The sequence below is a fragment of the Duganella sp. GW821-FHT07G03 genome (assembly GCF_059418605.1).
Window position 1 is genome coordinate 1 of sequence record NZ_JBWKQE010000027.1, and the last position, 57671, is coordinate 57671.

Annotated in this window: 46 protein-coding genes and 3 pseudogenes (1 of these 49 running past the window's edge); 37 read left to right on the forward strand and 12 right to left on the reverse strand. The window is 64.5% G+C overall.

Going from position 1 to position 57671, the window contains the following annotated elements:
* Window positions 1-352: 352 nt before the first annotated feature.
* The 3 genes and pseudogenes from AC07OK_RS26180 to AC07OK_RS26190 form a co-directional block, all read left to right on the forward strand.
* Window positions 353-1040: pseudogene (locus AC07OK_RS26180) on the forward strand (IS3 family transposase); the annotation flags it as partial.
* Window positions 1041-1256: 216 nt separating this feature from the next.
* Window positions 1257-3020 (forward strand): RICIN domain-containing protein, encoded by a 1764-nt coding sequence (locus AC07OK_RS26185; RefSeq protein WP_494693004.1) that lies wholly within the window; start codon window positions 1257-1259, stop codon window positions 3018-3020.
* 164 nt (window positions 3021-3184) lie between these two features.
* Window positions 3185-3682: pseudogene (locus AC07OK_RS26190) on the forward strand (IS66 family transposase); the annotation flags it as partial.
* 175 nt (window positions 3683-3857) lie between these two features.
* Here AC07OK_RS26190 and AC07OK_RS26195 read toward each other — a convergent pair.
* Entirely contained in the window at window positions 3858-4055 is a 198-nt protein-coding gene (locus AC07OK_RS26195; protein WP_494693005.1) for a hypothetical protein, read from the reverse strand.
* Window positions 4056-4248: 193 nt separating this feature from the next.
* Here AC07OK_RS26195 and AC07OK_RS26200 point away from each other — a divergent pair, with 193 nt between their 5' ends.
* The 8 genes from AC07OK_RS26200 (at window position 4249) to AC07OK_RS26235 (ending at window position 10406) form a co-directional block, all read left to right on the forward strand.
* Complete coding sequence (locus AC07OK_RS26200; RefSeq protein ID WP_494693006.1) at window positions 4249-6426, forward strand: phosphocholine-specific phospholipase C; 2178 nt, start codon at window positions 4249-4251, stop codon at window positions 6424-6426.
* 19 nt (window positions 6427-6445) lie between these two features.
* On the forward strand, window positions 6446-7123 hold the full coding sequence (locus tag AC07OK_RS26205) for a PEP-CTERM sorting domain-containing protein (protein ID WP_494693007.1): 678 nt from the start codon (window positions 6446-6448) through the stop codon (window positions 7121-7123).
* 82 nt (window positions 7124-7205) lie between these two features.
* Complete coding sequence (locus AC07OK_RS26210) at window positions 7206-7370, forward strand: IS66 family transposase (RefSeq protein ID WP_494693008.1); 165 nt, start codon at window positions 7206-7208, stop codon at window positions 7368-7370.
* Between the two features lie 327 nt (window positions 7371-7697).
* Window positions 7698-8315, forward strand: a complete 618-nt coding sequence (locus tag AC07OK_RS26215; protein ID WP_494693009.1) for a YdeI/OmpD-associated family protein — start codon at window positions 7698-7700, stop codon at window positions 8313-8315.
* A gap of 438 nt (window positions 8316-8753) precedes the next feature.
* A complete protein-coding gene (locus tag AC07OK_RS26220) occupies window positions 8754-9128 on the forward strand; it encodes a YajD family HNH nuclease (protein WP_332852239.1) in 375 nt (124 codons plus the stop codon).
* Window positions 9129-9210: 82 nt separating this feature from the next.
* Window positions 9211-9447: a hypothetical protein gene (locus AC07OK_RS26225; RefSeq protein ID WP_494693010.1), complete on the forward strand. Its 237-nt coding sequence runs from the start codon at window positions 9211-9213 to the stop codon at window positions 9445-9447.
* Window positions 9448-9557: 110 nt separating this feature from the next.
* Complete coding sequence (locus tag AC07OK_RS26230) at window positions 9558-10064, forward strand: DUF2199 domain-containing protein (RefSeq protein ID WP_494693011.1); 507 nt, start codon at window positions 9558-9560, stop codon at window positions 10062-10064.
* A gap of 39 nt (window positions 10065-10103) precedes the next feature.
* Entirely contained in the window at window positions 10104-10406 is a 303-nt protein-coding gene (locus AC07OK_RS26235; RefSeq protein WP_494693012.1) for a DUF5076 domain-containing protein, read from the forward strand.
* Window positions 10407-10459: 53 nt separating this feature from the next.
* Here the strand turns inward: AC07OK_RS26235 and AC07OK_RS26240 are convergent.
* Window positions 10460-10801 (reverse strand): annotated as a pseudogene (locus AC07OK_RS26240) (helix-turn-helix domain-containing protein); the annotation flags it as partial.
* Window positions 10802-11084: 283 nt separating this feature from the next.
* Between AC07OK_RS26240 and AC07OK_RS26245 the strand changes: the two are divergent.
* From AC07OK_RS26245 to AC07OK_RS26280, 8 genes are all read left to right on the forward strand, one after another.
* A complete protein-coding gene (locus tag AC07OK_RS26245; RefSeq protein WP_494693013.1) occupies window positions 11085-15092 on the forward strand; it encodes a flavin monoamine oxidase family protein in 4008 nt (1335 codons plus the stop codon).
* A gap of 168 nt (window positions 15093-15260) precedes the next feature.
* Complete coding sequence (locus AC07OK_RS26250; RefSeq protein ID WP_494693014.1) at window positions 15261-16508, forward strand: MFS transporter; 1248 nt, start codon at window positions 15261-15263, stop codon at window positions 16506-16508.
* A gap of 84 nt (window positions 16509-16592) precedes the next feature.
* Complete coding sequence (locus AC07OK_RS26255; RefSeq protein ID WP_494693015.1) at window positions 16593-23630, forward strand: hybrid non-ribosomal peptide synthetase/type I polyketide synthase; 7038 nt, start codon at window positions 16593-16595, stop codon at window positions 23628-23630.
* Window positions 23631-23766: 136 nt separating this feature from the next.
* On the forward strand, window positions 23767-24663 hold the full coding sequence (locus AC07OK_RS26260) for a creatininase family protein (protein WP_494693016.1): 897 nt from the start codon (window positions 23767-23769) through the stop codon (window positions 24661-24663).
* 46 nt (window positions 24664-24709) lie between these two features.
* The gene (locus tag AC07OK_RS26265; RefSeq protein ID WP_494693017.1) at window positions 24710-26017 is read left to right on the forward strand and encodes a YncE family protein; all 1308 of its coding nucleotides are present in this window, start codon (window positions 24710-24712) and stop codon (window positions 26015-26017) included.
* 392 nt (window positions 26018-26409) lie between these two features.
* Window positions 26410-26613 carry a hypothetical protein gene (locus tag AC07OK_RS26270; RefSeq protein ID WP_494693018.1) on the forward strand — a complete coding sequence of 68 codons (204 nt, stop codon included), beginning with the start codon at window positions 26410-26412 and terminating at the stop codon, window positions 26611-26613.
* On the forward strand, window positions 26600-26902 hold the full coding sequence (locus AC07OK_RS26275) for a hypothetical protein (RefSeq protein WP_494693019.1): 303 nt from the start codon (window positions 26600-26602) through the stop codon (window positions 26900-26902). The genes AC07OK_RS26270 and AC07OK_RS26275 overlap by 14 nt, the downstream gene beginning before the upstream one ends.
* Before the next feature lie 395 nt (window positions 26903-27297).
* Window positions 27298-27960 carry a hypothetical protein gene (locus tag AC07OK_RS26280; protein WP_494693020.1) on the forward strand — a complete coding sequence of 221 codons (663 nt, stop codon included), beginning with the start codon at window positions 27298-27300 and terminating at the stop codon, window positions 27958-27960.
* Between the two features lie 28 nt (window positions 27961-27988).
* Here the strand turns inward: AC07OK_RS26280 and AC07OK_RS26285 are convergent, their stop codons facing one another.
* Complete coding sequence (locus AC07OK_RS26285; RefSeq protein WP_494693021.1) at window positions 27989-29971, reverse strand: TonB-dependent receptor; 1983 nt, start codon at window positions 29969-29971, stop codon at window positions 27989-27991.
* A gap of 225 nt (window positions 29972-30196) precedes the next feature.
* On the opposite strand from AC07OK_RS26285, the gene AC07OK_RS26290 reads away from it, so the two are divergent.
* The gene (locus AC07OK_RS26290) at window positions 30197-30925 is read left to right on the forward strand and encodes a substrate-binding periplasmic protein (protein WP_494693022.1); all 729 of its coding nucleotides are present in this window, start codon (window positions 30197-30199) and stop codon (window positions 30923-30925) included.
* On the opposite strand, the gene AC07OK_RS26295 is transcribed toward AC07OK_RS26290, so the two are convergent.
* Window positions 30922-31113, reverse strand: a complete 192-nt coding sequence (locus AC07OK_RS26295) for a hypothetical protein (protein ID WP_494693023.1) — start codon at window positions 31111-31113, stop codon at window positions 30922-30924. The genes AC07OK_RS26290 and AC07OK_RS26295 overlap by 4 nt on opposite strands.
* Window positions 31114-31271: 158 nt before the next feature.
* Window positions 31272-31442, reverse strand: coding sequence for a hypothetical protein (locus AC07OK_RS26300; protein ID WP_494693024.1), 171 nt, complete (start codon window positions 31440-31442; stop codon window positions 31272-31274).
* 336 nt (window positions 31443-31778) lie between these two features.
* Between AC07OK_RS26300 and AC07OK_RS26305 the strand changes: the two genes are divergently transcribed.
* The 4 genes from AC07OK_RS26305 to AC07OK_RS26320 all read left to right on the forward strand — a co-directional run bounded on the left by AC07OK_RS26305 (window position 31779) and on the right by AC07OK_RS26320 (window position 33949).
* On the forward strand, window positions 31779-32051 hold the full coding sequence (locus tag AC07OK_RS26305) for a HigA family addiction module antitoxin (RefSeq protein ID WP_494693025.1): 273 nt from the start codon (window positions 31779-31781) through the stop codon (window positions 32049-32051).
* Window positions 32052-32090: 39 nt separating this feature from the next.
* A complete protein-coding gene (locus AC07OK_RS26310) occupies window positions 32091-32519 on the forward strand; it encodes a GNAT family N-acetyltransferase (RefSeq protein WP_494693026.1) in 429 nt (142 codons plus the stop codon).
* Window positions 32516-33160, forward strand: a complete 645-nt coding sequence (locus AC07OK_RS26315) for a dihydrofolate reductase family protein (RefSeq protein WP_494693027.1) — start codon at window positions 32516-32518, stop codon at window positions 33158-33160. The genes AC07OK_RS26310 and AC07OK_RS26315 overlap by 4 nt, the downstream gene beginning before the upstream one ends.
* A 264-nt stretch (window positions 33161-33424) precedes the next feature.
* Window positions 33425-33949 (forward strand): GNAT family N-acetyltransferase, encoded by a 525-nt coding sequence (locus tag AC07OK_RS26320; protein ID WP_494693028.1) that lies wholly within the window; start codon window positions 33425-33427, stop codon window positions 33947-33949.
* A 187-nt stretch (window positions 33950-34136) separates the two neighbouring features.
* Here AC07OK_RS26320 and AC07OK_RS26325 read toward each other — a convergent pair whose 3' ends face one another.
* Both AC07OK_RS26325 and AC07OK_RS26330 read right to left on the reverse strand, forming a co-directional pair.
* On the reverse strand, window positions 34137-35669 hold the full coding sequence (locus AC07OK_RS26325; protein WP_494693029.1) for an acyl--CoA ligase: 1533 nt from the start codon (window positions 35667-35669) through the stop codon (window positions 34137-34139).
* A 44-nt stretch (window positions 35670-35713) separates the two neighbouring features.
* Window positions 35714-36724, reverse strand: coding sequence for a 2-dehydropantoate 2-reductase (locus tag AC07OK_RS26330; protein WP_494693030.1), 1011 nt, complete (start codon window positions 36722-36724; stop codon window positions 35714-35716).
* A 219-nt stretch (window positions 36725-36943) separates the two neighbouring features.
* Between AC07OK_RS26330 and oxlT the strand changes: the two genes are divergently transcribed.
* A complete protein-coding gene (gene oxlT / locus AC07OK_RS26335) occupies window positions 36944-38245 on the forward strand; it encodes an oxalate/formate MFS antiporter (RefSeq protein ID WP_494693031.1) in 1302 nt (433 codons plus the stop codon).
* A 49-nt stretch (window positions 38246-38294) separates the two neighbouring features.
* Here oxlT and AC07OK_RS26340 read toward each other — a convergent pair whose 3' ends face one another.
* On the reverse strand, window positions 38295-38441 hold the full coding sequence (locus AC07OK_RS26340) for a hypothetical protein (RefSeq protein WP_494693032.1): 147 nt from the start codon (window positions 38439-38441) through the stop codon (window positions 38295-38297).
* Between the two features lie 336 nt (window positions 38442-38777).
* Window positions 38778-38966 (reverse strand): TraR/DksA family transcriptional regulator, encoded by a 189-nt coding sequence (locus AC07OK_RS26345; protein ID WP_494693033.1) that lies wholly within the window; start codon window positions 38964-38966, stop codon window positions 38778-38780.
* Window positions 38967-39136: 170 nt separating this feature from the next.
* Here AC07OK_RS26345 and AC07OK_RS26350 point away from each other — a divergent pair, with 170 nt between their 5' ends.
* From AC07OK_RS26350 to fnr, 5 genes are all read left to right on the forward strand, one after another.
* Window positions 39137-40672 carry a sensor histidine kinase gene (locus AC07OK_RS26350; RefSeq protein ID WP_494693034.1) on the forward strand — a complete coding sequence of 512 codons (1536 nt, stop codon included), beginning with the start codon at window positions 39137-39139 and terminating at the stop codon, window positions 40670-40672.
* Window positions 40669-41082, forward strand: a complete 414-nt coding sequence (locus AC07OK_RS26355) for a response regulator (RefSeq protein WP_494693035.1) — start codon at window positions 40669-40671, stop codon at window positions 41080-41082. The genes AC07OK_RS26350 and AC07OK_RS26355 overlap by 4 nt, the downstream gene beginning before the upstream one ends.
* A complete protein-coding gene (locus AC07OK_RS26360) occupies window positions 41079-42554 on the forward strand; it encodes a hybrid sensor histidine kinase/response regulator (RefSeq protein WP_494693036.1) in 1476 nt (491 codons plus the stop codon). Before AC07OK_RS26355 ends, AC07OK_RS26360 begins: the two co-directional genes overlap by 4 nt.
* Window positions 42544-43182 carry a response regulator gene (locus tag AC07OK_RS26365; protein WP_494693037.1) on the forward strand — a complete coding sequence of 213 codons (639 nt, stop codon included), beginning with the start codon at window positions 42544-42546 and terminating at the stop codon, window positions 43180-43182. The genes AC07OK_RS26360 and AC07OK_RS26365 overlap by 11 nt, the downstream gene beginning before the upstream one ends.
* Before the next feature lie 125 nt (window positions 43183-43307).
* Window positions 43308-44108 carry a fumarate/nitrate reduction transcriptional regulator Fnr gene (gene fnr / locus AC07OK_RS26370; RefSeq protein ID WP_494693038.1) on the forward strand — a complete coding sequence of 267 codons (801 nt, stop codon included), beginning with the start codon at window positions 43308-43310 and terminating at the stop codon, window positions 44106-44108.
* Here the strand turns inward: fnr and AC07OK_RS26375 are convergent.
* Window positions 44105-44944 (reverse strand): universal stress protein, encoded by an 840-nt coding sequence (locus tag AC07OK_RS26375; RefSeq protein ID WP_494693039.1) that lies wholly within the window; start codon window positions 44942-44944, stop codon window positions 44105-44107. The genes fnr and AC07OK_RS26375 overlap by 4 nt on opposite strands.
* 247 nt (window positions 44945-45191) lie before the next feature.
* Here AC07OK_RS26375 and AC07OK_RS26380 point away from each other — a divergent pair, with 247 nt between their 5' ends.
* Window positions 45192-45779: a PEP-CTERM sorting domain-containing protein gene (locus AC07OK_RS26380; RefSeq protein ID WP_494693040.1), complete on the forward strand. Its 588-nt coding sequence runs from the start codon at window positions 45192-45194 to the stop codon at window positions 45777-45779.
* Window positions 45780-45897: 118 nt separating this feature from the next.
* Here AC07OK_RS26380 and AC07OK_RS26385 read toward each other — a convergent pair whose 3' ends face one another.
* Complete coding sequence (locus AC07OK_RS26385) at window positions 45898-46365, reverse strand: Lrp/AsnC family transcriptional regulator (RefSeq protein ID WP_020706417.1); 468 nt, start codon at window positions 46363-46365, stop codon at window positions 45898-45900.
* A 118-nt stretch (window positions 46366-46483) separates the two neighbouring features.
* Here AC07OK_RS26385 and AC07OK_RS26390 point away from each other — a divergent pair, with 118 nt between their 5' ends.
* Window positions 46484-50014: an indolepyruvate ferredoxin oxidoreductase family protein gene (locus tag AC07OK_RS26390; protein WP_494693041.1), complete on the forward strand. Its 3531-nt coding sequence runs from the start codon at window positions 46484-46486 to the stop codon at window positions 50012-50014.
* On the opposite strand, the gene torT is transcribed toward AC07OK_RS26390, so the two are convergent.
* Window positions 50015-51103, reverse strand: a complete 1089-nt coding sequence (torT, locus tag AC07OK_RS26395; protein WP_494693042.1) for a TMAO reductase system periplasmic protein TorT — start codon at window positions 51101-51103, stop codon at window positions 50015-50017. It lies immediately after the preceding gene.
* Between the two features lie 232 nt (window positions 51104-51335).
* Here torT and AC07OK_RS26400 point away from each other — a divergent pair, with 232 nt between their 5' ends.
* The 5 genes from AC07OK_RS26400 to AC07OK_RS26420 form a co-directional block, all read left to right on the forward strand.
* The gene (locus AC07OK_RS26400; RefSeq protein ID WP_494693043.1) at window positions 51336-53153 is read left to right on the forward strand and encodes a CIA30 family protein; all 1818 of its coding nucleotides are present in this window, start codon (window positions 51336-51338) and stop codon (window positions 53151-53153) included.
* Window positions 53154-53163: 10 nt separating this feature from the next.
* The gene (locus tag AC07OK_RS26405) at window positions 53164-54282 is read left to right on the forward strand and encodes a sensor histidine kinase (protein WP_494693044.1); all 1119 of its coding nucleotides are present in this window, start codon (window positions 53164-53166) and stop codon (window positions 54280-54282) included.
* A complete protein-coding gene (locus AC07OK_RS26410; RefSeq protein ID WP_494693045.1) occupies window positions 54279-54890 on the forward strand; it encodes a response regulator in 612 nt (203 codons plus the stop codon). The genes AC07OK_RS26405 and AC07OK_RS26410 overlap by 4 nt, the downstream gene beginning before the upstream one ends.
* Before the next feature lie 377 nt (window positions 54891-55267).
* Entirely contained in the window at window positions 55268-57043 is a 1776-nt protein-coding gene (locus AC07OK_RS26415) for a GAF domain-containing protein (protein ID WP_494693046.1), read from the forward strand.
* Window positions 57040-57671, forward strand: the 5' portion of a protein-coding gene (locus tag AC07OK_RS26420; RefSeq protein ID WP_494693047.1) for a response regulator. Its footprint extends 3067 nt past the window's final position; 632 of the gene's 3699 nt are visible here — the first part of the coding sequence; its start codon is at window positions 57040-57042; its stop codon lies off the right edge, out of view. The genes AC07OK_RS26415 and AC07OK_RS26420 overlap by 4 nt, the downstream gene beginning before the upstream one ends.

A 57671-nucleotide genomic window follows, 5' to 3' on the forward strand; every position in this document is an offset into this window, starting at 1 on the left:
CTCGCGAGGAATGAAGGTGATATTGTGACAGCTTACCGACGGTTCCGACGCCAGAGACCGATTAAATCAGCGCTTCCTTAGCTCTGCCGTCCTGGCTTTACTCACCACATTGATGGCGTCGGCCGCCATGGCCGACGTTACCTACACTTTCAGCGCCGTCCCGGGGACGACATGGGCTGGGCGGCCTGGGTTTGCGCGGCGTCGCCGCCCGCCGCCGCGCATCCTGAGCACCGCGAGCCTGCCAGGCGCGCCTGCGGGCGCGCTCCTTTTGCATCGGATCTGGCGTCTGCGACACGCCCCGTCCCGAATTCGTTTTTTGGACCCCACGTTGATCCAACACCACGGGCCGCTGCGCCTGTGGCCCGAGTTGGTGGCGCAAGGGCTTGAAACCGGGCGCGATCGGGTCGTCCGCCGGAGACGCGAGTCGGGTCTGCGTTGTAAGCAAAAGCGCAAGTTCAAGATGACGACGCACTTGAAGCACGGCTTCCCGGTTGCCCCGAATCTGTTGAATCAGACGTTCGCGCCGACGCGCCCCAACGCGGCCTCGGTCACCGACATCACGTACATCTCCACGGACGAGAGGTGGTTGTACCTGGCTGCCATCAAAGACGTCTTCATGTGTGAAATGGTGGGATACGCGATGGGTGCGCACATGACGCGGGAACTGACGGCACAGGCTTTGTGGCCAGTCGTGCGTGGCAAGCGGCCGGCGGCCGGCGGCCGGGCTGATACGCCGTTCGGACCGCGGCAGTCAGAACTGCGCGGACGACTATCGAAAATTGCTCGCTCAATTTGGCATGCGGCCGTCCATGTCGCGCAGGGAAAACTGCTGCGACTGCGCGGCGACGAAAAGCTTTTGGGGAATCCTGAAAAACGAGTTGGTTCATCATCAGAAATATGCAACCAGGGGCGACGGCGAATCGGCGATCAAGGAGTACATCGGGATTTTCTACGACCGCCAACGGCGCCACTCGCGCCTTGGCTACGAATCTCCGGCGCGGTTCGCTGAAAGGCTCAGCAGAACCGAGCTGGCTGCTTGAAACGGAAGTGTCCACCATTGACAGCGCACCTTATTCAATACCGTGGCGCTTGCGGCGTTACTGCAAGTTCTCCTGAGCTGGATTTCCTCCTGGTGGAACGGCGAGTCGGTGCAAGCCGGCCCGCCTACTGCTGAGGCGAATCAGTTCAAGCTGGCCCGATAGGCGCGCGCAAAGCCTGCGGCTTCTTCAACCCTCACACCCTCAACTCATTCACTTATGTCATTCATACCAGACCAAGAGAAGTTTTACTACATCATGGCCCAGCACAGCCGCAAAGTGCTTGGCGTGCCCAACGCCAACTCGGGCACCCACGTGGTGCAACAGACCAAGGGCGACGAAATGCAGCATTTGCAGCAGTTCTCGTTTCGGACGGCCGGTATGCGCGATTTTTTCATTCGGCTGCGCAATCCTGATCTGCACCTCCTCGACATCATGGGCGCGTCGCAAGCCAACGGGGCAGTGCTGAGCATTTGCCGCTGGCTTGGCATCTCGGACAACGAGCGATTTCAGTTCATTTCGGGTGGCAATGGTTACTCCTACATCCAGGCCGTGCACAGCGGAAAAATACTGGACGTCCGAGATTATTCGATGGCCGATGACGCGCCGATCATTCAGCAGCGCAAGAACCCGAAGGGTGAAGACCAGAACCAGCTGTTCAAGATGGTGCCGGTGGATGGGCAGCCCAGCAGCACCAGCGGTATGGACTCCCACCCTTATATTGCGGACGAGACGTCGGATCGACTGAAGGATTTAGTGGCGGGCATTGCGGGCAGCGTTCCCGAAGTAGGCTCGGCTTTGAAAGGGCTAGTGTCGTTCCTGTGGCCGTCGGGGCAGCCCGCCATTTTTGCGCAGATGCGCAGCTACGTAGAAGCGCTGATGCGCGAGCTTATTGCCCAGGAGCGGGTGATTGACCTCGACAAGCGCCTGGCCGGTATCTACAGCAACCTGAGTGCCTACCAAACCGCACTTGGCAAGCAGAAAGCGCAGTGGTTCACGGCGGTGCTGGGCAATCTCAACGAGGCCGAGCCGTACTTCCTCGATCAGCGCAACCCTGAAAAGACGATGCCGTATTTTGTGGCCTTGGGCACCATCATGCTCACCATGCTGCGCGAGCAAGTGCTGTTCTACGAGAAGATATATGGCGAACCCGACCAGTCGCGGGTAGTAAACCTGGCGCTGTTTCGCCGCAAGCTGAATGATTACCTGGCGGCCAGCCGCCTCAGCCGGGTTAAGGCCATGGACTGGCGCTTGGGAAAGCTCAGCGTCGTTCATGCCGAGAGCACGACTGTTGGCATCGTCGGCCCTTCCACTAACCACATCTACACTGCGCGCGATGCCCTAACGGGTTGGGTGTCGCGAAGCTACCAGTACAACACCCTGACCGGAGGTACTCGCGACGCCGAAGATCGGGCCAACAGCGACATGGCTGCCCGTAAGCTGGTCCTTGAAGCCCAGTTCGGCATCGAGCTGGATGCGTTTCTGACGCCTTCGTACCTTTGGAAGTACCTCGACCCGGACGAAAAAACCAAGTCTACCCGCACGAAGGTGCTGTTCACGAGCGGCCCGTACGCTGGTCGCAAGCACCAAGCTTTTGCCGACGTGCCGAGCGCCCCGATTACTCGCATCAAAGTGCACGCCGGCGACCGGCTCGACGGGGTGGAACTGTTTTACGGAGGCGTGTCTGCCGGGCTACACGGCCATGTGGGCGGCACGATGCACGCAGACGTGACCCTGGAGCCGGACGAAATGGTGGTGGCCGCCTACGGCACCCAAGGCGAGGTGATGCACTCGCTTTGGTTTGAAACGAACCGTGGCCGCCTCCTCGGCGCTGGCGACACCATCGTTTACAACAACATTCACCCTTGGAGCGCCGACCCGCCCGAAAGCGAGCGCCCCGCGCTCACGCACATCTCGGGCTACGCGGGGACAGGCCACATCGACGGCCTGACCATGCACTGGGAATACTGGCGCCAGGAATAGGCCGGTTGCGGCGTGGCCGCTCGCTCAGCGTAAGCAAGGGGCGATGGCCACACATAGCTGGATAGACCGAGCCGCCCCGCTGCTTTCAATGCTGCGCGCGCGGCGGTAGTGCCGGCAAGCCACTTAGCGGCCGGCCATCGCCCGGGCATAGTGGTAGTTGCGAGCGCGCCCGCCCAAGCAGTTTCAAACAGGCGCTGCGCGCGCTGCTGCGGCCACTGGTGGACGCCATTGGACGGCACGTGCTGGCGGCAGCAAAGCTGCATGCCGACGACACACCGATCCCCGTGCTGGCGCCGGGCAACGGCAAGACCAAGACCGCGCGCCTGTGGACCTATGTCCGCGATGACCGACCAGCCGGCGACATCACGCCGCCAGCCGTCTGGTTTGCCTACACGGCGGATCGCAAGGGCATCCATCCGCAAACGCACCTGGCCAAGTTCGGGGGCGTGCTGCAAGCCGACGCCTACGCCGGCTTCAACGCATTGTTCGAAGACGGCACGATCCGCGAAGCGGCCTGCTGGGGACACGCGCGGCGCAAATTCCACGACCTGTACGCGGCGCGACCAACCCCGCTGACCACCGAGGCGCTGCGCCGCATCGCCGAACTTTATCTGATCGAGGCCGATATCCGGGGTAAACCTCGCGACGAACATATCGCCGATCATCCCGTCAACCGGGTTGATGATTTCTTGCCTTGGAACTGCAAGCTGCCAGCAGCCCTTTAAGATGACGCGCCTTCCCAGCGGAGTGATGCCGTCATCGATTCATTTTCTACGGCACTCAAGACGGCGCTCAGCGGATGCTTACTCCAGGACTTCAATGTGCCGAACGGATGTTCTACTGTACGTCGCCGCACGCGGGCTGTATCTCGTCGGGCGGCAAGTCAAATTCCATCGCATCTTGCAACCTCAGGTCAGCAACCTGCCACACCGCGTCGTGGACTGCGTCATCGGTATAGGCGTCGCGGCCCAGTTCGCGAAAGCCGCGAATGCCGGTGCATGGGTTGGGGCGGCTCGCCAGGCCGGCGTTGCGCACATAGTAGCCTGGCCAGAATTGTTACCGAAACAAGTGAAGTGCTGTCAATTGCATGCCATGTCATCAACATTTCATCATTGTTACGTAAGCTGCGGGCTTGCACGACTTCAGTTTTCATGTTTCCCCGACAATCGACCTGGATCAATCAAATGCATATTTCCAAATTCGCGCGCGCCCGCACGCAGGTGCAGGCATGAGCCGACGTGACTTCCTCCGCAAAATGGGCAAGTCGGCCGGCGCAAGTGCCGTGCTTGCGACCTTTCCACCGTCCATCCAAAAGGCGCTGGCACTCCCCGCCAACCAGCGCACTCGTAGCCTGCAGGATGTTGAGCATATCGTCGTGCTGACGCAGGAGAACCGCAGTTTCGACCATTACTTTGGCACCCTGGAAGGGGTAAGGGGATTCGGTGATCCCTTTCCGATTCCGGTGATGGACCGGCAAAATCTCTTCAATCGCAAATCAGTGTTCGTGCAGCGCTCTGTCGGCGGGGCGCCGGTGCCTGGCCGGCCCAACTGGCCCCAGGGCAGCGCCATCGCGCCGTTCCGGCTCAACACGGTGCAGGACTTTCCCGTCATGCGCGTGGCCGGGACGCCGCATGCCTGGCTTGACGCCCAGCTGGCGTGGGACCAAGGACGTATGAATGACTGGTGCACGGTCAAGCAGAACCGCGCGATGGGCTATTACGCTGACGCCGACATTCCCTTCCAGTTCGCGCTCGCGCGTGCCTTTACCATCTGCGACCACTATCACTGCGCAACCCAGACCGGTACCAACACCAACCGGCTGTTCCTGTTCAGCGGCCACAACGATCCCCTGGCGGCTGCCGGCGGCCCATCGACTGACAACAGCCGCGACGACTTCAATCCGGACATGTCCACCGACTACTTGTGGACCACCTATCCGGAGCGACTCGAAGCGGCGGGTATCAGCTGGCAGGTTTACCAGAACATGGCGGACAACTTCACCGATAACTCGCTGGCGGGATTCCGCTCTTTCCGCAACGCGTGGTATCGCCGGCCGGGCTATTCGCAATCGCTGCGCGATCGCGGCACCACGACGCGCGACATCGACCTGCTCAAGGCCGACGTGCTTGCCAACCGCCTGCCGCAGGTCAGCTGGGTCGTCGCCACAGCCGAAGGCTCCGAACACCCGGGTCCCTCAAGTCCTGCGTCGGGCGCCGACTACATCGCGCGCGTGCTGGACGCCCTGACCGCCAATCCTGAGAGCTGGAGCAAGACGGTCCTGATCATCAACTTCGACGAGAATGACGGCTTCTTCGACCACATGCCACCGCCGGCGGTCCCTGCGTACACGAGTTACGGCAGCAATCCGGCGCAGTCGCAGCTCGCCGGTGCGTCGACCGTCGACACAACCGGCGAGTATCATCACGTGCTCAACGGCGCCGATGCACGTACGCTCCATCGCCCCTACGGTCTGGGGCCGCGCGTTCCGATGTATGTCATCTCCCCGTGGACCAAGGGCGGCTGGGTGAATTCGCAGGTCTTCGACCACACATCGGTGGTGCGTTTCATCGAGGCGCGTTTCGGTGTGCGCGAGCCGCTGATCAGCCCATGGCGCCGTGCGGTGAGCGGCAACCTGCTGTCCTGTTTCGACTTCGCAAACCCGAACGACAACGGCTTCACGCAACTGCTGCCGGAAACGGCTGCGCGGCGTTCGATGGCGCTGAGCCTGCCAAACACCAAGGTCCCCGCAACGCCGACCACCCTGACGGCGCCCGTCCAAGCTGCCGGCGTGCGTCCGGCACGCGCACTGCCCTACGAACTCCAGGTGCAGGCACAGGTGCCGGCCGGAGGCGGCCAGGTGGAGCTCAGATTCGACAACCTGGGCGAAGCCGGGGCGGTGTTTCATGTGTACGACCGCCTGGCGTTGGAGCAGGTCCCGCGCCGCTATACGGTCGAACCTGGCAAACAGCTGACGGGCCGCTGGAGCACCGCATCCGCCTACGATCTCTGGGTACTGGGACCGAACGGCTTTCATCGCCACATCGTTGGGGACGTGCGCGGTGACGGCAACGCTGCATGGCCGGAAATCATCCTGCGCGCCGAACGCAGCGCTGGCGAGCTGGTCATTGACCTGCTCAACAATGGCGCACAGCCATGCACCTTCTTACTCACTGCCAACAAGTATTACGCGAACAAGCCGTTGGAAGTGCGCGTCGTCGCACGTTCGAGGAGCGCCGTCCGGCTTCCCCTGGCATCGAGTTCCAACTGGTACGACTACAGCCTGCGTGTGGCTGGCTTGCCGGGCTGGATGCGCCGCTTCGCCGGCCATCTGGAAAACGGCTTGCCGTCTATCAGTGACCCTGCGATGCGCGGGGCAGCGCAACTTGACCAGTACCGCGTCATTTGATTTTTATAAGGAGCTTCTCATGAAGTGCAGATTTTTCGTTGCCGCGGCCTTGTTCGCCGTGGCGTGTAGTGGCAAGGCTGATGTCATCTACGGTCATAACCTCATTGTCAACGGCGATGCCGAAGCAGGCGTGAGCGGCTGGACCGGCTACCCGGGTTACAACATGGTCCAGTCGGTGGACTATGGCAACAACTGGGTGCTTCCCACCCAGCCTGGCCCGGTCGATCGCGGAACCAAGATGTTCGCCGGCCTCGGGCAGTATGCTGTGGGCACTCAGACCCTGGACTTCGGCGTGGCGACCGCCCGGAACAGTTCCTATTCCCTGAGCGGATGGCTCGGCGGCTGGACCAGCCAGGGCGATAACGCACTGTTCTTTGTGCAGTTTCTCGATGCGGGGAACAATGAGATAGGAAACGCCTCGATCGGTCCCGTCACCCCGCAAGATCGCGGCAACCAGACAGGCCTGTACTACCGGGAGTCCGTGGGAATCATGCCTGCTGGCACCAGCAAGCTGTCGTTCTGGCTGTCGATGGAGCGTCTCGCTTCGAACGACAACGATGGCTACGCGGATAACCTGTCCTTCATCGCGCGGGATAATACCAGCCCGGTACCGGAACCGGGCATGGCGTCGATGTTCTTGCTCGGTCTGGGCATGTTGGTCGGGGCGCTCCGCCGCAATACGCTCGGCGCGGTCTGACGCTCTGTCGATCAGCGGCAGGGGAGAGGTGCACCGCCACCTCCGCCCACAGTACCCCTGCCGTCCGTGCTAGACGGTGACGGTGGCGCCGATCCCTCCGGCCATCATCGACGGCGGCATGGCCGCCACCGGCCTGCTGGCGTGGATCGCCGCCTGCAAATACCTTGACCACTTGCCGCTGTACCGGATCGAGCAGATCGCCGCTCGCCAGGGCGCGACACTGGCCCGCTCGACGTTGGCCGAGTAGATCGGTTGCATCGGCGTAGCCCTGCAGCCGCTGGCTGACCGGCTCGCCGAACTGCTGCGACGGCAGGTATGGCCGCGATCCATTCGCGAGGAGATCCCTTTGAGAGAGATCGCCAGGTGGTTGTGCATCTCCAGAAACACCATCCGGCGCTAGCGCTCGGAAACCATAGAGCAAGCCTACGCCGAGCGGCGCTCGACCCGCGCCATCGGGTGACAATTTGCGTTTTTTTCATATGGACAAGCTGTTATGCTGCCCCCGTAGACCACGTCCGGCCAGGAACTGACGGCTAGATCCGGCAGTCTGACTAAAAAATATCGGAGTGATTCAATGGCCGAAGATGTTGAGATGATGCTGTTCCCATCCCAGGGAGCGTTTGCGCATTGGCTTGCAGCCCATCACGACGGCTCTGACGGGGTGTGGCTGCAGCACTCGAAAAAGGGAGCCCCGGTCCCTAGCGTAAGCTATCAAGAGGCATTGGAAGTTGCGCTGTGCTTCGGCTGGATTGACGGCCAGAAGCGTTCGCTCGACGCCCATCACTATTTGCAGCGCTGGACACCGCGTCGCCCGCGCAGTCTATGGTCCAAGGTCAACCGCGAGAAGGTGCTTAGGTATATTGAGGAAGGTAAGATGCAGCCGAGCGGCCTGGCTGAAATCGAGCGAGCGAAAAAAGATGGTCGATGGGATGCAGCATACGAATCGGCTAGCATGGCGAGCGTGCCGCCCGAACTTCAAGCTGCATTCGCTGACCACCCCGGGGCAGCCGAATTTTTCGCCACTCTCAACTCGCAAAACCGCTATGCAGTGTTGTTCAGGGTGCAGACAGCAATAAAGCCTGAGACCAAACTACGCAAGGCGCAGGAGTATGCAGCCATGCTGGCTCGGCATGAGACGCTTCATCCCGTCATGGCGAAGAAGCGGAGCAAGGCCGACGAGGACGCGACATAAGCGTAAGAGGGCGATTCATCGCGAAGACGAACTCAAGCGGCCAAGTGCAGGCATTATTGAGGTAAGCAGGGCGTTGACGGCCATTTGTCACAGCGGTATTCTTAGTAACATATATTTTATTAATTAATCAACATGCAAATTGCAACGATTATTGGTTTGGCAGGTACGGTAACATGTGCAGGTCTCTTCATTAAACAAAAGAACTGGTTGCTCGCTACCGCTTTTGTTTTTTCTACGGTGTATCTGATATTGGATAAGGTAATTCACATTCCGGTGGTGCCATATTTTTTGGTTCCTTGGTTTGCGTACTTGTTTTTTGCTCTTGTGGCGTATGAGATTTTTCGAACGGTTGTTCTCAAGTAGGTTCATGTCGACTGTGGATTCAATCGGTCAGCGCAACACATCGGTCAACATGTAACAGCAATGGAAGGAATAAGCATGACAGTTGGGAAAAAACCGGACGCCGCGCGGCTGGATAAAATTGTGGCCGACGCACGGCGCGCGGCCGACCAGCGCGAGCTGGGCTATCGCGAGCGTTCGCTGAAAATGTATCCGTGGGTGTGTGGGCGCTGCATGCGCGAATTTACGCATACCAATGTGTCGCAGCTTACGGTGCACCATCGTGACCACAATCACGACAACAATCCGCCTGATGGCAGCAACTGGGAATTGCTGTGCCTTTACTGCCACGATAACGAACACTCGCGTTATCTTGAGGCCGATCGGGGACTTAGTCTGAAGTCGGCCGAGGTCGCGCCCGCAACGCATAATCCGTTTGCCTCCTTGGCCGGCCTGATGAAAAAGAAAGAATAACGGTAGGGTGGACCAGAAGCCAGGCCCTGCAACCGGCCAGCAGCAGACCATCGTTAGCAATTAGAGAAATAGTGGGTGAGATATGAAGTATAGCGTTAGGGCACTGTCCGTTGATTTAACTGTCGAACCTCATGCCTTCACAGCACCGCGTGATGAAATAATTGATACTGCAACGAATCGAATTTTCGCAGATTGTGCAACAATTCGGGATGTGGAAATTGCCTACGAGGACTTCTGGAATTATCTCAATGGCGATGAAGAGGTTCACGACGCGACCTCTAAGGTTAAAGTGCTGTCCGTCACACCACTTCACAGCTAACGGCGGACTCCGGCCAGAAGCCGCCGCTCAAATTTCTGCCGCCTCGTTGCTATCCATGCAACCACGTGGCAAGGTGATGGATTGTCCAAAATTAAAAAAGTAAGTCTGAAATGTTCTCTTTTAAATGCGCTTCATGTGACGAGGTTCACGAAGGAATGCCAAGCTTTGGTGCGCATGCGCCGTTGTCCTATTACGAGGTTCCCCAAGAAGAGCGAGAAGAGCGATGTGACTTGGGTAGTGATGATTGCGTAGTAGACGGGGAGTTTTTTTTCGTTCGTGGATGTATAGAAATTCCGGTCATAGGTGAAACCGAGCCCTTTAGCTGGGGTGTCTGGGTTTCACTCAGCGAGGCCAATTTTTCCGAGTGGATAAAGTGCTATGACTTGGATAAACGCTCACATGCAGGCCCTTTTTTGGGCTGGCTCAATGCCTGGCTAAAACCTTATCCGGACACAGTAAGCCTCAAGACGATGGTCCATATAAGGGACAATGGAATTCGACCTTACATCGAACTTCAACCCACGGACCATCCGCTGGCTGTAGAGCAACGAAACGGAATTACCATCGAACGAGTCGCTGAACTCTATGCTCTCATGATGCACCCCGTCGACAAGTAACGGCCAGCAGCAGCCATTGATTTTTTTAAGGTAGATTTGATGAATGAACGTCCCGTACCTAAAGCCGCATTGAGAGACCCCGCTGCGGTAGAAATGCTACGTGTATGGGTAGCAGAGCAACAGCTGCATTGCTCATTGAAGATCGGTATGTACCGAGATGGAATGGGCGTCGATGAAGAGTTGGCTTGGGGGACGATACTTGCAGACGCGGCCAGGCATATTGTGAGGGCTCTGCACCCCGAAGATGAAAAAGAACAAGGCGCGGCACTTTCGAAAATTCGTCTCAGGTTAAACGAAGAGCTGAGCGTGCCGACTTCCGAAATCAGTGGTGGCTTTGTATAACTGGCTCGATTCGGATGCCCGCAAGGTGTTCGTTTGCTGGCCGGATTGACCCTCTCAGTTTGACCCGCCCTCCAGGTCCTCGCGAACGCCGCGACCCTGTCGTAAGACCCCTCGAACCCCAATTCTTTTAGGTCCTCATGGATCTGTTTCAGCGTGCGCCGCTGCTTGCGCGAGCGCGCCGCCTCGGTCTTGAGGAGCGCGGAAAGCTGGAACGCGTATTTGTCGATGGCGCGGGTCGAGCGCCGCTCAGCGTAGGCTGGCTCTATGGTTTCCGAGCGCAGGTAGCGTCGGACGGTGTTTCTGGAGATGCCCAAACGCCTGGCGATCTCTCTCAATGGGATCTGCTCGCGAATGTGCCAGCGTCGAATAATGCCTAGTAACGCCACGTTGATCACTCCGATACCCCGCTCATTGTCATGAGCAGGATTGTGTCTTAAACGTGGGGCAGTTCCGATTGCAAATTATGCGGCAAAGTGGGTCAAATTTCGCTGCAAATCAACAGCCTTGTAAATCAGGGGTTTATGGCGTTTTTTTTGCGTCCCGCGCCCAGCTGCTAATGAAAAACAAACTGTTCCATTATTACAATTCGTGAGATTCTGCCGCACGATACGGTCCATACTGGTTCGGCTCCATCCCCCTCCGGCACCTCGTGTAAACATTCCACTTCACAGGACCATCATGAGCTATCTTACTTTTAAAACCGGCGCAGCCTCGGCGCCAGGCCGCGTGAATTCCCTGCGCTCGGCCTATTCGTCGTGGTTGCTGGCCAATCACGGCCATACCTATCGCGCAACCGTTGACCAGCAGTTGAAGCAGGCCAGCAATAAAAAATTGCTCAAGGCCGCGTCGCGCCCGGCCGGCGTCGCCGAGCCGCTCACGGTCGGCATCGTCGGCGGCGGCTTCGCCGGTCTGTTCTCCGGGCTGATATTGCAATCGCTGGGCATCGAATGCGAGGTGTTCGAGAGCTCCGACCGGGTCGGCGGCCGTATCCACACCTGGTATTCGTCCGACTACGACCCCGCCCATGAGGACACGTCCGGCCTCTACGGCGAAATGGGCGGCATGCGCCTGCCGCAGTTTTCCGCCGACATGCTGCCGGTGCAGCAGCTTGCGCTGGCGGTCAACGCGGTGCTGGAGCGTCACGGCCTGGACGAGCAGAAGGTTTTCTGGCGCAAGTTCTACTACAATTCGCCGGTCCAGCGCATGCGCTTCAATAATATGAAAGCGCCCATCCTCAGCAAGGATGCCGATCTCAACACGCTGAATTTCGACGTCGACAACGGCGGCGACGTGCCACAGGTCTGGATGACCCCGAAGACCGGCAAGGATGGTCTCTACCTGCCGGTCAACATGGTGATGGGCCAGGTCAACGCCGACTTCATGGCCGCCATCACCGCCTCCTTCCCCGACGGCTTCGCGATGCTGATGCAGTACGACCAGTACTCCATGTGGGATTACCTGACCACCGTCTTCACGCTCGGCGATATGGGCGAGTACTACGATCCGGCGATGGGCGCCAAGAGCGATCTGCTGCCGTGGTCGATCGCCAGCTATCTGGAAACCACCTCGGTCGGCACCGGCATGTTCTCGGTGTCGTTCGTGGAGATGGTGATCGCCAACTACGACTGGGGCGGCAGCAAGAATCCCTACGACGCCAAGGACAGCAATGTGTACATGCTGACGGTGGAGCAGGGCATGCAGCGCTTCCCCGACGCCTGCCGCAGGGTGCTCGACATGGCGGCCGGTGTGCGCGAGGAAGACGGCAACAGCGCGCTGGTGCGGGTGGGATTGAAGCAGGACGCCAACGGCCGGTACACCTATGCGCCGGACAATCTGACGCCCGACGCGCAGCCGCCCGGCAGTGTCGCACCGGTCGCCGCGCCGGCATCGCTGGCGCGGCCAGCGGCGCCGCAGGAAAAGCAGCGCGTGTTCCTGAAACATAAAGTCGTCGAGCTCTCGCACGACCCCGCGCTGTTCGATGGCGACGGTGGCATGAAGGTCAAGGTGCGCAAGTTGCAAGGCCCGTTCGACGAGCATGACCAGCCGCTGCGCAAGCGCGAACAGCCGGGCGACGAATTCATCGACAAGCATTATCGCTATGTGATCACCACGCTGCCGAATGGCGCGTATCTGAACGGCGAATTCAAGACCAACCTGCTCAACAATATTTCCTTCGACAAGGCCCAAGCGATCCGTGAGAGCCAATTCATGCCGTCGTTTAAAGCCTTCCTGACCTTCAAGACGCAGTTCTGGGCCGAGCTCGGCAAGCGCCAGGACAAGGGCCTGGGCGCGGCGTCGACCGATCACGCCAACCGCCAGATCATCTATCCGTCCTATGGCTACGACGGCAAGCAAGGCGTGCTGCAAGTCTATTGCTGGGCGCAGGACGCGCGCAAGCTCGGCGCGCTGGACGACGAGGCGCGCGTGGCCGAATGCCTGAAGGGCATCGCCCATCTGTACCCGGAAGTCGACATCGCGGCCCAATTCGCCGGCTACCACGACGGCAAGACCACCAAGACCTGGTTCTGGGACGAGAAGTCGGGCGGCGGCGCGTTTGCGCTGTTCAATCCGGGCCAGTTCAAAAACATCTATCCTGCGTTGCTCACACCGGAATTCGGCGGCCACCTCAACTTCGCCGGCGAATGCTGTTCGGTGCATCACGGCTGGATCGTCGGCGCGCTCGATTCGGCCTACAACGCCGTCTACCACGTGCTGCAGCACGCCGGCCGCCACGATGCGATCGCCCAGCTGCACAAGACCTGGGGCGTCGACGAGGCGCCCGATATCGAGCAGGACGAAGTCACCGCCAACCAGATGGAATACCAGTACGCCTACAACCTGGCCGACCGCGATCCCGCGTGGCCGGCCCAAGGCGCGGCGGACAGCATCTACCCGTCCGGGCAGAAGGTATTCGAAGGCAGCGTGCCGGCCTTCATCCGCGACTTCGCCAAGGCGCCGCAATCGATGAAGGGCACGGCCAAGGACCGGCAAGTGTTGCGGATGCTGGGCGATCTGTGGGACGACAACGTGGCGCGGCGCGCGGCCGCGCAGGCGGCTCAGCCGGCGCCGGCTGCGCCGCAAGACGACGCGGTGGCGATGCTCGAAGCGCTCTACTACGGACAGAATTTCCAGACCATTCCGGCGCCGGCCTTCTGGCTCAAGGACGACGATGAATTCGCCCGCCAGCAGCTGGCTGGCTTCATGCCCACACTGCTGGCCGCGGTGAGCGAAAAAGACGTGCGCCAGCTGATCGAAAGCGCCAACATCCTGCACCCGGACCTGCTCGGGCCGTTGGCGCAGATCCGCTACGTGGCCGACTATCGCCGCTACCTGTCCGCCTGCACCACCATACCGAGCGGCTACTATCTGCCCAAGCCGATCGTGTTCTACAGCGTCAATGGCCAGGGCGACCTGACGCCGGTGGCGATCCAGCTTGAGGATAAGGGCGAGCTGTTCACGCCCGGCATGCCGAACGCGCAGAACGCCTGGCTGCTGGCCAAGATGCTGACCAATTGCGCCGGCCAGACCTTGCATGACGTGGGCTTCCATCAGCTGCTCACGCACCAGATCTGCGCCATGGTCTCGATCGCCCTGTTCTCCGAGGAGGTGTTCAATCCGGACGTCAATCCCGGTTCCAGTGCAGCGTTCCAGCAGCACCCGGTGTTCAAGCTGCTGCAGCCGCACCTGAGCAAGGCGTTGGAGTTTCAGCAGACCATCTACAATAGCGCGTTCGATCCGGACGCACTGTCCTTCCCGCAGACGCGCACCGTCAACGGCAAGCCCGGCGTGTACAACATCGGCTTCGTCTACGACCAGATTTTCTCCTGCGGCCGGATCGGCAATTACCAGTTGCAGGACCGGATCTACGGCGACCCGGCGTTCCGCTTCCTTGACCTGGCCATCCCCAAGGATGCCCGCAAGCGCGGCGTGCACGAAACGCCGTTCTCCTACGCCTATGTGCACGACGCCACGCTGTGGTACGACGCGATTGCGGCGTTCGCTTCTCAGTTTGTGGACACCGTCTATGCCGGCGGCGACAGCGCGGTGGCCGCCGACAGTCAGTTGCAGCGCTTCTTCGGCAAGCTGATCCCGGCCTTCAATTACCGCGACGGCGGAACACCGGCGCAACGCTTCCCCGACGAGGTGCTCACCACGGCCACGCTGAAAGAGGTGCTGGCGATGTTCATCTGGCAGTTTTCGGTGCAGCATACGGTGATCAACGATGGCGCCTACAATCAGGCCGCCTTCGTGCCGAACGCCTCGACGCTGATGTACGCGCCGCCAGCGGCCGATTCCTCGAGCTGGACCGCGGGCGACGTGCTGGCCTGTCTGCCGGACCCCGGCGTCATCTATCCGGCGCTGGGCAAGATGAACTTCATGGACATCCAGATCAACGCGTCGGTGACGGGACAGGGGCCGTACGCCGAAACCATCCTGGGCCGCAACACACTGGCGCCGGCAATCGACATCGTGCAGGATACCTATGCCTTCAGCGAGCCTGCCTTGCGCGAGGCGGTATTCAACTTCTACCAAGCCGCCAACAAAGTGGGGGCGGCGATCAAGCTGCGCCAGGCCAGGGACACTGCGCGTTATCTGTCGCTGCATCCGAACGCGCAGGCGATACCTGAAACCGTCGTCTTTAACCTGATCGAACCGGGCAACGTGATGAACACCATACAAACCTGAGCGCAGCCATGAAAAACGGCGGCAGGCGACGATGGTTGCCTGCCGCCGTTTTACGTCGGCGCCGGCAAACTGCGCAGTGACGCCATGCGTTTCGCCAAGGTATAATGCCGCGCTCGCCCGGTTCGGTCCGCCGCGACACCACCCGACGCGCATCCTTCCTGACTCCCCATGCCTGCTTCGCTTCCCCGTATTCTCCCGGACGACACCTCCGCCGTGCCGCCGTCCGCCTTGGCCCCTCTGAAGCATGTGGCGTTCCGCATGTTGTGGTGCGCCTGGCTGACCGCCAATGTCTGCATGTGGATGAACGACGTGGCCATCGCCTGGATGATGAGCTCGCTCACCGCGTCGCCGGTCATGGTGGCGCTGGTACAGACCGCGTCGACCTTGCCGGTTTTCCTGCTCGGCTTGCCCTGCGGCGCCTTGGCCGACATGGTGGACCGGCGCCGCTACCTGATCCTCACCCAGTGCTGGGTGGCGGCGGTGGCGTTGCTGCTGTGGCTGGCGGTCCTGTCCGGGATGAGCTCGCCTGCGTTGCTGTTGGGGCTGACCTTCGCCAACGGCATCGGCCTGGCCATGCGCTGGCCGGTGTTTGCCGCCATCGTGCCGGATCTGGTGCCGCGCGCCCAATTGCCGGCGGCGCTCGCGCTCAACGGCGTATCGATGAACGCCTCGCGCATCATTGGTCCGTTGGTGGCCGGCGCGCTGATCGCCAGTGCCGGCACGGCCTGGGTGTTTGCGCTCAACGCCGTCCTGTCGACGCTGGCCGCGCTGCTCATCATGCGCTGGCGCCATGCCCAGGGGCCCGTGCCGGCGAGCCAGCAGCGCTTGTTCGCCGCCATGCTTGACGGCGTCCGTTACGCCCTGCGGTCCGCGCCATTGAAGGCGGTACTGCTGCGCATCTTCCTGTTCTTCTTTCACTCGACCGCCTTGCTGGCGCTGTTGCCGCTGGTGGCGCGTCACTTTCAAGATGGCAGCACTGGAACCTTCACCATTCTGCTGGCCTGCATGGGGGGCGGCACGGTGCTGGCGGCGCTGTTCCTGCCGCGCTGGCGCCTATCCATGTCGCGTGAGATGCTAGCGCTGCGCGGCGCCATGGTGTTCTCGGCCGCGATGTGCGGCGTGGCGGTTTCCACCCATGCTTATTTTGCCGCGCCCATCATGTTTGTGGCGGGCATGGCATGGATCGCGACCGCCAACGCCTTGATCGTGTCGGTGCAGCTGGCCTTGCCCGACTGGGTGCGGGCGCGCGGCATGGCGATGTACCAGATGGCCATCATGGGCGCGAGCGCGGCCGGCGCCGCCTTGTGGGGCCAGGTCGCCGCGCTCGGCGGCCTGAAAACCAGTCTGGTCTGCGCGGCCGTCTCGGGCGCGGCGGCCATGTTGTTGGTGCACCGGCTGCGCGCTGGTCGCACCTGACATTTTAGGCCACAGGCCCCCCGGCGCCACGCGGCGCGCCGGCTCTCCGACATCGATACCATCTATCAGGAAGTTTCCCTCCCCATGAGCAATAGCATCTACGACAACACCGCAGCGCCGGTTGTGGCGACCCCATCACGCGGCCAGCGCGCCATGTGGTTCTTGTGGAATTTGAATCCCGACGGCGCCGAGTACGGCCTGCCGATGGCATGGACCATCCGCAGCCCGCTCGACGTCGCCGCGCTCGAAGCGGCCCTGCACGAGCTGGTCCAGCGCCACGCCGTGCTGCGCACCAGCTACGCCGCGCCGCACGGCGACATGGTGCAGCTGATCCATCCGCAGGGACGCGCCGGCTTCCAGCAGATCGATGCCGCCGGATGGGACGCGCAGCGGCTGCACGCGCGGCTGACCGAGGCGGCGCATCTGCCGTTCGACCTGAAGAACGGCCCGTTGTTCCGCTGCCACCTGTTCACCCGCGGCGACAACGAGCACGTGCTGCTGTTCAACAGCCACCACATCGCGACGGACACCTGGTCCCTGATCATCATGATGGACGAGCTGGGCGTGCTGTATCGCGACCGCGTTGCCGGGCAAGCCTCCGCGCCGGCGCCGGACGGGCTGTCGTACACCGACTACGTCGCATGGCAAAGCGATCTGCTGGCGTCGCCGCGCGGCGACGAGCACTGGACCTATTGGCAAGCGCAACTTGCCGGTCCGGCCCACCTGGACCTGCCGACCGACCGTCCCCGCCCGCCGGTCCAGCGCCACGCCGGCGCCGGCCACGCGTTCCAGCTGAGCGAAGAACTGACCCGGCAAGTGCGCGCCCTGGCCAGGCAGGAGGATGTGACGTTCTACACCGTGCTGCTGGCGGCGTTCTACGCGCTGCTGTACCGCTACACCGGGCAGGACGACCTGGCCGTCGGCTCGCCGCGCTTCGGCCGGCCGCCACAGGGCTACGAGCGCGCCGTCGGCTACTTCGCCAGTCCGTGCGCGCTGCGCGTCCATCTGGCCGGGGACACCCCGTTCGCCCAGTTCCTGCACCAGGTGCGGGAGGTGCTGGTCGGCGCCAAGGATCACCAGGATTTCCCTTTCCCACTGCTGGTGGAGCGCCTGGGCCTGCCGCGCGATCTGAGCCGCAGCCCGGTGTTCCAGGTCGCCTTCACCTACCAGAAATCGCAGCTGTCCCACATGCAGGGCGTGGCGGCGGCGCGCATGGGCCTGGCCGGCGCCAGCCTGGACCTGTCGGGCCTGCGGCTCGACTCCTATCCGCTGGAGCTGCGCAGCGTCAAGTTCGACCTCGACTTCGTGGTGGAGGAGGTGGACGGCTCGCTGCGCGGCGTGTGCTGGTACAACACCGATCTGTGGGACGCGGACAGCGTCGCCTATCTGGTCGAGCATTTCCAGACCCTGCTGCTGGGCGCCACCCACGCGCCCCAGCTCGCGCTGGACCGGCTGCCGATGCTGACCGAGCGCGAACAGCGCATCCGCGCCGAACACAACGCCACCGACGCGCCGTTCCCGCAAATCTGCGCCCATCGCTGGTTCGAACAGTGGGCGGCGCGCACGCCGTCGGCGCCGGCGCTGCGTTACGGCGACGACAGCATGTCCTATGAGGCGCTCAACCGGCGCGCCAACCGCCTGGCGCATCACTTGCGCGGACTGGGCCTGCAGCGCGGGCAACTGGTCGGCCTGAGCATGGAGCGCGGACAGCCCGAGCTGGTGGTCGGCGTGCTGGCGATACTAAAAGCCGGCGGCGCCTACCTGCCGCTCGATCCCGAGTATCCGCAAGACCGGCTGGCCTACATGCTGGAGGACGCCGGCGTTTCCTTGCTGCTGACCCAGGAAGCGCTGCGCGCGCGCCTGCCGGCCAGCGCCGCGCGGCTGGTGTGCGTCGACACCGACCTGGCCGGCATGGCCGATGCGCCGGACGACAATCCGCAGGCCAGTCCGGCGCCGACCGACCTGGCCTATGTGATCTACACCTCGGGCTCGACCGGACGCCCCAAAGGCGTGATGCTGGAACACCAGGGCCTGTCGAATCTGGCGCAGGCCATGATAGACGGCTTCCAGGTGGCGCCGGAGAGCCGGGTGCTGCAGTTCGCCTCGTTCAGCTTCGACGCCTCGGTCAGCGAGGTCTTCATGACGCTGTGTGCCGGCGCCAGCCTGTGCCTGGCGCCGAAAATGGACTTGATACCGGGCGCCGCGCTGGTGCATACCATCAACCGGCACGGCGTCTCGGTGGTCACGCTGCCGCCGTCGGTGCTGGCGCTGCTGCAACCGGCCGACCTGCCGACGCTGAAGACGGTGATCACGGCGGGCGAGGCCTGCGGCCTGGAACTGGTCAGGCGCTGGAGCGCCGCGGTCCGCTTCATCAACGCTTATGGCCCGACCGAGGCCACGGTGTGCGCGACGATGACGGTGCTGGCGCCGCAGACGCAGTGCGTGAGCATCGGCCGGCCGCTGGCCAACACCCGGCTGTACGTGCTGGACCCGCTGCTGCAGCCGGTGCCGCGCGGCGTCGCCGGCGAGCTGTATATCGCCGGCGTCGGCCTGGCGCGCGGCTATCTCGGCCGTCCCGACCTGACCGCCGAGCGCTTTGTCGCCAACCCGTTCGGCTCCCCCGGCGAACGCATGTACAAGACCGGCGACCTGGCCCGCTATCTGCCGGACGGCAGCCTGGAGTTCCTGGGCCGCCTCGACCACCAGGTCAAGATACGCGGCTTCCGCATCGAACTGGGCGAGCTCGAAGCCGTCATCGGCGAGCATGTCGCCATCCGCGACACGCTGGTGCTGGCGCGGCGCGAAGCGAACAACGACCAGCGCCTGGTGGCCTACGTGATCGCCCGCGACGGCGCGGTCGTCAGCGGCGCCGACCTGCGCGCCCACATGCAGGGCAAGCTGCCGGACTTCATGGTGCCGGCTGCATTCCAATTCCTCGACGCCTGGCCGATGACGCCCAACGGCAAGATCGACCGGCGCGCGCTGCCGGCGCCCGCCGGCCGCTCCGCCGACGCCGGCATCGCGCCGCCGCGCGACCAGCTGGAGCAGCAGATCGCCGCCATCTGGCAAGCGGTGCTGAACCTGACGGCGGTCGGCATCGACGACAGCTTCTTCGACGTCGGCGGCCATTCGATGAGCATCGTCGAGGTCGAGGTGCTGCTGGAGGAGAAGCTGGGCCTGACGGTGCCGACCATGGACCTGTTCCGCTTCCCGACCATCCGCGCGCTGGCCAATCACCTGCGCACCGCGCTGAGCCACGGGCAGGACCTGGACGCGCAGTCGCGCGAACATCTGCATGCCGTGCCGTCCGGCGCGCCGGCCGGCACCGACATCGCCATCATCGGCATGGCTGGCAAGTTTCCCGGCGCAGCCAACGTGGCGGAGTTCTGGCGCAATTTGCGCGCCGGCGCCGAGTCCATCACGGAGCTGACGGACCAGCAGTTGCTCGACGCGGGCGTGGACCCGCAACTGCTGCGCGAGCCGCGCTACGTCAAACGCAAGGGCGTCCTGGACGACGTGGCCTGTTTCGACGCGCCGTTCTTCGGCTATCCGCCGCGCGAGGCGCAGCTGATGGATCCGCAGCAGCGCCTGTTCCTGGAACTGGGCTGGCAGGCGCTGGAGCACGCCGGCTACGGCGGCGGCGCCGATTGCGGCCGCGTCGGCGTGATCGGCGGTGTCGGGCGGGCAGGGTATCTGCAGCATTTCCTCGACGTCCGTCCCGAGTCCGCCGCCGAACTGTTCCAGACCACCATCCTGAACGAGAAGGATTTCCTGTCCACCCGCCTGGCCCACAAGCTCAACCTGCGCGGCCCCGCGCTCACGGTGCAGACCGCGTGTTCGACCTCGCTGGTGGCGGTGCACCTGGCGTGCCAGCAGCTGCTGCAGGGAGACAGCGACATCATGCTGGCCGGCGGCGTGTCGATCGAGGTGCCGCACGCGACCGGCTATCTCTACCAGGAAGGCCACATCCTGTCGCCGGACGGCCGCTGCCGGGCGTTCGACGCCGGCGCCGGCGGCACGGTGCGCGGCAGCGGCGGCGCGCTGGTCGTGCTCAAGCGCCTGAGCGACGCCCAGCGCGATGGCGACACCGTCTGGGCCGTGATCAAGGGCTCGGCCATCAACAACGACGGCAACGGCAAGGTCGGCTTCACCGCGCCCAGCGTGGACGGGCAGGCCGACGTGATCGGCCAGGCGCTGCGCCGCGCCGGCGTCGATGCGCGCAGCATCGGCTTGGTCGAGGCGCATGGCACCGCCACGCCGCTGGGTGATCCGATCGAGGTCGCCGCGCTGACCCAGGCCTATCGCCGCTACACGGACGAGCGCGAATATTGTCTGCTCGGCTCGGCCAAGGCCCATGTCGGCCACCTCGACACGGCGGCCGGCGTCACCGGCTTGATCAAGGCGGCGCTGTCGCTGCACCACGGCGAAGTGCCGGCCATGCCGCATTTCCAGTCGCCCAATCCCAAGCTGGACCTGGCGCGCAGCCCGTTCCGCATCAACACCGCGCTGGCGTCCTGGCCGGTGTCGGACCTGCCGCGCCGCGCGGCGGTGAGCTCGTTTGGCATAGGCGGCACCAACGCCCACCTCATCCTGGAGCAGGCGCCGCTGGCCCCGCCCACGGCGGCCGGGCTGCCGCAGCAGTTGTTGACGTTGTCGGCGAAGTCGGCCACGGCGCTGGAAGCGATGAGCCGCAATCTGGCGGACTACCTGCGCGCGCATCCGGCGGCCGACCTGGCCGATGTCGCCTACACGCTGCAAGCCGGGCGCGCGCCGCTGCCGCATCGGCGCGCCGTGGTGGGCGCCGATGCGGCCAGCGCGGCGGCGGCGCTGGCGGCCACGTCCGCGCAGCCGGTGCCGGTGGCGATGGCGGACGGCGCCGCGCGGGTGACCTTCTTGTTCCCTGGCCAAGGTCTGCAACAAGTCAACATGGGGCGCGGCCTGTATGCGTCGCTGCCCGAGTTCCGTGCCGAGGTCGACGCCTGCGCCGAGTTGCTGTGGCCGGCGCTGGGTCTCGATCTGCGCACGCTGCTGTATCCGGCGCCGGAGGCCGAGCAGGACGCCGCGCGGCAGCTGGCGCAGACGGCGATCACGCAGCCGGCCATGTTCGTGGTCGAGTATGCGCTGGCCCGCCAGCTGATGCATTGGGGCGTGCGTCCGCACGCCATGATGGGACACAGCCTGGGTGAATACGTGGTGGCCTGCCTGGCCGGCGTCATGTCGCTGCCCGACGCGCTCCAGCTGGTCGCCGCGCGCGGCCAGCTGGTGCAGGGCCTGCCCGCCGGCGCCATGCTGGCGGTCGAGGCCAGCGTTGAACAGCTGCAGCCCTTGCTCGGCGCCGGGGTGGACCTGGCGGTGGTCAACGGCCCGCGTGCCTGCGTGCTGGCCGGGACGATGGAGGCGATCGCCGCACTATCGGCTCCGCTGGAGCAGGCCGGCTTGCGCAGCAAGCGCGTGCCGACCTCGCATGCCTTCCATTCCGCCATGCTCGACCCCATCCTGGAGCAATTCAGGGCGAGGTTGGCTGAAGTGGCGCTGCACGCGCCGCAGATTCCGTACATCACCAACGTGACGGGAGCGTGGGTGACGGCCGAGCAGGCCACCAGCGCCGACCATTGGGTACGGCATATGCGCCAGACCGTGTGCTTCGCCCAAGGGCTGGAGTTGTTGCTGGAGACGCCGGACGGCATCTATCTGGAAACCGGTCCGGGGCAGACCTTCAGCGCCATCCTGCAGCGCCACTCCAACAAGCAGAACGTGCGCTTTGCCGGTCCGACGCTGGCCGGCGCGACGCAGCCGTCGGACTGTGCGGCCTTGCTGGCCAGCCTGGGGCAGCTCTGGTGCAACGGTGTCGCGCCCGATTGGCGGCGCTTGCACGAGCACGCGGCGCGGCGCCGCATCGCCTTGCCGGTGTATCCGTTCGATCGCTATCGCTACTGGCCCGAGGCGCGCGAGGCCACGACGTCGTCCGCCACCCGCTTCGCGGCCGTGACGCGCGTTGAAGCGGCGTCCGCGCCGACGCCGCAGGCTACGCCCGCGCGCCGGCTCGCGCCGCGCGATGCGTTCGAGCTGGAAGTGGGCAAGGTGTTCGCGGAGATATTGGGCGTGGACGAGCTCGCGCTTGACGACAATTTCTTCGACCTCGGCGGCAGCTCCCTGTCGTCCCTGAACGTCATCCTGCGCCTGGAGCGGAGCTTTGATTGCAGCTTGTCCAGCGCAGTCCTGCTGGAGCACCCGACGGTCGAAAGCCTGGCCCAGGCGCTGCGTTCCGGCAGCGCGGCCGGCGCTTCACGCCTGGTCGGCATGCGCACCGGCGGCAGCCGCGCGCCGCTGTTCTGCATCCATCCGTACGGCGGCCACACCATGGGCTATGTCGAGCTGACGCGCTGCCTTGGCGCCGATCAGCCGGTGTACGGCGTCCAGGCCCGTGGCTTGCAGGGCGAGGAGGCGCCGCTGGACAACATCGAGGACATGGCTGCGGACTACATCGCCTTGATCAAGTCGCGGCAAGCGGCCGGGCCCTACCATCTGGCAGGGCATTCGATGGGCGGATGCATCGCGTATGAGATGGCGCGGCAGTTGCGCCAGGCCGGCGACGAGGTCGCGCTGCTGGCGCTGATCGACTCGCGCGCGCAGAACGCCAGCGCGCAGCCGCTGTACCGCAACGGTGCGTATGGCCAGCTGGCCGGCGCGGACTGGCTGCACGACGATGTAGTGCTGCTCGGCATTCTGCTGCCGCGCCTGCCCATGGATTGGGACCAGCTGCGCGGCGTGGCGGCGCCGGAGCAGTGGTCGCATGTGCTGGAGGCGGCCACGCGGCAGGGACTGCTGCCGCCGGAGGCCGGGGCAGGGCAGGTGCGGCAGATGCTGGCCGTGGCCCAGGCCAACGATACCGCGCTGCGCGCTTACCAGCCGCCGCTCGGTGATACGCCAGTCTTGCTGTTTTGCGGCACCGAGGGTTTCGCCCAACAATTTGGCGAACCCGAGCTTGGCTGGCGCGAGCTGGTCGCGGACGGGCTGGAGGTCGTGACGATTCCGGGAACCCACCACACCGTCATGGCGGGTGTGGGCGTGGCGGCGATCGCCGAACGCCTGACGGCGGCCTTGCGCGGGAGTCGGTACTGATCGATCACGGCGGACCTGCGCGCATACAACTTTATGACGCCTTGCTCTGCCGGATCGCATAAAATTGTCATCTGCCGCTATACTTGGACGGCCGAGGCAGTTCTACATTGCAGAGTGAGGTATTGTGAGGGATAAGTTGGATGATGAAAATACGCGGGGCTGGATGTTGACCGGTGCCGGCCATTGCGCCGGCCTCCTGGTGGCCGCCGCTTCATTGCTGACGCTGCCGGTAATGGCGGCCACTTCCGGCGAACACAGCGAAGGCGTGGCGCGCGCGGGGCAGGGCGGCGCCAGCGTCATGTTGGAAGAGCTCACCAGCACGGAATTGCGCAGTCGCATAGAACACGGCGCGACCACGATCCTGATCCCCATCGGCGGCGTGGAGCAGAGCGGTCCCTACATCGCGCTCGGCAAACACAATGTCCGCGCCGGGATCATCGCGGCCATGATTGCCCAGAAACTCGGCAATACGATGGTCGCGCCGGTGGTGTCCTATGTGCCGGAAGGCGCGGTCACTCCACCGGCCGGCCACATGCGATTCAGCGGCACCATTTCGATCCCGCCGGCAGCCTTCGAGGCCCTGCTTGAGGGGGCTGCGGCAAGTTTTCGTCAGCACGGCTTTCGCGACATCATCTTCATCGGTGACCATGGAGGCTATCAGCAAAACGAGGTAAGCGTGGCGCAAAAGCTGAACCGCGCCTGGGGCAAAAGCGATCCCGCCCGCGCCTTTGCGCTACTCGATTACTACGATGTCACCCAGACCGCGTATATTGACGATCTGAAGAAGCAAGGCTACAGCAGTGCTGAAATCGGCTTGCACGCGGGGCTGAGCGACGCCTCGTTGACGCTTGCCACCGCGCCGTCGATGGTACGCGTCGATGCGATGGCTCACGGTCCCAAGCCCGGGGTGGCTGATGGCGTGCGCGGTGACGCCACGCGCGCCAGCGCTGAACTGGGGCGGCTGGGCGTGCAACGCCAAGTCGAGGCATCGGTCAGCGCGATCAAAACCATCCTTCAAGAACGCCATCACTAAGCGAAGCGCCACTCAGGCGCCGCATCGACTATAGAGACTGCACCTTATGAAAACCAGCAAGCCTACCAACAACCCAGCACACACCGGGCGCCGCGCTCGACGCCTGGCCATCGCCGGCCTGGGCATACTCACCGTGGCGGGCGCGGGCCTGTACGGCCAGCACGCCGGCGCCAAGGCGGAGGCCGCGGCCAGTGCGCCGGCCCCGATGGCCGCCTATTCCCCCTTGCCCGGCATGCCGCCGCTGAGCGATCCCAGGAACGTCTACGGCGACACCGGGCCTGGCCGCATGAGCGCGGTCGTCAAGGACCACCTGGCGCGCGTCTATGTGCCCAACCTGCGCTCGAACGATGTGTATGTCATCGATCCGGAGACGCTCAAGGTGGTCGACCAGTTCAAGGTGGGCATCGGCCCGCAGCACGTGGTACCCGCTCACGACCTGCGGACGCTCTGGGTGGCGAACAACGCCGAGCGTACCAACCGGGGCAGCCTGACGCCGGTGGATCCGCTCAGCGGCAAGCCGGGAGCGTCGGTGCCGGTGGATGACCCGTACAATATGTACTTCACGCCGGACGGCAAATCCGCCATCGTGGTCGCCGAGGCGCTGCATCGCCTCGACTTCCGCGATCCCAAGACCATGGCGCTGCAGTATTCGATCGAGACGCCGTCCTGCGGCGGCATCAACCACGCCGATTTTTCCAATGACGGCCGCTACGCCGTGTTCACCTGCGAATTCGACGGCACCATCGCCAAGATCGACCTGGAAGGCCGCAAGGTGAGCGGCTACCTGAAGCTCAAGATGCCTTCCGCGCGGTATTCCGAGAAGACGTCCGCAGGGGCGCTTGAGGCTGAGATCTGCACCAGCACCAAAGGCATGCCGCAAGACATACGCATCTCGCCCGATGGTAGCAAGTTCTATATCGCCGACATGGAAGCCGATGGCCTGCATGTTGTCGACGGCGCGGCGTTCAAGGAGATCGGCTTCATTCCGACCGGCGTAGGCACGCACGGAATCTACCCTAGCCGGGATGGCAAGCGCCTGTATGTGGCGAACCGCGGCACCCACCGTATCCACGGCAAGCGCAAGGGCAAGGGCAGCGTGAGCGTCGTTGATTTCGCCACCGACAAGGTGCTCGCCAATTGGTCCGTCCCTGGCGGCGGCAGTCCCGATATGGGCAACGTCAGTGCCGACGGCAAATATCTCTGGCTGTCCGGTCGTTTCGACGACGTGGTGTACCGTTTCGACACCGCTAGCGGCGACGTGCGGCAGGTCAAGGTCGGCCAGGAGCCGCATGGCCTGACCGTATGGCCGCAACCTGGCCGGTACTCGTTGGGCCACACCGGCAACTTGCGCTAGGCGGCCTGTCCTGTGGCTCAAGCGCGACGGCGTGCAAGACCGGTTGGTGATAATTTGGGAGATTTTCAGTTGCTATCATGCCTATAATCAACTGGCGAAACGGCACGCCCTTGCCGCACCGAAAAAACAATGATTCCAGCGCTTGGCGTAATGATTGCGGCCTACATCATCACCCGCATGTTAGAGATGATATCGAAGGAGGAGACAAAGACTGTTGTTAAAGTTTTTTCGTGCCTCACGATTCTGATAACGCTTGTTTCGATAGTCGACATCTTGAACGCTGGTTCACGCATACCGCATCTTTGAAACGCCAGCGTATTGTGAGGGGAACCCGCGCACAACCCGATGCGCGGGCAGATTCAATTAGTTATGTTTTAACAATACGGTAGATCATGAACAGCAACGAGAAGAAAATTGTGATCGAGCTTACAAAGGCGATAGCAACATTGGGGGATGCAGTGCAGCAGCTTACTGAAAAGCTCCCACCGGGGAGTGAGCGCGATCCCGTTGTGGAAAAAGTTCGTGAGACAATGAGTTTCCTCGACGGGGCAATTAAGATTATGCAAAAGGAATGGCAGACCGATGGAGAAAATTGATTTCTCGCTGCTCGACAGGCTTGGAAGGCAGGTTGACAAGGGCGGCGAACCGCCTGATGATGGTGGCATGGAAAAACGTGTCGAAAAATTGGAGGCTGACCTTACCGCGATGAAGATCGATCTCGCGGTGATCAAGTCCAACTATGCGACCAACGCCGATATTGCCAAGCTGGGCGTCGCGATGCAAAGTGAGATCAACTCGCAAACGTGGAAATTGGTCACATTCGTTTGCGGGTTCGGCACTGCCCTGGTTGGAGCAACCTATCTGGTTGCAAAATACGTCCACTGACGGCCGTGAGGCTGATGAGGCCCGCCATGCGGGCTTTTTTTACGTCTACACCAAACGATGTGCGGGCCAGCTTGGTGCTGCAGTCACCCCACAGTTTGTGGCCCGTCACAAATGGTCGCCCGAGTACGTCCGCCGCCGGGCGGAGTCTTCCTCAAAGTGCGAGAAGACTTCAACTCGGGGATTTTCCCTAGTTTTTCAAAGCAGGAAATCCGCCATTGGTCGCCGGGGAAATTTCCGTCCGATGTCTGGCAAAGGCGAAGGCCGGCAAGTCGATCGAATAAGTTGTTGACTCTCAGCGATAGTGGCGCGGGTTCGGCGATGTTGACTTGGTGGTGGCGATACACCGGCTCAGATCGCAAAGCATGTGAGGAATTTATTTTTTGGTAAGGTATCCTATGAATCGTCTTTTGCAATGGATTGGTGTAGTAGCGGTGGCGTTTATCGTGCTTGTCGCAGGATTTATTGCAATATTCTGGATTTGGAAGCTCCCGATATGGAGCAGCTTGAACTCGGGGTGGGCACAAGCCATCAGCGCAGGTATCGGGATAGCAATCGCTATTTGGGTTCCGTACAAGCAGCGCGTCGATGCCATATCAGGCGAAGAGACACGCCGCCAAGATGATGCTCGCAGGATCAGGCTAGCACTCAAGGATGAACTCGTCGCGCTGCAGAAAAAATTCTCCATGGGGAATGTGAACCATCTTCTTTCTTTGGGAGAGAACGACATTTTTGACAGATTACTTCCTATAAAAGCAACACGCTTTCCTATCTATGCTTCAGTGATAGACCGCCTCACTCTTATTGATGATGATGCACTTCGCTCGGATATCATTGCGGCTTATGAGTGGGCTGACGCGATGCCGGCCGCCGCTGAGTTGAACAATGGATTACTTCTCGAGTTGCGTGACCTGCAAGCCGAATTGCACTACCGCGATGATGATTTTCAGCGTCAGCGGTTCGATTTTCAGCTGCAACGACTGCGGGAAACCCGTGCCGGTCTGCAACTCATTTGCCACACAGCGATTGAGCTGGTCAATACTTTGGTGCCTAAGCTCTGAGGCTGGAGCTAATATCCGGCCGATCCGCCTACCAATCCCTGCGGACCCGCAGCATGGCGAATGGCTGGGTGCGGGTGACGTTGTGCTCGACGAAGTCGACGGCTCCGGCCAAGCGGTCGCCGGCATAGTGGGTGCGGTCATTGGTGACGACGCGCCCGGCGAGGTTGTTCAATTCCAGCGTCACCATCAGGTTGGCCGCCGGCCGGTAGTTGACGAACGCGCGGGCCCAGCCCGTGCCATTGCTGGTGTCGTGCTCGGCAACCTGCCAGCTGTCGTTGCTCCAGCCATTGTCGAGCGACATGCCCCAGGCCGTCCTCTGGCGTGGCAAGTCCTGCGAAAACTCTATCCTCCAGGCCAGCGGCTGCTCGCCGGACAGCGCGCGTGTCTCCAGTGTGGTGGGGTCGGTGACGGACGAGGAGCGCCTGGTCATCGACAACTTGAGCAGCCCCTGCGGCAGCGACCAGCTGTCGGTCGGCAGCGTGAGCAGGCCGGTGACGTTGCCGGCGCTGGCGTCGCCGATATTGCCGGCGGCGTCGTAGCTGGCGTTCGCTGTACGGATCTGCATGCGGTCGACCAGGTCGCTGATGCGCGATTGCGTATAGCTCAACACGGCGGAACCCCGTTCCCAGAAGCGGTATTCGAGCGCGCCTTCGCACAGCCAGGTCTTGGCCGGAACCAGATCGGGCAAGTCGGCCCGCAGCGTCTTGTCGGCGATGCCGAAATAGCCTGCGGCATCGCCGAAGTTCAACTGGCTGACCTCGCGCTCCATGCGCAAGCGCAGCAGCAACGACGAGGTCGGCGACAACGACAGCCGCAACCTCGGCTTGGGATAGATGTAGGCCCTGGCCTCCGGCTGGTCGGCGCCGATGCGCAAGCTGGAGTGCTCGATCTTCAGGCCGGCCTCGGCACTGAGCGAGCTGTCGACCTGCCATGCCGAAGACAGCTGGCCTTCAACGCGCGATTCCTGGACCCAGGCGCTGCCGGACGGCGACACCGCGGCATTGGCGTTGGCCTGGTAGGTGTTGCTGTTGTCATTGGTGTTGATGGTCCGCTCAACACCGCCGCGTAGTGTGACGCCGTCCAGCGCCCGCCAACTCAGCTGTCCCGCCAGGACTTGTTCGTTGGCCGAGGAATTGGCGACCGAATACGATGGGCTGCCGCCCGCCGCAAACGTCGACTCGGCGCTCAGCTCGGACGTCCGATGCGTCGCCTTAAGATCCATGCTGGCGCCATGCGCCAGCTCGCGCGTGTAGCCCCATCCCTGTTCCAGCGTGCGTCCGGCATTGTCGTTGCTGCCCAGCGAGCGCGTCCCGGCGTCGTACTGGGCTTGCGAGTGGTAGGTCCAGGGATTGACCGTGGCGTTCCAGCTCAGTTGGCCGTCCAGCAGATCCTGGCCATAGTTCAGCTTCATCGTCTTGTTTTCGGCGATGCCGGCGCCCACGATGGTCACCTCGGCGGCCGGGGCGGCGCTGGCGTACAGCGTGGTCCTGCGTCCCTGTCCTTGCGACATATCCGGCGACCGCGACCTGGTCAGCGTGACGTTGATGCGCTTGTCCCCGTGTGTCAGGCTGTAGTTGCCATCGAGCGAGGGCTGGTGGATGCCGTCCGCCGTCAGGTAACTCGAGGCGCTGAGGGTGGCCGTAGCCAGGTCCATCTGCTTGAGCAGGAGGTTGGCCACGGTCGGGTAGCCCTGCATGTCGATGCCGCCCGCGCCGCCATGGATCACGTCGATGTGCTCAACGGCGGCCAGTGGGATACGGCCCAGCACTTCGCCGAGCGGATCGGTTTTGGAAGCAGGGCGCTTTCCGTTGATGAGCACGTTGCCGGCCACACCACGCGACGCATTCCCGGCATCGAAGACAAAACCGGGCAGGCGGGCCACCATGTCCATCGCTGTGCTGGCCTGAAACTGCGTGAAGTAGTCCGCCTGGTACGACTGCGCCGCGGCCACCGGGGCGGCCAGCGCGGTGGCCAGCAGGGCAGCGTGATGGAGGAATGTGTTTTGTCGCATTTCAACATTGTGCAATGAACACCATCAATTCGCAATTGCGAAATTCACCAAATCGCCATCGAGATCGGCGGGCGCCGCACGATCAAAATGTGGCATTTGCGGAACAGCCCCCGCATATCGCTACTGAATCACGGGGCGGACGTTGATAATGTGTGTTTTCGGCACATATCGCCATCGGCAGACGGGTTCTCAATGCATGGATGTAAATTTCTGATCGGCGTCTTATTGTCCACCGTAGCCATGCAGCGGGCGCTCGCCGCGCCGCCGGTCCGGTTTCTCATGCTGGAGAACCGCACCATGCCGTTTGGCCTGGTGGAGCAGGGGGCGAACGGGCGCTTGATATTGGCCGGCGGCATCACCAAGGATTGGCAGGACGCCCTGGCCAAGGAACTCGGCAGGACACCCGCCTACGTGCTGTTGCCCCGCAAGCGCCAGGATATGGCGGTGGTCCAGAAATTGGCGGATTTGCGCTGCTTTGTCAGTCCGGATTGGCTCACCAGCGAACAGGTGGCGCAGTACGACTGGCCGGCGCCGTTTTTCGATGTCGAGGAGCGCCTGGTCGGTCCGGTCAACGGCAGGCCACTGGACAGCATGGATGAGCTATCCGGCGCCCGTGTCGGGACCGTGCTCGGCTATAGCTACCGCAGCCTGGAGCCGCTGTTTGCCGATGGCCGCGCCAAGCGGGACGATGCGAACAACGAGACGTCCCTGTTGCTCAAGCAAGTGGCCGGCCGCACCGATTTCATGGTCATGCGCAGCCTGGACTTCGAGTATCAACAGAAGACCAATCCGGCGCTGAAAAAACTGCGCCTCACTGCGGTCGTGGTCAGCCGGTTTGCCATGTATTGCGCCCGTCCAAAGTACAGCAGCGTGACGCTGCGCGACCTGAGCAACGCGCAAGCGCGCTTGCTCAATGCGGGCGTGCTGGACAGGATTTTGGCGCGCTATCGCTAGCGTATGCAGACGGCGGGCCGCTGCCGGCGCGTTTCGGGGTAGGCCAGCACGCGGCGTATCGCCTCGAGCGGCACGTGGTAGGTCTGCATATACGTCCAGGCGATGGCCGACCCCTTCGAGTTGGCCAGCCAGATGCCGTGCTCCACGACCGAGCTGATCACATTGTTTGTACGTTGGTCTCCATTCATGCTTAACTCCCCAGACAAAACCGGAACGTTATTACAAAATCAAAAATCATGGCGCCACGTTGAAGCTCATCCCTAGTCCGGACGCGGCGTATCGGCGGCCACGTTGCGCGGGCGGGCCGCGCCGAACAGCGCCTCGACCATCGGGTCGCGCCGTATCGTCAGCTTGTCGGCGCGCGCGCCGCGTTGATGCCGCCGGTGTTGACCAGGATGGTCCAGTTCTCCGCAAAGCTGCGCTCCGGCGGAATGTTGTGGCGCTGGCCCCTGCGCCCGTGGCGTTCGACCCGCTGCGCCTGGTGATCGGCCAGACGGCACAGCGCGGTGCGGATCACCCGTTCCTGGCGCGGCCGGCTTGCAACAGTGCGGTCTCGATCTTGGCCAGCGTGAAGGCTTGCTCGCTGCCGTCGCGCTTGATGATCCGGGTGTGAATTAATCCTTGCATGCTTGCTCCTTGATCTCATATCTAGTTGGTTTGCATAGGTTGGGCACTAGATATGGTGTCGTCAACGAAGGTCGGCACGGTTTTGCAATTCCTTGATATGGCTTGTCTTTCCGCCTGCGTCAGCGCATTTGTATCGTGTGCCGATACTCGATACATCCGTATCCGTTCATTTGATGTAACCTATGTAATCCGGTCTCGATTGCCATGGAAATTGCGGAGGTTTTACATGACCAGGATGCATAACCCGCCCCATCCGGGCGAGGTGGTGAGAGAGTACTTGGGGGAGCTGACCATCACGGACGTCGCTGCGCGTCTGGGTGTGGGGCGCGTGACGTTACAACGGATAGTGAGCGGGGCGGCGGGCATTTCGCCGGACATGGCATATCGGCTCGGCGCGGCCTTCGGCACGAGTCCAGAGCTGTGGGCGGGCATGCAGCTGCAATATGACTTGCATCAGGCAGGCAAGGTCAAACGGCCGAGGATCGAACGCATTGCGTAGTCGTACCTGCTGAGCGAGAAAACTAATGAGAATAATGAGATGACCTTTACTTTTTCTACAGAGACACCAGACGCTACGGCGTTTAAAGCGCTTTATGACACTACGGGTTGGGGGCCGCTCGAACGGAGCGACGAATTTTATGGAGCGTCATTGCGGGCATCGTGGGCTTCATTTGCCGCGTATGACGCTGACCAATTGGTTGGCTTCGCACGCGTCATTTCGGATGGCAAGCTCCATGCCTTCATTACGGAGATGATTGTTCATCCTGACTATCAGCGTCGTGGTCTTGGCGAGGAATTGATTAATGCATTGGTTGCGCGGTGTCGGGCTGCGGGGATTAATGACATCCAACTGTTCTGTGCCAAGGGCAAAGCCGATTTTTATGTACATTGTGGATTCGCCAGACGGCCAGACGACGCGCCAGGCATGCAGCATCGGAACGATGATTTGAATGGAGAATCAAAATGACACGAGTTCGAGTTGAAAGCTTCACGATTTCTATCGACGGCTATGGGGCGGGGCCGAATCAGGATCTCAACGAACCGCTCGGCGTGGGTGGCAAGGAGCTACACCAGTGGTTCATTCCAACCCGCACGTTCCAGCAGGCCCACGGTGCGGGCGATGGCACGACCGGAGTCGACGACGATTTTGCGGCGCGGGGATTTAAAAACGTCGGCGCGTGGATTCTCGGGCGGAACATGTTCGGGCCGGTACGTGGGCCTTGGCCCGACTTGAACTGGAACGGCTGGTGGGGCGATAACCCGCCGTACCACGTCCCGGTTTTTGTCTTGACCCATCATGCGCGGCCATCGATCCAGATGGAAGGCGGCACGATATTCCACTTCGTCACGGGCGGCATCCACGAAGCGCTTTCCCGGGCCCGCGAAGCCGCGAACGGCCTGGACGTGCGCATTGGCGGCGGAGCCGACGTGATCAGGCAGTATCTTGAAGAGGGGCTTATCGACGAGCTGCATATCGCGATCTCGCCGATTCTGCTGGGCAGTGGCGAGCGCTTGTTCGAAGGGGCGGACCTGCGGGCGCTGGGGTATGAATGCGTCGAGTTCGTGGGAACTGAAAAGGCAACGCATGTTGTGATCCGGCGCACCTGAGGGCCCGGGTGGGGCACGCCTGCGCGGTCCTTGTGGCGAACCTCCTATTTTCCTTCCTATTTTCTTCGGCTTTTCCCAATTTGGATCGGCAAATCCGGAAATAGCCTGATGCTTGAAAAAATCGGGGAAAATCGAAGAGAAAATCGGGGTTTTGCCACAAGGAGCGCGGCGGCGCACCCCCACGTGCATACTCGTTAGGCTAGCTGAGGAGAACTGACCCTGAAGCGTGCTTCTGAAGCGCGCTTGATCTGCTCCCGAAGGTCAGTGGCGCGCGCCATCCAGCAGCCGTGGTTCATCGACTTACAATTTTCTCGGACCCCATCAATGATTAATCATGAAGAATTATCCGCGCGCCGCGCCAGAATCGGGGACTTGCCTCGATTGTTGGAACTATTGGCCGATGACACCTTAGGGAAAAATCGAGAAGCCATGGGCAGTAGCGAAGCCTGTTATGTTCTGGCTTTCAACGCAATCGATAGCGATATCAATCAGTGCTTGTTGGTCGGCGAGCTGGCGGGAAGGGTCATCGCGATGTTGCAATTAACATTCATACCCGGACTTAGCCGTCGTGGCGCGCTACGAGCCAATATCGAAGCCGTGCGCGTTGATGGTGGCTTGCGCGGGCAGGGAATCGGTAATTGGCTTATGCAGCAAGCCATCCTGCTGGCTGGTGAACGCAATTGTGGCTTGGTTCAGCTGACCAGCGATAAAACCAGGGCGGAGGCGCATCGTTTTTACACCCGCCTCGGCTTTGTTGGAAGTCACGAGGGGTTTAAGCTCAAGCCATAGTTTCAAGACGTTTGGTCCCGCGTCTCATGTCGATCTTTAGACGCCTTCCGGCCCCGCCGCAAACCCCGCCTACTTGATCAACGCAGCCACCCGCTTGACGAACACCGGATCGACGGCGACAGCCAGACGCGCGCTGGCGGCCACGTCGAACGCGCCTGGCCAAGCGCCGCGTGGACGGCAAGCCGGGCTAGCCCGCCAGGCCGAGCTTCTGCGCCAGGCCGATGCGCTGCAGCTTGCCGGTCGCGCCCTTGGGGATCTCGTCCAGGAACAGTATCTTGCGCGGCACCTTGAAGTCCGCCAGGCGGATCGCGACGAAGGCGCGCAAGGCCTGCTCGCTGACCTCCTGGCCGGGATGCAGCACCACGGCCGCGCCGACGTCCTCGCCCAGCTTGTCGTGCGGGATGCCGAAGGTGACCACCTGCTGCACCGCCGGATGGTCCATCAGGATTTCGTCGACCTCGCGCGGCGAAATCTTCTCGCCGCCGCGGCTGATGATTTCCTTCAGGCGGCCGGTGATGCGCAGATAGCCTTGCTGGTCCAGCACGCCCTGGTCGCCGGTGCGGAACCAGCGGCCCACATAGGCTTCCGCGTTGGCCTTGGGGTTGTTCTCGTAGCCGGCGGTGACGTTGCCGCCCTGGATGACGATCTCGCCGGTGGCGCCGGCCGGCAGCAGCTGGCCCTGCTGGTCCATGATGGCCACCTGCGGGCCCGCCGCCAGGCCCACCGAGCCCGGCACGCGCAAGGCCGGCGGCAGCGGATTGCTGGCCATCTGGTGCGCCGCCTCCGTCATGCCGTAGGCTTCGATCAGCGGCGCGCCGAACACCGCCTCGAGCTCGGCGATCACCTGTGGCGGCATGGAGGCCGACGACGAGCGCAGGAAACGCAGCGGATGGGCGGCGATGATGGCCTGGTTGTGCGCCGCGCGCGCGACGATGGTCTGGTGCATGGTCGGCACGGCCGTGTACCAGGTCGGCCGCGCCTCCTGCATCCACCCAAAGAATTTCAGCGCATTGAAGCCGGGCGAGCAGAACACGGTGCCGCCGGCGGCCAGCGGCGCCAGCAGGCCGGCGATCAGGCCGTGGATGTGGAACAGCGGCATGATGTTCAGGCCGATGTCGCCCGGCGTCAACTGCAGCGTGGCGCCGACGTTGCCGGCCGAGGCGCAGATGTTGGCCTGGGTGAGCGGCACGATTTTCGGCCGCGAGGTGGTGCCCGAGGTGTGCAGGATCAGGGCCAGGTCGTCGGCGGCGGGCGCGCTGGCCGGCGCCGGCGCGCAGGCGGCCACTGCGCCGGCAGTCGCGCGCAGGCTGAAGGCGCCGGCGCCGGCGTCGGCCGGCAGCAGTTCCAGCACCGGAATGCCGAGCTTGGCGGCCACCGCCAGCGCCGCCGACTCGCTGCCGTGTTCGACGATCAGCGCCTTCGCTTGCAGGTCGCCCAGATAAAACTCGAACTCGTCGGCGCGATAGGCGGGATTGAGCGGCGCCGCGCAGGCGGCGGCGGCCACGCTGATGAAGGCGGTCGCCATCTCCGGGCCGTTCGGCAACACGATCGCCACGCGGTCCTGGCGGCCGATGCCGAGCTGGTTGAGCGTGGCCACGGCCTGCGCCACCTGCTGGCGCAGGGCGCGGTAGCTGAGCGGCCTGGCGCCCGGCGCATGGATGGCGGTGGCGTCGTCGGCGCCCACCAGCAGCAGGTCGGCGAGGGTGGTCAAGATAGGCATGGGGGATTCCTGGGTCGGGTTGCGGGGAAAGGGGGGCAAGTGGTTTAAGCGCCGGCGGCGCGGATGCGCAGGCTGCCCTGCTGCGCCTGGACGGTGCGCGCCAGCAGCGAGGCCAGCGCATGCACGGCGCTGATGGTGGGGGCGGGCGTGCCGGTCAGGCGCGCCATGTCGAGCACGCTGCCGACCAGGGCCGCCAGCTCCAGCGGCCGGCCCGCCTCCAGGTCTTGCAACATCGAGGTCTTGTGCTGGCCCACCGCCGCCGCGCCGTCGATGCGCTGTTCCAGCGTGACCTTGAAGTTCACGCCCAGTTGCTCGCCTATGCTTTGCGCCTCGCGCATCATGGCGGCCGCCAGCGCGCGGCTGGGGGCGTAGGCGCAGATGTCGGCCAGGGTCGCGTGGCTGAGCGCGCTGATCGGGTTGAAGCTCAGGTTGCCCCACAGCTTGATCCACAGCTCGGAGCGGATGTCGGCGCTGATCGGCGTCTTGAAACCGGCCGCGCGCATGGCGTCGGCCAGGGCGCGGATGCGCGCGGTGGCGACGCCGTCCAGTTCGCCCAGCGAAAAGCGGTTGCCCTCGAGGTGGCGGATCACGCCCGGTTCCACCATGTCGCAGGCGGGGTAGACGATGCAGCCGATGATGCGCTCGATCGGCAGCGCGGCCGACACCACGCCGCCGGGATCGACCGCCTCGACCCGCTGGCCCTCGTGCGCGCCGCCGTGTTTGTGGAAATACCACCACGGTACGCCGTTCTGGGCGGTGACGATCACGGTGTCCGGCCCCAGCAGCAGTGCGATCTCGGCCGCGACGGCCGGCAGCTGGTGCGCCTTCATGGCCAGGATCACCACGTCCTGCGGGCCCAGCTCGGCGATGCGGTCGCTGGCCCGCACCCTGGCGCACAGTTCGCTACCATCCTGCAGCCGCAGCCGCATGCCGTGGGCGCGCACCGCGCCCAGATTGGCGCCGCGCACCACCACGCTCACTTCATGGCCGCTGTGCGCCAGCTTGACGGCCAACAGGCCGCCGATGGCGCCGGCTCCCACCACGCATATCTTCATCGTTTTCTTTCTGCATCCCGGATTGATCGTCGGCGCCGCCGCGGCGGCGCGTGTGGGATTCTAACGTGTCATGTGGTTTTTTCACAATTTATTGCAATTTGCACACATTGCATTTAAGATATTGTAAAAAATACCATCCGGAAAGTCACACGCCGGTTCACTCACCGCCGCCGCGCCACGAGCCGGCGGCGACCCCAGGCCCCACAAGGATATCGACACATGACTACTTTGACTGCGGTGCGCAACGGCGCGCCACCGGCGCCACGACGCTGGCTACAACTGATCCTGGGCATCGTCTGCATGGCGATGATCGCCAACCTGCAATACGGCTGGACCCTGTTCGTGCTGCCGCTGGACCAGAAATACCACTGGGGCAAGGCCGCGATCCAGGTCGCGTTCACCATCTTCGTCGTCACCGAAACCTGGCTGGTGCCGGTGGAGGGCTATCTGGTCGACCGTTTCGGACCGCGCATCGTGGTCATGGCCGGCGGCGTGCTGGTGGCGCTGGGCTGGGTGATGAACTCGCTCGCCGACAGCCTGCCGCTGCTGTACGCGGCCGCCGCCGTGGGCGGCGTGGGCGCCGGCGCGGTCTACGGCACCTGCGTGGGCAACGCGCTGAAATGGTTCCCGGACCGGCGCGGCCTGGCCGCCGGCCTGACGGCGGCCGGCTTCGGCATGGGCTCGGCGCTGACCATCATTCCGATCTCGGCCGTGATCAAGGCCAGCGGTTATGAATCGGCCTTCCTGTACTTCGGCCTGGGCCAGGGGCTGGTGGTGTTCGCCGTCGCCTTCCTGCTCAAGGCGCCGCAGGTGGCGCCGCTGCGCGCGGCCGCCAAGGTGGTGCAGAGCACGGTCCAGATGCGCTGGACCGAGATGATCAAGACCCCGGTGTTCTGGGTCATGTACCTGATGTTCGTGCTGATGGCGGTGGGCGGCCTGGTGGCCACGGCGCAGCTGGCGCCGATCGCCAAGGACTTCAAGATCGCCGAACTGCCGGTGTCCATCCTGGGCCTGACCTTGCCGGCGCTGACCTTCGCCCTGTCGCTGGACCGCATCTTCAACGGCCTGACGCGGCCGTTCTTTGGCTGGGTGTCCGACCATATCGGCCGCGAACACACCATGTTCATCGCCTTCGGCCTGGAGGCGGGCGGCATTCTGCTGTTGAGCAAATTCGGCAGCGATCCGCTCTGGTTCGTGGTCCTGACCGGCCTGGTGTTCTTCGGCTGGGGCGAGATCTACAGCCTGTTCCCCTCGACCTGCGGCGACACCTACGGCAGCCGCTACGCCACCACCAACGCCGGCCTGCTGTACACGGCCAAGGGCACGGCCGCCTTGCTGGTGCCGTTCAGCAGCCTGATCACGGCGGCCACCGGCAGCTGGCACACGGTGTTCTATGTCGCCGCCGGCATGAACGCGCTGGCGGCCGTGATGGCGCTGCTGGTGCTCAAGCCGCTGCGCGCGCGCATGAGCAATTTGCAGCCGCCGCAGGCCGAGGCGCGGGTGGCGCAGGCGCACGTCTGACGGCGGGCCAGGGAAAGGCGCCGCGTTCCTCGTCCAGCCGGGCTGATCGTCAGCGCGGCACGCACAGGGCCACGGCATCCGCGCGCCACACCGCTTGCGCCACGTCGTCCGCTTCGGTAACGACGGGCGACTGCGCCCAGCCGGCAAACACCTGTTGCGCCAGCGCGGCGTAGGCCTCGGGGATGGCCCCTTGCATGCGCGTTTGCGCATTCTGGCTGCTGCCGTCTCGCAGTGGACGGCCAGCCGGCCATGCTGTTGGAGCAGGGCGGCTACGGTTCGGCCAGCGCCTTCAGCGTGGGGTTCACGCGCCATTCCGGCGAAACCGTTGGCGCCCGTTTGCGTATAAACGGTATAGCTGATTTTTACCGAGGCGCCGGTCGACCGCCGGCGACGCCCATGACCGATACCACGCATCCCACCAAAGAATCCGTCCGCGCCTATATGGCGCGCCGAACCCGCGCGTCGCTGGAGCCGCCGCCACCGCTGGAGGAGATCCGCCGCCAGCTGGGTTGGTATCTGCTGCCTCGGGACGTCAACCGTGCGTGCCGCGGTGGGGACGCTGCTCGTGCGCTTCCTGGCACGGCAGGCATCGCTGGGCAGTGGGCTGGACCCGCAGACGCTGCGGCGTGATCGGCGCGCCGCAGCTGAGGCAGCGGCCGTAGCTGCCGTCGGCCAGGCGCGCGGCTAGCCGTTCCAGTTCGGAGGGAAAAGACGGATTCATGGAGCCACTGTACGGCCATGCCCCGGCGCCGTCTGTAGGGGGCGTTGATCCAGATCAAAATGCCCAAGAATACTTGTGGGGGGCGCCGGCCGCGATGGGCCGGATTGCCGATCTGGCATTTTTTTTGTGTTCCGGGCCATTCAATCGTATGATTTGGGTCTGGATGCCGGATGGGCATCGTTTTACAGGGCGCGCTGTTGAAAAATCTCGGGATTGAGGGCTTGAGCCTGGAATGGTTGCTGGCGTCGGCCACCGACGCCATGCTGATCGTCGACCAGGCCGGCAACATCGTGCTGGCCAATCCGGCGCTGGAGCGCATGTTCGGCTACGGCCCCGGCGACATGCTGGCGCTGGCGCTGGAGGCGCTGGTGCCGGCCCGCTTCCACGCCGACCACGGCGGCCATCGGGCCGACTATTTCGAGCAGCCGCGCGCGCGCGCGATGGGCGCGGGCGCCGAGCTGTTCGGGCGCCACCGCGACGGCCACGAGTTCGGCGTCGAGGTCAGCTTGTCACCGCTGCGCACCTCGCACGGCTTGCCGTTGGTGCTGGCCACGGTGCGCGACGTCACCGAGCGCAAGCTGGCCCAGCAGGCGTTGCAGGAAAGCGAGGCGCGCATGCGCGCCATCTTCGAGACCGCCGTCGACGCCATCATCACCATCGACGAGCAGGGCGTGCTGGAGCGGCTCAACCCGGCCGCAGAACGGCTGTTCGGCTACGCCGAGGCGGACGTGGCGGGCCGCAACGTCTCGATGCTGATGCCGCAGCCGCACCGCAAGCTGCACGACGGCTACCTGGCGCACTACCGCGACACCGGCGAGAAGCGCATCATCGGCAAGGGCCGCGAGGTGGAAGGCTTGCGCAAGGACGGCAGCGTGTTCCCGATGGAGCTGTCGGTGGTGGAGATGCAGCTGGGCGCGCGCCGCATGTTCACCGGCATGGTGCGCGACATTTCCGAACGCAAGCGGGCCGAGCAGCACAACCGCCGCCTGATGCAGGAGATCAGCAGTGCCAACGAGGAGCTGACCAACTTCGCCTATGTGGTGTCGCACGACCTCAAGGCGCCCTTGCGCGGCATCGGTTCGCTGGCCGACTGGCTGGCCACCGACTACGCCGAGCAGTTCAACGACGAGGGCAAGGAACACATGCGGCTGTTGATCAACCGCGTGCACCGCATGAGCGGCCTGATCGATGGTATCCTGCAGTACTCGCGGGTGGGCCGGGTGCGCGAGGCGCAGTCGGCGGTCGACCTGAACCAGCTGCTGGTGGACGTGGTGGACCTGCTGGCGCCGCCGCCGCAGTTCCGCATCGCGGTGGTGCCGGCCTTGCCGACGGTGCAGATCGAACCGACCCGCATCCAGCAAGTGTTCCACAACCTGATCTCCAACGCCATCAAGTATATGGACAAGCCGGATGGCGTGATCGAGATCGGCTGCGAGGACGACGGCAGCCACTGGCGCTTCAGCGTGCGCGACAACGGCCCCGGCATCGAGACCCGCCACTTCGAGCGCATCTTCCAGCTGTTCCAGACGCTGGCCTCGCGCGACCGGGTCGAGAGCACCGGCGTCGGCCTGGCGCTGGCCAAGAAAATCGTGGAAATGTACCAGGGGCGCATCTGGCTGGAATCGCAGATGGGGCAGGGCTGCACCTTCTGGTTCACGCTGCCCAAGTCCGCCGCCCACTTATCCAGAACAGGAAACCCTGCATGAAAGTCAGTAACAAACCCATCCTGCTGGTCGAGGACGACCACGTCGACATCATGACCATCAAGCGCGCGCTGAAGGAAATCCATGTCGGCAACGCGGTGGTCAGCATGGAGCACGGCGAGGCGGGCCTGGACTACCTGCGCGATCCGGCGCAGGAGCGGCCCTGCATCATCCTGCTGGACTTGAACATGCCGGTCATGAACGGCATCGAGTTCCTGCAGCAGATCAAGGTCGATGCCTCGCTGCGCCGCATTCCGGTGGTGGTGCTGACCACCTCCGAGGAACAGCAGGACAAGGTGCGCAGCTTCGACCTGGGCGTGGCCGGCTACATGGCCAAGCCGGTCGACTACCGCCGCTTCGTCGAGATGATGCGCTCGATCGACCTGTACTGGACCATCAGCGAGATGCCGTGAGTACCCCGCTGCGCGTGTTGATCGTGGAGGACGACGCGGTCGACCGCATGGCTTGTCGGCGCGCGTTCGCCGCCGCCGATACCGCGTTCGAATTGCTGGAGGCCGATAGCGGCGAGCTGGGCCTGGAACTGGCCCGCAGCGAGCGCCCCGACTGCATCCTGCTCGACTACCATCTGCCCGACCTGACCGGGCTGGAATTCCTGGCCCACCTGAACGAGGACGGCGCGGCGCAAGGCATTCCGGTGATGATGCTGACCGGCGCCGACAGCGCCGCCGTGGCGGCCGAGGCCATGCGGCGCGGCGCGCGCGACTACCTGGTCAAGGACGTCGACGGCTACTACCTGGAATTCCTGCCGGGCGCGATCCACCGCATGCTGCGCGAACAGCAGCTGCGCGACGACAAGCGCCAGGTCGAGGCCCAGTTCCGCACCCTGGTCGAGCAGATGCAGGCGATCAGCTACATCGCCGAGCTGGGCGGCAGCGGCGCGCTGCGCTACATCAGTCCGCAGATCGGCCTGCTGGGCTACAGCCCGGCCGAATGGCTGGCCGACCCGGCGCTGCACGGCCGCCTGATGGACCCGGCGCAGCGCGAACCCACGCTGGCGGCGCTGCAACAGAGCCGCCGCGACGGCAGCCCGCTGCACCTGGACTACCGGCTGCACGCGCGCGATGGCCGCGCGGTGTGGCTGCGCGACCAGGCCGAACTGGTGCGCGACGAGCAGGGCCAGCCGCTGTTCATGCAGGGCATCCTGATCGACATCACCCAGACCAAGCTGGGCGAGCAGGCCTTGCTGGCGTCGCAGCAGGCGTTGCGCAGCCTGTCGGCGCACCAGGAGCAGATCAAGGAAAACGAGCGCCAGCGCATCGCCCAGGAAATCCACGACGAGCTGGGCGGGCTGCTGACCGGCATCAAGGCGTATATCGCGGTCAGCATCGAGCGCGCGGCCGCCGCCGCCGCGCCGGCCGAACCCCTGCTGGCCGAGGCGGCCGGGCTGGCCCAGGACGCGATCGACACGGTGCGGCGCGTGATCACCGACCTGCGGCCCAGCGTGCTCGACCAGCTGGGCGTATGGGCCGCGCTGGAGTGGTACGCCGAACAGGTCGAGCGCCGTTCGGGCCTGCATTGCCAGTGCACGGTGGCGGCCGCCGCCGCCGTGCTGGAACTCGACGCCGGGCGCAGCACGATGCTGTTCCGCATCGCCCAGGAAGCGCTGACCAATGTGGTGCGGCACGCCGGCGCCCGCAACGCCGCGCTGCAGGTCGACTACGCCGACGGCGTGCTGGAGCTGCGTATCAGCGACGACGGCCTGGGCATCGAGGCCGAGCGCCTGCTCAACCGCGAAAGCTGGGGCATCCTCGGCATGCATGAACGCTGCCGTCATTTCGACGGCGAACTGAAAATAACCGGCCGGCCCGGCCAGGGCACGACCCTGCTGCTGCGCCTGCCATTGGACGATCAACATGAGTACTAATCCCATCCGCGTCTTGCTGGTCGACGACCATGCGATCGCGCGCAACGGCGTGCGTTTGATGCTGAGCTCGGCCGACGACATCCGCGTCGACGGCGAGGCCTGCAACGCCCAGGAGGCGCTGCAACTGGCGCTGGCCCAGGAGTTCGACGTGGCGCTGCTCGACATCACCATGCCCGGCAAGAACGGCCTGGAGCTGCTCAAGCAACTGCGCAGCGAGCGGCCCAAGCTGGCCGTGCTGATGCTGAGCACCTATTCGGAAGACATCTACGCGGTGCGCGCGCTCAAGCTGGGCGCGGCCGGCTACCTGATCAAGGACGCCCCGACCAGCACCCTGGTGGCGGCGGTGCGCAAGGCCGCCTCGGGCGGCAAGCACGTCAGCCCGGCCCTGTTGGAGAAGCTGGCCAGCCTGATCGGCGGCGGCGGCAACGCCGGCCACGACGCCCTGTCCAACCGCGAACTGGAGGTGCTCAAGCTGATCGCGGCCGGCGAATCGCTGGTGCGCATCGGCGAAATGCTGCACCTGAGCCCCAACACGGTGACCACCTACCGTTCCCGCATTCTGGAAAAAATGGGACTCGATAGCAATGCGGAACTGACCCGCTACGCCCTGGAGCACGGGCTGATCTAGGTTTTGTAGGGCTTCCCCTACAGCTTTTTGTCGGGCGGCCCCTACACGACAGGGCCGCGAAGCCCGATGCCCAGCGCGCCTGCCATCGTCGATACTGATCCCATACTGAATCAGGGAGCATCGACATGACCACGAATATACGACTAGCCGCATCCAACGATACAGCCGGTGCGGGCCAAGGCAAATGCGGGACGTGCGGCTTCAAGAACCTGTGCCTGCCGCAGGGCCTGAACGACAGCGAGATCGGCCGGCTCGACAAGATCATCGGCCGCCGCCGCCGGGTCGAGCGCGACGAAAACCTGTGCCGCATGGAGCAGCCTTTCCACAGCCTGTACGCGGTGCGCTTCGGCCACTTCAAGACCTCGCGCGTCAACCACGGCGGCCAGCAGCAGATCACCGGCTTCCAGATGGCGGGCGAACTGCTGGGCATGGACGCCATCGGCAGCGGCCAGCACGCTTGCGGCGTGGTGGCGCTGGAAGACAGCGAGGTGTGCGAGATTCCCTTCTCCCGCCTGCAGGAGCTGTTTGCCGAAGTGCCGCAGCTGCTGCGCCACTTCCACCGCATCATGAGCCAGGAAATCATGCGCGAGCAAAACGCCATGCTGTTCCTCGGCAATATGCGCGCCGAACAGCGCTTCGCCACCTTCCTGCTGAACCTGTCGACCCGCTATGCGGCGCGCGGCTATTCGCCTTCCAGCTTCCAGTTGCGCATGTCGCGCGAAGACATCGGCGACTACCTGGGCCTGACCATCGAAAGCATCAGCCGCCTGCTGTCGCGCTTCCGCGCCGGCGGCTGGATCGCGGTCGACAAGCGCGAACTGCGCATCCTCGACCACGCCAAGATGGAGGAACTGGCCACCGGCATCGCGCCGGCCGCCGCCGCCCCGGCCCGCGCCCCGATCTTCATGCAAGCCGCCCACGCCTAGTGCGCCATCAGGACCGGCAGCGTCATCCCGCGCAGGACGCTGCCGGTGGCGCCGCCCAGCATCCATTCGCGCAGGCGCCAGTGGCCGTAACCGCCCATCACCAGTAGGTCGGCGCCTACCTCGGACGCCATCGCCATCAGCGCCGCGCCCGCCTGGCGTCCGCCGTCCAGCTTGGCCAGGGTGACGTTGACGCCGTGCCGTGCCAGATAGCGGGCCAACTCGGCGCCCGGCAGGTCGGCCTGGCGTCCGTGGCCGTCCGGTGACGGGCTGGCCACCAGCGTGACGCGGGCCGCGCGCCGCAACGCCGGCAGCGCGGCGCTCAAGGCGCGGATGGCCGCCACGCTGCCGTCCCAGCCCACTAGCACCTGTTGCCCGACGTGGTCGAACTGGCCGTGGTGGGGAACGATGAGCAGCGCGCGGGCGCTCTGGAACAGGACATCCTGCGGCAGGCGGTTCAGCAATTCGTCCGGCAGGCCCTGCGGGTCGCCCTGGCCCAGCACCAGCAGGTCGGCATACGGGCTTTGCAGTATCAGGCCGTCGTCCACCGCGTCTTCCAGCAGACGGGCCTCGAAGGAATGCAGGCCCATGCGGCTGGCGCAGTCGGCAAACTGGGTCAGCGCATGGTCGGCGCGGGAGCGTAGCAGGCGCAGGTCGAAAGGGAAGGGGGCGCCCAGCGGCGCGATCGAACCATCCGGCAAGGCATGGCGCGACAGGCCGGTCATGGCGGCGCCGATCAGGTGGGCATCATGCGCCAGCGCCAACTGGGCCGCCAGCCGGATGCGTTGCGCTGCTTGCGGCGAGCCGTCGGCATGCACGAGTATTGTTCTGTAGGACATGCTACCTCCGCGATGGTTGCTGCTGCATAGACAAGCATCGTAGAGAGATCAAGGTGCAATTTGATTGATCCAGATCAAACGCGGACTAGTCTTGTTTGATGCCGGCGCGCGCATCGGCACAGTGATGGGCAAGCGGTTTTTGTTGCGAGTGTTGTTACAAATTCGACATCGTGTTACTGTTCAGCTGCCAAGTTTTTAAAAGGCAATTAAATTCAATTCCATCTAACCATTTCTGAACGGAGTCTTCATGACTGTCAAATCTGCATTGAAGGGTGGCATGTTGGTCGCGCTGCTGGGCGTGGCGCTGCAAGCACAAGCCGCTACGATCCTGATGAATTTTGATGGCGTCACCCCCGGCGCCGAAGTGGACCAGTTCTACAACGGCGGCACCGATGGCGCTGGCGCGGTGGGGGTGAATTACGGTGTGGTCTACCACGATTTGGTGGTGATCGACGGCCCATTCGGCCAGACTTCGCAGCCCAACCTGGCTTATAACGGTGAGTCGCTGGCAGTGGGCGACGTGGCGGCCGGGTTCCGCAGCCTGGCCTTCACGTCCGGGGCGTTCTCGACGGCGTATATGGATGTCTATGCGGGCCTGGGCGGAACCGGAGCCTTGCTCGGCTCGGTACGGCTGGGTAACAACCCATACGCTTTCTCCCCTACTTCGGTGAGCTTTAGCGGCGTCGCGCAATCCTTCGTCCTGCGCGGCAGTGCCGGCCAGGCCGGCATAGACGACGTGCAGATCACCACCGTGCCCGAACCGGAAACCTACGGCATGCTGTTGGCCGGGCTGGGCCTGGTTGGAGTGGTTGCGCGCCGCAAGCAGCGTGGCTGAATAGTCATTGCACGATACTACCGGTGACATAAGGCCTCGTTCGCGGGGTCTTTTTTTCGGTCGCCAGACCGCCGGGACGCCAGGACCAAATTCGCGTATGCCTCCGGTGGCGGCGTTGCTACAAGGGCAGGGCCGTCTCGTACTTCACTTCGCGCAGCGCCACGCTGGTGTTGACTTGCGATACGCCGTTCAGCTTGACCAGTACATTGTGTAAAAAGTCGTGGTAGGCGTCCATGTCGGCCACGATCACCTTGACCATGTAGTCCGAACTGCCCGTGGTCTCGTAGCATTCCACCACCTCCGGCCGCAGGCGCATCGCCGCCTCGAACTGCTCGACCACCCCTTCCGCATGGCGCAGCAGCGAAATGTGCAGCAGGCACACCACCGACAACCCCAGTTTGCGCCGGTCCACCAGCGCGGTGTAGCGGACGATGTAGCCGTTGTCCTCCAGCTCCTTCTGGCGGCGCCAGCACGGGCTGGCCGACATGCCGATCTTCTCCGCCAGCTCGTTGGACGAGATCCTGCCGTTTTTCTGCAATTCGGCGAGGATTTTCACCGAGGCGGGATCGATAGACAAGTTTTTCATTATTTTGCTCGTTTTGGGAAAGATTTTCGCCATTTTAGCGCTTTGGGGCGACGAGATAGAAATAATTTTTCGCCTGGGGGGACATATCCTTTCTCATCAAAAAATTATAAACGAGACCATGAACACCATGACCCTGCCCGTGCCATTCCTGGCCGATCCGCACTATGCGCTGGACGACAACCTGACCCGCGCCGAAGGCCGCGTGTTCCTGACCGGCACCCAGGCGCTGGTGCGCCTGCTGTGCATGCAAAAACTCAGCGATGAAGCGCGCCAACTCAAGACCGCCGGTTTCGTCAGCGGCTACCGCGGCTCGCCGCTGGGCGCCGTCGACCAGGAACTGTGGCGCGCCAAGGACCTGCTGCAGGGCCACCACATCGAATTCCTGCCGGCGATTAACGAAGAACTGGGCGCCACCGCCGTCATGGGCTCGCAGCAGGTCGAGGCCGACCCGACCCGCAAGGTCGACGGCGTGTTCGCCATGTGGTACGGCAAAGGGCCGGGCGTGGACCGCGCCGGCGACGCGCTCAAGCACGGCCACGTCTACGGCTCGTCGCCGACCGGCGGCGTGCTGGTGATCCTGGGCGACGACCACGGCTGCGTGTCGTCGTCGATGCCGCACCAGAGCGAGCAGGCGCTGATCGCCTGGAGCATGCCGGTGATTAATCCGGCCAATATTCAGGAGTACATGGAATTCGGCCTGTACGGCTGGGCCATGTCGCGTTATTCCGGCGCCTGGAGCGGCTTCAAGGCCATCTCCGAAACGGTGGAGGGCGGCGCGGTGGTCGAGCTGCCGCCGCTGCCGCGGTACGTCACGCCGACCGACTACGTGGCGCCGCCGGACGGCCTGCACAACCGCTGGCCGGACTTGCCGGGCCTGGCGCTGGAGCAGCGCGCGGCCGCCAAGCTGGAGGCGGTGCAGGCCTTCGCCCGCGCCAATTCCATCGACCGGCTGGTGGTGCCGGCGCCGCGCGCCACCATCGGCATCATCAGCGCCGGCAAGGCCTACCTCGATTTGCTGGAGGCGCTGGAGCGCATGGAACTGCCTTTGCAGCGCCTGGAAGAGCTGGGCGTGCGCCTGTACAAGCCGGGCCTGACCTATCCGCTGGAGCGCAGCCGTTTGTCGGCGTTCGCCGCCGGCTTGAGCGAAATCCTGGTGGTGGAGGAGAAGGGCGCCGTCATCGAACAGCAGGTCAAGAACCTGTTCTACAACCTGCCGCAGGAACAGCGTCCCATCGTCATCGGCAAGACCGACCGCCATGGCGATGCGCTGCTGTCGGCGCTAGGCGAACTGCGGCCGTCGCGCATCGCGCCGGCGCTGGTGCAATGGCTGGCGCCGAAGTTCGCGCAGCTGGACCTGGCGCGCATGCTGCCGGAGTTCTGCGCCGCCGAGCTGCTGTCGAACGGCGCCGATGGCGTCAAGCGCACGCCGTACTTCTGCTCCGGCTGCCCGCACAACACCTCGACCCGCGTGCCGGAAGGCAGCCGCGCGCTGGCCGGCATCGGCTGCCACTTCATGGCGACGTGGATGAAGCGCGACACCAACTACCTGGCGCAGATGGGCGGCGAGGGCGTGGCCTGGGTCGGCTCGTCGCGCTTCGTCGGCGAGCCGCACGTGTTCCAGAACCTGGGCGACGGCACCTACTACCATTCGGGCTCGCTGGCGATACGCCAGGCGATCGCGGCCCGCACCAACATCACCTACAAGATCCTCTACAACGACGCGGTGGCGATGACCGGCGGGCAGCCGGTGGACGGCAGCCTGTCGGTGCCGCAGATCGTGCAGCAGGTCTGCAGCGAAGGCGCGAAGAAGGTCGTGGTGGTGACCGACGCACCGGAAAATTACCAGGGCGTGAGCCTGCCGGAAGGCGTGACCGTGCACCACCGCAGCGAGCTCGATGCGATGCAGCGCATGCTGCGCGAGATCGCCGGTGTGACGGTGCTGGTGTACGACCAGACCTGCGCCGCCGAGAAGCGCCGTCGCCGCAAGAAGAACAAGCCGGACAAGGTGGTCTTCCCCGACCCGGCGCGCCGCATGGTGGTCAATCCCGCCGTGTGCGAAGGCTGCGGCGATTGCGGCGTGCAGTCGAACTGCCTGTCCATCCTGCCGCTGGAGACTGAGCTGGGCCGCAAGCGCCAGATCGAGCAATCGTCCTGCAACAAGGACTACTCCTGCGTCGAAGGCTTCTGCCCGAGCTTTGTCTCGGTGCTGGGCGGCGCGCTGCGCAAGCCGGAAAGCGTGAAGCTGTCGCTGGCGGACCTGGAGCTGGCGCTGGCCGCCTATCCAACGCCGCCGCGCCATGCGCTGGCCAAGCCGTTCGAGATATTGGTGGCCGGTGTCGGCGGTACCGGCATCGTCACGGTCGGCGCCTTGATCTCGATGGCGGCCCACCTGGAAGGCAAGGGCGCGTCAACGCTGGACTTCATGGGCTTTGCGCAGAAGGGCGGCGCGGTGCTGTCGCATGTGCGGGTGGCGTCGTCGCCATCGCGCCTGAACCAGGTGCGCATCGACCTGCGCCAGGCCGACGCGGTGTTCGCCTGCGACCTGGTGGTGGCGGCCATGCCGGACAGCCTGTCCGTGATGCGCGAAGGTCACACCAAGGTGGTGGCCAACGAGCGCGAAATCCCGACCGCCGATTTCACCCGCGAGCGCGACGCCTCGATCAACAAGGCCGGCCTGCTGGAGAAGCTGGCCGCATCGGCCGGCGCGGCCAACGTGCTGCAGCTGGACGCGCAGGAAACCGCGCAGCGCTTCCTCGGCGATCCGATCGGCGGCAATATCCTGCTGATGGGCTTTGCCTGGCAACTGGGACTGGTGCCGGTGGGCCTGGAGGCGCTGATGCGGGCGATAGAGCTGAACGCCGTCGCCATCGACATGAACAAGCGCGCCTTCATGCTGGGCCGCCTGGCCGCCGCCGACCGTTCGGCGCTGGACCGCCTGGTGCAGCCGTCGCAGCAGGTGATCCAGTTCGCCGCGCCGAAGTCGCTGGCCGACATGGTGGCCTTCCGCGTCGACTGGCTGACCAGCTACCAGAACGCCGCCTACGCCCGCCAGTACGCGGACGCCGTGGCCGCCGTCGAACAGCGCGAGATCGCGCTCGAAGGCAGCGGCTCGCGCAAGCAGCTGAGCAAGGCAGTGGCACGCAACCTGTTCAAGGTGATGGCCTACAAGGACGAGTACGAGGTGGCGCGGCTGCATGCCGATCCGGCCTTTCGCGCGCAGATCGCCGCGCAGTTCGACGGCGACTACAAGCTGGCCTTCCATCTGGCGCCGCCGCTGCTGGCGCGCCGCAAGCCGGGTTCCGACGTGCCGGTCAAGATGACCTTCGGCGGCTGGATGATGCCGGCCTTCAGCGTGCTGGCCAGGTTCAAGTCGCTGCGCGGCACGCCGCTCGACGTCTTTGGCTACACGCAGGAGCGCAAGCGCGAACGGGCGCTGCGCGAGCGCTACCTGGCGTTCGCCGCCGAACTGGCGGCCAGCCTGAGGGCCGACAACAAGGAGGCCGCGCTGAAGCTGGCGCAGTTGCCGGACCAGGTGCGCGGCTATGGCCACGTCAAGCTGGCGGCGCTGGACCAGGCGGACGCGCAGTGGACCGAACTGGCGGCCCGCTTCCGCGCCGCCCGCGTGGTGGAACTGAAGCGGCAGGCCTGATCAGTTCTTCGCAGGGTCGTAGGACAGCACGACCTTGTAGCTTTCCGGCGCGATCGAGGTATCAAAGGGATAGCTGCCGAAGTTCTGCTGGTCGACCAGTCCGAGGTTGATCAGGATGGTGTGCGGCAGATCCTTGCCGCGCCCCTCCAGCAGGTTGACGGCGGCGTTGATCGCGACCCGCGCCTGGCTGACGCCCTTGGTGTCGGCGGCGGCGGAGATGTCGCCGCTGCGTACCATGCCGGCGATTTCGTCGGTCAGGTCGTAGGCCACCACGCGCAGCTTGCCGTTCAAGCCCGCCGCCTTGATCGGCAGGACCGCGGCCGGCGCGCAGCCGGTGCAGCCCAGCAGGTAATCGAGTTTGGCGCCGTGCTTGGCCAGCATCTGCGTCGCCAACTGCGTCTGCACCTTGCGGTCGCTGTCGCCGTAGCGGATGTCGACGATGTTGACCGGTATCTTGGCTTCCGCCGCGGCGATCCGCGTGCCGTCCACTTCCCCCTTGACCCAGCCCGCGCCCATCGGGCCGGGCAGCAGGCCGATATTGACCGACTTCAGGCCGCGCCGCTGGGCGTCGCGCACCATCCAGCGGGTCGCTTCCATGCCCATGGCGCGCAGCGAGGTGGTGACCTTGATCGCCAGGTCGTCGCTGCGGCTGTCGTTGGCCAGTTCGAACACCGGGATGCCGGCGGCGCGCGCCTTGGCGATCGAGTTGTTATTGGCCGTCATGCCGATCGGCGAGATGACGATGGCGTCATACTTGGCTGCGATGGCGGCGTCCATCTGCCGCAACTGGCCTTTCAGGTCGTCGTAGCCGGTGGCGGGCAGGATGTCGACGGCGACGCCCAGGCGGCGCGCCTCGCTGATGACGCCATAGCTGCAGCCGGCCCAATACGGGTCTTTCAGGTGCGGGAACAGGAAGGCGATGCGCCAGTGTTTGCCGGCCTTGGGCGCCATCGGATACGTGCCCGGTACCACGCGGCCGCTGGCCAGCGCGTCGTCGGCCGAGCCGTTGGCCTGCAGCGGGCGGAAAATCGACACCACCGGCACCGGCGCAAATTTGGCCGTCGGCGCCGCAACAACGGCTGGCGCCATACACACAAGCAGGGCACCCAGACAGGCGAATGTTCGTAAGCGATGATTGAAGATACTGAGCATGCGGTGTTCTTCTTCCGTATCGGCGGATGGGACTTGTTTAGTACAATTCTAACCGCATCGGCAGGGCGGCGGGGGATCTGACAATTGTCATGTCAAAATTGTGTCATTTGCTTCTGGCGGGGCCTCCGCCATCGCTGCACACTGTCGTCATACCAACCCGGAGACTTCAATGAACCCTGTACTTTCGAAGATGTTGTTTGCCTGTGGCCTCGGCCTGTCCATCCCGGCGCTGGCCGATACCTGGCTGATACGCGACGCCCGCGTGTTCGACGGCGAGCAGATGCACGCCAAGCGCTCGGTGCTGGTCAAGGACGACAAGATTGTCGACGCCGACTTCCGCGGCGGCGCGCCGGCCGGTGCGCACATCGTCGACGGCGCTGGCCGTACGCTGCTGCCCGGCCTGATCGACGCCCACGTCCATGCCTACCGCCACCTGGAACTGCCGCTGATGTTCGGCGTGACCACGCAGATCGACATGTTCACCGGCGTGGCGACGATGCAGCAGATCAGCGCCAAAATGCGCAGCAACGACAACCGCGACCAGGCCGACATGTATTCGGCCGGCACCCTGGCCACCGTGCCGGGCGGCCACGGCACCGAGTACGGCATGGCGATACCGACCCTGACCCGGCCCGATGAAGCCCAGGCCTTCGTCGATGCCCGCATCGCCGAGGGTTCGTATTTCATCAAGATCGTCATGGAACCGGGCCGTCCCGGCCATGCGACGCCAACGCTGGACCTGCCGACGGTCAAGGCCTTGGTCGAGGCGGCCCATCTGCGCGGCAAGCTGGCGGTGGTCCACGTCAGCAACCTGGCCGACTCTCGCGCCGCGCTGGAAGCGGGCGCCGATGGCCTGGTCCACCTGTTCAACGGCGAGCGCCTGAGCGACGCGGAGCTGGCCGGCTTCGTCAAGCTGGTGCAGCAGAAGCGCGCCTTCGTCATCCCGACCATGAGCGTGTTGGAGAGCATCGCCGGCATGCGCGAGGACGACGTGATCGGCGACGCCGGCCTGGCCGCCTTGCTCACCAAGGAGCAGGCCGCACCGCTGAAGGTCACCTACGGCCAACAAGTCCGTAGCGTGTTGATGGCGGCGCCGAACCAGGTGGTGGCGGCGCTGAACAAGGCTGGCGCGCCACTGCTGGCCGGCACCGACGCCGGCAACTCCGGCACCCAGTACGGCATCAGCGTGCTGCACGAACTGCGTTCGCTGGTGCAGGCCGGCCTGACGCCGCAGCAGGCGCTGGCCGCCGCCACGTCGGCGCCGGCGCGCGCCTTCAAGCTGGCCGACCGTGGCCGCATCGCCAAGGGCTACAAGGCCAACCTGCTGCTGGTGCAGGGCGATGCCGGCAGCGATATCGGCGCGCTGCACCACATCGTCGAAGTGTGGAAGGACGGCGACGCCGTCAGCCCGCTGCGCAAGGCCCAGCTGGACAAGGTGGCGCAGGAGCTGGCGCCGCGCACGCAGCCGCCGCTGGCGCTGGCGCTGCCCGACGGTGGCCGCATCAGCCAGTTCTCGGCCGATAAGCTGGCCAGCCCGATCGGCATCGGCTGGATGCCGTCCACCGACCAATTCGCCGGCGGCAAGTCCAGCGTCGATCTGAAAGTGGAGGAAGCTGGCGCGGACGGCCAGCGTCCGCTGGCGGTGAAGGCGAAAGTGCAGCCCGGCTTTGCCTATCCTTGGGCGGGCCTGGCCTTCATGCCCGGCACGCAGATCATGCAGCCGGCCGACCTGCGCGGCGCCAAGGTGCTGCGCTTCCGCGTCAAGGGCGACGGCCAGCGCTACAGCGTCGGCATCCTGTCGAGCGGCATTCAGATCCCGGTCAGCCAGCCGTTCGAGACTTCGGGCGAGTGGAAAGAGGTGGCGCTGCCGTTCGATGGCTTCAAGGGCATAGACTTTGGCGCGGTGACCATGATAGCGTTCAACGCTGGGCCGAAGTTGGGCGACTATCAGTTCCAGATCGCCGACGTGCGGCTGGTGAACGAGTAACAGGCAAAGGATGGACGTGGGGATACTGCACACTTTGAAAAGCACGCTGGGCGGGCCGTGGGTGCCGCCGGCGATGGGCAAGGGCCCGTACTTGTGGGTGTGGTCGCTGCTGTTCATCGTGTGGAAGTATGCCTACGTCGGCCCCAGCCCGGCGGAGCTGGTGTGGCTGGCGCTGACGCTGCTGGTGTTCTTCCCCGTGTATTTCGCCAGCTTCTGGCGCAGCAATCTGCGGGTGGTGCCGCTGTTGCTGACCATGGTGCTGCTGGGCGTGCTGTGGGCGCCGTACAATGCCGGCGCCAGCACTTTTTTCATTTTCGCCAGCGCCATGTGCGCGCGCTTCGAACGCCGCGGCCACGCCTACCTGGGAATAGTACTGGTGCTGCTGTGCGGTTGCCTGATGACGCCGTCCGTCACGCTGAAGATCAATTTCCTGGTGCCGGTGCTGGTGGTCGGCGGTCCCATCGGATTTGCCAGCATCATGGAGGAGAACGTGCGGCGCTCGCGCGACCAGCTGCTGCGCAAGCAGGAGGAGGTGGCCCACATGGCCCGCATCGCCGAGCGTGAACGCATCTCGCGCGACCTGCACGACCTGCTGGGCCACACGCTGTCGATGATCACCCTGAAGGCCGAGCTGGCGGGCAAGCTGCTGGAGCGCGATCCGCAGGCCTGCCGCAGCGAGATCCGCGATATCGAGCAGAGCGCGCGCAAGGCCCTGAGCGAGGTGCGCTCGGCGGTGACGGGCATCCGCCAGACCGGCTTCGCGCACGAGCTGGCGACGGCGCGCGCCAGCCTGGCGGCGGCCAATGTCGGCTTCACCGAACAGGTGCAGCCCTTCGTCTTGCCGGCCGCGCTGGAGAACGTGCTGTCGCTGGCGCTGCGCGAGGCGGTGACCAACATCCTGCGCCACGCCGGCGCTTCCCATTGCGAGGTGAGGATGGCGCTGGAGTCGGGCATGGTGGTGCTGCGGGTGCGCGACAACGGCCGCGCGCAGGAAGGCGGCGCGATCGTGCACGGCTCCGGCCTGAGCGGCATGAGGGAGCGGGTGGCCGCGCTGGGCGGGCGGCTGGCGCTGCGCGCCGACCGCGGCCTGGCGCTGGAATTGAGTTTGCCGATGGGAGTGGCCGCATGACGATGATAAGAGTGGTGATCGCCGAAGACCAGGCACTGGTGCTGGGCGCGCTGGCGGCGCTGCTGAAACTGGAGGGCGACCTGGACGTGGTGGGCAAGGCCGCCAACGGCCAGGAGGCGCTGGCGCAATGCCTGGCGCTGCGGCCGGACATCCTGCTGACCGACATCGAGATGCCTTTGATGACGGGGCTGGAACTGGCCGCCGCGCTGGCCGGCCACAGCCTGCCGACGCGGGTGATGATCGTCACCACCTTCGCCCGCAGCGGCTATCTGCGGCGCGCGCTGGGCGCCGGCGTGCGCGGCTACCTGCTCAAGGATGCGCCGGCCGAGACGCTGGCGGCGGCCATCCGCACCGTGCACGCGGGCGGCCGCGCCATCGCGCCGGAGCTGGCGCTGGAGAGCTGGAGCGGACAGCAAGACCCGCTCAACGAGCGTGAACGGCAGGTGCTGCGGCTGGCGGGCGAGGGCCGCAGCAGCGGCGACATCGCGCGCCAGATCCACCTGTCCGAAGGCACGGTGCGCAACTATCTTTCCGACGCGATCAGCAAGCTCGACGCCGGCAACCGGGTCGAAGCCTTCCGCCTGGCCCGCGACGCCGGCTGGCTGTAATGGCCGAGCAGGCGTCAAGGCGCGTTACGGCGACCGGGTGGCGGCCAGCATCACGCTGGTGTGCACCCAGCACAAATACCTGCAAGAGATACGGGTGGCGCTGCCGCTGGACTTCAGCACCGGCGGCGCCGCGCGAAATCGGCTGCGGCGACGAGGTCTACGTCGAAGCGGCCGGCCGAAACTAGTCGAGCGCAACGCATAAATCGCCGCCGCCCGCCACACTTGCGTCAAATAAGCTAGTTGGCGCAGAGTAATACCCCTATAATTATTCGGAGATAACCGCGTCGGTGCGCGGGGCGGGCAGGCATCCATGTCCGCGCCGGGGAGGGGACATGAATGGCTGGCTGAATCGGCTTTTGCTGAGGCAAAAATTCTTCATGCTTGCGCTATTGGCGGCAGCCATGGTGGCGTTGCCCTCGGCATTGTTCATCCTCGAAGCGAACAAGGCGGTCCAGATCGCCCGCACCGAGGCGCAGGGCATCGCCCCGGTGCGCACGGTGCTGCGGCTGGTTCAGCTGGTCCAGCAGCACCGGGGGCTGCAGGCGATGCGCCTGAACGGCTTTCACGATATCCGGCCGGAACAGGAAGCCAAGCACGCCGAGGCCGACCGGGCGGTCGCCACGGTGGAAGGCCAGGTGCGCCGCCTGGACGAGCGCGGCGTCAACCTGGCCTGGCTGCGGATCCGCGAGGATTGGGTCACGCTCAGCAATGACATCACCCGGCAATCGCTGTCGGCCGAGGCCAGTTTCACGGCGCACACGGAGTTGATCGCGCGCCTGCTCAAGCTGGAGCTGCTGATCGCCGACCTGTTCAAGCTGCGCCTCGATCCCGAGCCGGAAACCTATTTCCTGATCGACGCGGCGATGGTGCGCGCGCCCGCCCTGCGCGAGACGCTGGGGCAGTTGCGCGGCCTCGGCAGCGGCATCCTGGTCGAGCACACGGTCAATCACGCCCAGCGCATGCTGATCCGTTCGCGCTCCGACCGCGCGCTTGACTATTACGACAGCATCGATGACGCCCTCTCGCTGGCGATCGGCAGCAACGAGGCGCTGCGCGACACGCTGGCCGAGGTGGTGCAGGCCAACCGCAATGCTGGCGCCCAGGTGCTGCAACTGGCGCAGGAACAGATCATCGCGCCGGAGCAGCTGCGCTTCCCCTCGCTCGAATACTATCGCCTGTACAGCGAGACCATCGACGGCCAGTACCGCGTGAGCGAACTGGTGCTCGACCAGTTGAGCGCGTCGCTGATGCAGCGCGCCCAGCGCCTGACCCGCAGCGCCAACTCGCTGATGGGCGCGATTGTGCTGCTGGCCCTGCTGGCCGTGGTGCTGGGGCGGCGCATCGTGCGTTCGGTGACGGCGCCGCTGGGCGTGGCGCTGGACCTGGCGCGCGCCATGACCGCCGGCGCGGCCGACAAGATCGCCGTCACCGAGGCCATCGCCGGCGGCGACCTGACGCGCGACCTGGTGCCGGCCGCCGCGCCCGCGCTCGCGCCCGACGAGATTCCCGGCGATGAAGTGGGCGAGCTGCTGCGTTCGGTGCTCCGCATGAGCGAGGTGCAGCGCGCGCTCGACCTGGCGTTCGGGCAGATGACGGTGGCGCTGCGCGCCAACAGCGCGGCCGAGAGCGCCCGCGACTGGCTCAAGTCGGGCCTCAATGAGTTGAGCGACTTGATGCGCGGCGAGCACGAGACCGGACCGATGGCCGAGCAGGTGCTGCTGTGCCTGGCGAACCGGCTGCAGGCCCAGGTCGGCGCCTTTTATCTGTACGACGCCGCCGCCCAGCAGCTGTACCTGTGCGCCAGCTACGCCTACACCCGCCGTAAGGCGCTGGGCGAGCGCTTCGCGCTGGGCCAGGGCCTGGCCGGCCAGGCCGCGCTGGAGCGCTGCTGCATCTGCATCGACCAGGTGCCGCCGGACTACGTCAGCATCGCCTCCGGCCTGGGCGCGGCGGCGCCGCGCAACGTCAGCGCCGTGCCGCTGCTGCACGGCGAGACGCTGGTCGGCGTGCTGGAGCTCGGCGCCTTCCATGCCTACACCGACGCCGAGCTGGAATTCCTCGAACGGGCGCGCGACAGCATCGCCGTCGGCTTCGACGCCAATTTGTCGCGCCAGCGCATGCGCTTGGTGCTGAGCGGGAGGGTAGCCACGTGAGATCCTTGTTGTCGCGCTCCATGTTCTGGAAGCTGTTCGTGCCCATCGGCGCGCTGTTGCTGCTCAGCGCGCTGGCCGCGGCGATCCTGCTGCCGCTGGTCATCCAGCGCAACGCCGAACATGAGGCCATCGAGGCCGGCCAGGAAACCGTGCGGCAGTTCCAATTGCTGCGCAAGTATTACACTGACAACGTGGTGTCCAAGCTGATGGCGCAGGGCAAGCTGCGGGTCTCCTTCGACCATCTGGCGCGGCCCGACACCGTGCCGCTGCCGGCCACCATGATCCTGGACCTGAGCGCGCTGCTCAAGGAATCGGGCACCAGCCTGCGCCTGTACAGCCCCTATCCCTTCCCCAGCCGGCGCGACCGCGTGGTCGACCAGTTCGGCGAGGATGCCTGGACTTTTCTGCAGGGCAGTCCCGACAAGGTCTACACCCGCGTCGAGACCATCGCCGGCAAGACGGTGGTGCGGGTGGCGATGGCGGACCGGATGGTGGCCCAGGCCTGCGTCGCTTGCCACAACAGCTGGCCCGGCAGCCCGCGCACCAACTGGAAGCTGGGCGATGTGCGCGGCGTGCTGGAGGTCGATTCAAGCCGGCAACTGGCCAGCGGCCAGTCCATCGTCTATCA

Coding starts and splice junctions, on each gene's coding strand:
- AC07OK_RS26200 (WP_494693006.1), top strand. CDS start 4,249: ATGAGCCGACGTGACTTCCTCCGCAAAATGGGCAAGTCGGCCGGCGCA.
- AC07OK_RS26325 (WP_494693029.1), bottom strand. CDS start 35,669: ATGCCTATCTTGACCACCCTCGCCGACCTGCTGCTGGTGGGCGCCGAC.
- AC07OK_RS26400 (WP_494693043.1), top strand. CDS start 51,336: ATGAACCCTGTACTTTCGAAGATGTTGTTTGCCTGTGGCCTCGGCCTG.
- AC07OK_RS26255 (WP_494693015.1), top strand. CDS start 16,593: ATGAGCAATAGCATCTACGACAACACCGCAGCGCCGGTTGTGGCGACC.
- AC07OK_RS26225 (WP_494693010.1), top strand. CDS start 9,211: ATGAAGTATAGCGTTAGGGCACTGTCCGTTGATTTAACTGTCGAACCT.
- AC07OK_RS26215 (WP_494693009.1), top strand. CDS start 7,698: ATGGCCGAAGATGTTGAGATGATGCTGTTCCCATCCCAGGGAGCGTTT.
- AC07OK_RS26220 (WP_332852239.1), top strand. CDS start 8,754: ATGACAGTTGGGAAAAAACCGGACGCCGCGCGGCTGGATAAAATTGTG.
- AC07OK_RS26390 (WP_494693041.1), top strand. CDS start 46,484: ATGAACACCATGACCCTGCCCGTGCCATTCCTGGCCGATCCGCACTAT.
- AC07OK_RS26245 (WP_494693013.1), top strand. CDS start 11,085: ATGAGCTATCTTACTTTTAAAACCGGCGCAGCCTCGGCGCCAGGCCGC.
- AC07OK_RS26315 (WP_494693027.1), top strand. CDS start 32,516: ATGACACGAGTTCGAGTTGAAAGCTTCACGATTTCTATCGACGGCTAT.
- AC07OK_RS26340 (WP_494693032.1), bottom strand. CDS start 38,441: ATGCAAGGGGCCATCCCCGAGGCCTACGCCGCGCTGGCGCAACAGGTG.
- AC07OK_RS26295 (WP_494693023.1), bottom strand. CDS start 31,113: ATGAATGGAGACCAACGTACAAACAATGTGATCAGCTCGGTCGTGGAG.
- AC07OK_RS26285 (WP_494693021.1), bottom strand. CDS start 29,971: ATGCGACAAAACACATTCCTCCATCACGCTGCCCTGCTGGCCACCGCG.
- AC07OK_RS26265 (WP_494693017.1), top strand. CDS start 24,710: ATGAAAACCAGCAAGCCTACCAACAACCCAGCACACACCGGGCGCCGC.
- AC07OK_RS26185 (WP_494693004.1), top strand. CDS start 1,257: ATGTCATTCATACCAGACCAAGAGAAGTTTTACTACATCATGGCCCAG.
- AC07OK_RS26365 (WP_494693037.1), top strand. CDS start 42,544: ATGAGTACTAATCCCATCCGCGTCTTGCTGGTCGACGACCATGCGATC.
- AC07OK_RS26280 (WP_494693020.1), top strand. CDS start 27,298: ATGAATCGTCTTTTGCAATGGATTGGTGTAGTAGCGGTGGCGTTTATC.
- AC07OK_RS26380 (WP_494693040.1), top strand. CDS start 45,192: ATGACTGTCAAATCTGCATTGAAGGGTGGCATGTTGGTCGCGCTGCTG.
- AC07OK_RS26345 (WP_494693033.1), bottom strand. CDS start 38,966: ATGAATCCGTCTTTTCCCTCCGAACTGGAACGGCTAGCCGCGCGCCTG.
- AC07OK_RS26415 (WP_494693046.1), top strand. CDS start 55,268: ATGCTTGCGCTATTGGCGGCAGCCATGGTGGCGTTGCCCTCGGCATTG.
- AC07OK_RS26275 (WP_494693019.1), top strand. CDS start 26,600: ATGGAGAAAATTGATTTCTCGCTGCTCGACAGGCTTGGAAGGCAGGTT.
- AC07OK_RS26235 (WP_494693012.1), top strand. CDS start 10,104: ATGAATGAACGTCCCGTACCTAAAGCCGCATTGAGAGACCCCGCTGCG.
- AC07OK_RS26305 (WP_494693025.1), top strand. CDS start 31,779: ATGACCAGGATGCATAACCCGCCCCATCCGGGCGAGGTGGTGAGAGAG.
- AC07OK_RS26270 (WP_494693018.1), top strand. CDS start 26,410: ATGAACAGCAACGAGAAGAAAATTGTGATCGAGCTTACAAAGGCGATA.
- AC07OK_RS26405 (WP_494693044.1), top strand. CDS start 53,164: ATGGACGTGGGGATACTGCACACTTTGAAAAGCACGCTGGGCGGGCCG.
- fnr (WP_494693038.1), top strand. CDS start 43,308: ATGACCACGAATATACGACTAGCCGCATCCAACGATACAGCCGGTGCG.
- torT (WP_494693042.1), bottom strand. CDS start 51,103: ATGGCGCCAGCCGTTGTTGCGGCGCCGACGGCCAAATTTGCGCCGGTG.
- AC07OK_RS26250 (WP_494693014.1), top strand. CDS start 15,261: ATGCCTGCTTCGCTTCCCCGTATTCTCCCGGACGACACCTCCGCCGTG.
- AC07OK_RS26330 (WP_494693030.1), bottom strand. CDS start 36,724: ATGAAGATATGCGTGGTGGGAGCCGGCGCCATCGGCGGCCTGTTGGCC.
- AC07OK_RS26310 (WP_494693026.1), top strand. CDS start 32,091: ATGACCTTTACTTTTTCTACAGAGACACCAGACGCTACGGCGTTTAAA.
- AC07OK_RS26375 (WP_494693039.1), bottom strand. CDS start 44,944: ATGTCCTACAGAACAATACTCGTGCATGCCGACGGCTCGCCGCAAGCA.
- AC07OK_RS26410 (WP_494693045.1), top strand. CDS start 54,279: ATGACGATGATAAGAGTGGTGATCGCCGAAGACCAGGCACTGGTGCTG.
- AC07OK_RS26350 (WP_494693034.1), top strand. CDS start 39,137: ATGGGCATCGTTTTACAGGGCGCGCTGTTGAAAAATCTCGGGATTGAG.
- AC07OK_RS26205 (WP_494693007.1), top strand. CDS start 6,446: ATGAAGTGCAGATTTTTCGTTGCCGCGGCCTTGTTCGCCGTGGCGTGT.
- AC07OK_RS26385 (WP_020706417.1), bottom strand. CDS start 46,365: ATGAAAAACTTGTCTATCGATCCCGCCTCGGTGAAAATCCTCGCCGAA.
- AC07OK_RS26230 (WP_494693011.1), top strand. CDS start 9,558: ATGTTCTCTTTTAAATGCGCTTCATGTGACGAGGTTCACGAAGGAATG.
- AC07OK_RS26355 (WP_494693035.1), top strand. CDS start 40,669: ATGAAAGTCAGTAACAAACCCATCCTGCTGGTCGAGGACGACCACGTC.
- oxlT (WP_494693031.1), top strand. CDS start 36,944: ATGACTACTTTGACTGCGGTGCGCAACGGCGCGCCACCGGCGCCACGA.